The organism is Peribacillus loiseleuriae (assembly GCF_001183985.1).
In the GTDB taxonomy this organism is placed as follows: Bacteria; Bacillota; Bacilli; order Bacillales; family DSM-1321; genus Peribacillus; species Peribacillus loiseleuriae.
The window spans coordinates 1,658,199-1,715,869 of sequence record NZ_LFZW01000001.1 but is presented as its reverse complement, the minus strand read 5'-3'; the positions used below and the strand labels follow the sequence as shown (position 1 = coordinate 1,715,869).

57 protein-coding genes (1 of these 57 only partly in view) are annotated in these 57,671 nt (G+C 37.2%); all 57 read right to left on the bottom strand.

Annotated features, from left to right (window positions below; translation table 11 throughout):
* On the bottom strand, positions 1–12 hold the 5' end (the start) of the coding sequence (locus AC625_RS07920) for a proline--tRNA ligase (protein WP_049680812.1). 1,692 nt of this gene lie to the left of the window's left edge; only the first 12 of its 1,704 coding nucleotides appear in the window; it begins with the start codon at positions 10–12; its stop codon lies off the left edge, out of view.
* 256 nt (positions 13–268) lie between these two features.
* Positions 269–1,528 (bottom strand): RIP metalloprotease RseP, encoded by a 1,260-nt coding sequence (gene rseP / locus AC625_RS07915; protein ID WP_049683630.1) that lies wholly within the window; start codon positions 1,526–1,528, stop codon positions 269–271.
* 22 nt (positions 1,529–1,550) lie between these two features.
* Positions 1,551–2,702 carry a 1-deoxy-D-xylulose-5-phosphate reductoisomerase gene (locus AC625_RS07910; RefSeq protein ID WP_049680811.1) on the bottom strand — a complete coding sequence of 384 codons (1,152 nt, stop codon included), beginning with the start codon at positions 2,700–2,702 and terminating at the stop codon, positions 1,551–1,553.
* Between the two features lie 31 nt (positions 2,703–2,733).
* A complete protein-coding gene (locus AC625_RS07905; RefSeq protein WP_049680810.1) occupies positions 2,734–3,525 on the bottom strand; it encodes a phosphatidate cytidylyltransferase in 792 nt (263 codons plus the stop codon).
* Between the two features lie 25 nt (positions 3,526–3,550).
* A complete protein-coding gene (locus tag AC625_RS07900) occupies positions 3,551–4,324 on the bottom strand; it encodes an undecaprenyl pyrophosphate synthase (RefSeq protein WP_049680809.1) in 774 nt (257 codons plus the stop codon).
* 649 nt (positions 4,325–4,973) lie between these two features.
* Positions 4,974–5,531, bottom strand: a complete 558-nt coding sequence (gene frr, locus AC625_RS07895; protein WP_049680808.1) for a ribosome recycling factor — start codon at positions 5,529–5,531, stop codon at positions 4,974–4,976.
* Between the two features lies 1 nt (position 5,532).
* The gene (gene pyrH, locus AC625_RS07890; RefSeq protein WP_049680807.1) at positions 5,533–6,255 is read right to left on the bottom strand and encodes a UMP kinase; all 723 of its coding nucleotides are present in this window, start codon (positions 6,253–6,255) and stop codon (positions 5,533–5,535) included.
* Positions 6,256–6,424: 169 nt separating this feature from the next.
* The gene (tsf, locus tag AC625_RS07885) at positions 6,425–7,306 is read right to left on the bottom strand and encodes a translation elongation factor Ts (protein WP_049680806.1); all 882 of its coding nucleotides are present in this window, start codon (positions 7,304–7,306) and stop codon (positions 6,425–6,427) included.
* A 327-nt stretch (positions 7,307–7,633) separates the two neighbouring features.
* Positions 7,634–8,347, bottom strand: a complete 714-nt coding sequence (gene rpsB, locus AC625_RS07880) for a 30S ribosomal protein S2 (protein ID WP_049680805.1) — start codon at positions 8,345–8,347, stop codon at positions 7,634–7,636.
* A gap of 153 nt (positions 8,348–8,500) precedes the next feature.
* Positions 8,501–9,112 (bottom strand): hypothetical protein, encoded by a 612-nt coding sequence (locus AC625_RS07875; protein WP_049680804.1) that lies wholly within the window; start codon positions 9,110–9,112, stop codon positions 8,501–8,503.
* A 32-nt stretch (positions 9,113–9,144) separates the two neighbouring features.
* The gene (locus AC625_RS07870; protein ID WP_049680803.1) at positions 9,145–9,912 is read right to left on the bottom strand and encodes a FliA/WhiG family RNA polymerase sigma factor; all 768 of its coding nucleotides are present in this window, start codon (positions 9,910–9,912) and stop codon (positions 9,145–9,147) included.
* A gap of 432 nt (positions 9,913–10,344) precedes the next feature.
* Complete coding sequence (locus AC625_RS07865; protein ID WP_049680802.1) at positions 10,345–10,842, bottom strand: chemotaxis protein CheD; 498 nt, start codon at positions 10,840–10,842, stop codon at positions 10,345–10,347.
* Positions 10,835–11,473 carry a chemotaxis protein CheC gene (locus AC625_RS07860; RefSeq protein ID WP_049680801.1) on the bottom strand — a complete coding sequence of 213 codons (639 nt, stop codon included), beginning with the start codon at positions 11,471–11,473 and terminating at the stop codon, positions 10,835–10,837. Before AC625_RS07860 ends, AC625_RS07865 begins: the two co-directional genes overlap by 8 nt.
* Before the next feature lie 4 nt (positions 11,474–11,477).
* The gene (locus AC625_RS07855) at positions 11,478–11,951 is read right to left on the bottom strand and encodes a chemotaxis protein CheW (protein ID WP_049680800.1); all 474 of its coding nucleotides are present in this window, start codon (positions 11,949–11,951) and stop codon (positions 11,478–11,480) included.
* Between the two features lie 200 nt (positions 11,952–12,151).
* Positions 12,152–14,203: a chemotaxis protein CheA gene (locus AC625_RS07850; RefSeq protein WP_049680799.1), complete on the bottom strand. Its 2,052-nt coding sequence runs from the start codon at positions 14,201–14,203 to the stop codon at positions 12,152–12,154.
* 18 nt (positions 14,204–14,221) lie between these two features.
* The gene (locus AC625_RS07845) at positions 14,222–15,319 is read right to left on the bottom strand and encodes a protein-glutamate methylesterase/protein-glutamine glutaminase (protein WP_049680798.1); all 1,098 of its coding nucleotides are present in this window, start codon (positions 15,317–15,319) and stop codon (positions 14,222–14,224) included.
* A 9-nt stretch (positions 15,320–15,328) separates the two neighbouring features.
* Complete coding sequence (locus tag AC625_RS07840; protein ID WP_049680797.1) at positions 15,329–16,195, bottom strand: MinD/ParA family protein; 867 nt, start codon at positions 16,193–16,195, stop codon at positions 15,329–15,331.
* The gene (flhF, locus tag AC625_RS07835; protein ID WP_049680796.1) at positions 16,188–17,360 is read right to left on the bottom strand and encodes a flagellar biosynthesis GTPase FlhF; all 1,173 of its coding nucleotides are present in this window, start codon (positions 17,358–17,360) and stop codon (positions 16,188–16,190) included. The genes AC625_RS07840 and flhF overlap by 8 nt, the downstream gene beginning before the upstream one ends.
* Positions 17,357–19,393 carry a flagellar biosynthesis protein FlhA gene (flhA, locus tag AC625_RS07830; protein WP_049680795.1) on the bottom strand — a complete coding sequence of 679 codons (2,037 nt, stop codon included), beginning with the start codon at positions 19,391–19,393 and terminating at the stop codon, positions 17,357–17,359. The genes flhF and flhA overlap by 4 nt, the downstream gene beginning before the upstream one ends.
* A gap of 249 nt (positions 19,394–19,642) precedes the next feature.
* Positions 19,643–20,725, bottom strand: coding sequence for a flagellar biosynthesis protein FlhB (gene flhB, locus AC625_RS07825; protein ID WP_049680794.1), 1,083 nt, complete (start codon positions 20,723–20,725; stop codon positions 19,643–19,645).
* 1 nt (position 20,726) lies between these two features.
* A complete protein-coding gene (gene fliR, locus AC625_RS07820; RefSeq protein WP_049680793.1) occupies positions 20,727–21,503 on the bottom strand; it encodes a flagellar biosynthetic protein FliR in 777 nt (258 codons plus the stop codon).
* A 3-nt stretch (positions 21,504–21,506) separates the two neighbouring features.
* Complete coding sequence (gene fliQ / locus AC625_RS07815) at positions 21,507–21,776, bottom strand: flagellar biosynthesis protein FliQ (protein WP_049680792.1); 270 nt, start codon at positions 21,774–21,776, stop codon at positions 21,507–21,509.
* Between the two features lie 12 nt (positions 21,777–21,788).
* Positions 21,789–22,454 (bottom strand): flagellar type III secretion system pore protein FliP, encoded by a 666-nt coding sequence (gene fliP / locus AC625_RS07810; protein WP_049680791.1) that lies wholly within the window; start codon positions 22,452–22,454, stop codon positions 21,789–21,791.
* Positions 22,447–23,115, bottom strand: coding sequence for a flagellar biosynthetic protein FliO (locus AC625_RS07805; RefSeq protein WP_049680790.1), 669 nt, complete (start codon positions 23,113–23,115; stop codon positions 22,447–22,449). The genes fliP and AC625_RS07805 overlap by 8 nt, the downstream gene beginning before the upstream one ends.
* Positions 23,116–23,134: 19 nt before the next feature.
* Entirely contained in the window at positions 23,135–23,497 is a 363-nt protein-coding gene (gene cheY / locus AC625_RS07800; RefSeq protein WP_049680789.1) for a chemotaxis protein CheY, read from the bottom strand.
* Positions 23,498–23,515: 18 nt separating this feature from the next.
* Positions 23,516–24,715, bottom strand: coding sequence for a flagellar motor switch phosphatase FliY (gene fliY / locus AC625_RS07795; protein WP_049680788.1), 1,200 nt, complete (start codon positions 24,713–24,715; stop codon positions 23,516–23,518).
* Complete coding sequence (gene fliM, locus AC625_RS07790; protein WP_049680787.1) at positions 24,705–25,703, bottom strand: flagellar motor switch protein FliM; 999 nt, start codon at positions 25,701–25,703, stop codon at positions 24,705–24,707. Before fliM ends, fliY begins: the two co-directional genes overlap by 11 nt.
* Before the next feature lie 55 nt (positions 25,704–25,758).
* On the bottom strand, positions 25,759–26,190 hold the full coding sequence (gene fliL / locus AC625_RS07785) for a flagellar basal body-associated protein FliL (protein ID WP_049680786.1): 432 nt from the start codon (positions 26,188–26,190) through the stop codon (positions 25,759–25,761).
* Positions 26,180–26,404: a flagellar FlbD family protein gene (locus AC625_RS25540; RefSeq protein ID WP_082190983.1), complete on the bottom strand. Its 225-nt coding sequence runs from the start codon at positions 26,402–26,404 to the stop codon at positions 26,180–26,182. The genes fliL and AC625_RS25540 overlap by 11 nt, the downstream gene beginning before the upstream one ends.
* A gap of 140 nt (positions 26,405–26,544) precedes the next feature.
* Positions 26,545–27,759 (bottom strand): flagellar hook protein FlgE, encoded by a 1,215-nt coding sequence (locus AC625_RS07780; RefSeq protein WP_049680785.1) that lies wholly within the window; start codon positions 27,757–27,759, stop codon positions 26,545–26,547.
* 73 nt (positions 27,760–27,832) lie between these two features.
* Positions 27,833–28,219: a TIGR02530 family flagellar biosynthesis protein gene (locus AC625_RS07775; RefSeq protein WP_049680784.1), complete on the bottom strand. Its 387-nt coding sequence runs from the start codon at positions 28,217–28,219 to the stop codon at positions 27,833–27,835.
* Between the two features lie 11 nt (positions 28,220–28,230).
* Entirely contained in the window at positions 28,231–28,878 is a 648-nt protein-coding gene (gene flgD / locus AC625_RS07770; RefSeq protein WP_049680783.1) for a flagellar hook assembly protein FlgD, read from the bottom strand.
* A gap of 9 nt (positions 28,879–28,887) precedes the next feature.
* A complete protein-coding gene (locus AC625_RS07765) occupies positions 28,888–30,171 on the bottom strand; it encodes a flagellar hook-length control protein FliK (RefSeq protein ID WP_049680782.1) in 1,284 nt (427 codons plus the stop codon).
* A gap of 31 nt (positions 30,172–30,202) precedes the next feature.
* Positions 30,203–30,799 (bottom strand): MotE family protein, encoded by a 597-nt coding sequence (locus AC625_RS07760; RefSeq protein WP_082190982.1) that lies wholly within the window; start codon positions 30,797–30,799, stop codon positions 30,203–30,205.
* An 11-nt stretch (positions 30,800–30,810) separates the two neighbouring features.
* Complete coding sequence (fliJ, locus tag AC625_RS07755; protein WP_049680780.1) at positions 30,811–31,251, bottom strand: flagellar export protein FliJ; 441 nt, start codon at positions 31,249–31,251, stop codon at positions 30,811–30,813.
* A 3-nt stretch (positions 31,252–31,254) separates the two neighbouring features.
* Entirely contained in the window at positions 31,255–32,574 is a 1,320-nt protein-coding gene (gene fliI, locus AC625_RS07750; RefSeq protein ID WP_049680779.1) for a flagellar protein export ATPase FliI, read from the bottom strand.
* On the bottom strand, positions 32,574–33,335 hold the full coding sequence (gene fliH / locus AC625_RS07745) for a flagellar assembly protein FliH (protein WP_049680778.1): 762 nt from the start codon (positions 33,333–33,335) through the stop codon (positions 32,574–32,576). Before fliH ends, fliI begins: the two co-directional genes overlap by 1 nt.
* Positions 33,328–34,350, bottom strand: a complete 1,023-nt coding sequence (gene fliG, locus AC625_RS07740; protein ID WP_425415437.1) for a flagellar motor switch protein FliG — start codon at positions 34,348–34,350, stop codon at positions 33,328–33,330. The genes fliH and fliG overlap by 8 nt, the downstream gene beginning before the upstream one ends.
* A 5-nt stretch (positions 34,351–34,355) precedes the next feature.
* Positions 34,356–35,945, bottom strand: a complete 1,590-nt coding sequence (fliF, locus tag AC625_RS07735) for a flagellar basal-body MS-ring/collar protein FliF (protein WP_049680776.1) — start codon at positions 35,943–35,945, stop codon at positions 34,356–34,358.
* Positions 35,946–36,032: 87 nt separating this feature from the next.
* Positions 36,033–36,344 (bottom strand): flagellar hook-basal body complex protein FliE, encoded by a 312-nt coding sequence (gene fliE / locus AC625_RS07730; RefSeq protein ID WP_082190980.1) that lies wholly within the window; start codon positions 36,342–36,344, stop codon positions 36,033–36,035.
* Between the two features lie 17 nt (positions 36,345–36,361).
* A complete protein-coding gene (flgC, locus tag AC625_RS07725) occupies positions 36,362–36,814 on the bottom strand; it encodes a flagellar basal body rod protein FlgC (protein ID WP_049683628.1) in 453 nt (150 codons plus the stop codon).
* Positions 36,814–37,209, bottom strand: coding sequence for a flagellar basal body rod protein FlgB (gene flgB / locus AC625_RS07720; RefSeq protein ID WP_049680775.1), 396 nt, complete (start codon positions 37,207–37,209; stop codon positions 36,814–36,816). The genes flgC and flgB overlap by 1 nt, the downstream gene beginning before the upstream one ends.
* Before the next feature lie 1,651 nt (positions 37,210–38,860).
* Positions 38,861–39,640, bottom strand: coding sequence for a GTP-sensing pleiotropic transcriptional regulator CodY (codY, locus tag AC625_RS07715; RefSeq protein ID WP_049680774.1), 780 nt, complete (start codon positions 39,638–39,640; stop codon positions 38,861–38,863).
* 132 nt (positions 39,641–39,772) lie between these two features.
* Positions 39,773–41,185: an ATP-dependent protease ATPase subunit HslU gene (gene hslU / locus AC625_RS07710; protein WP_049680773.1), complete on the bottom strand. Its 1,413-nt coding sequence runs from the start codon at positions 41,183–41,185 to the stop codon at positions 39,773–39,775.
* Positions 41,186–41,204: 19 nt separating this feature from the next.
* The gene (gene hslV, locus AC625_RS07705) at positions 41,205–41,747 is read right to left on the bottom strand and encodes an ATP-dependent protease subunit HslV (RefSeq protein ID WP_049680772.1); all 543 of its coding nucleotides are present in this window, start codon (positions 41,745–41,747) and stop codon (positions 41,205–41,207) included.
* Between the two features lie 23 nt (positions 41,748–41,770).
* On the bottom strand, positions 41,771–42,673 hold the full coding sequence (gene xerC / locus AC625_RS07700) for a tyrosine recombinase XerC (RefSeq protein WP_049680771.1): 903 nt from the start codon (positions 42,671–42,673) through the stop codon (positions 41,771–41,773).
* A gap of 61 nt (positions 42,674–42,734) precedes the next feature.
* Entirely contained in the window at positions 42,735–44,042 is a 1,308-nt protein-coding gene (gene trmFO / locus AC625_RS07695) for an FADH(2)-oxidizing methylenetetrahydrofolate--tRNA-(uracil(54)-C(5))-methyltransferase TrmFO (RefSeq protein WP_049680770.1), read from the bottom strand.
* Between the two features lie 552 nt (positions 44,043–44,594).
* A complete protein-coding gene (gene topA, locus AC625_RS07690; RefSeq protein ID WP_049680769.1) occupies positions 44,595–46,670 on the bottom strand; it encodes a type I DNA topoisomerase in 2,076 nt (691 codons plus the stop codon).
* 458 nt (positions 46,671–47,128) lie between these two features.
* Complete coding sequence (gene dprA / locus AC625_RS07685) at positions 47,129–47,941, bottom strand: DNA-processing protein DprA (protein WP_049683627.1); 813 nt, start codon at positions 47,939–47,941, stop codon at positions 47,129–47,131.
* Positions 47,942–48,182: 241 nt separating this feature from the next.
* Positions 48,183–49,085 (bottom strand): succinate--CoA ligase subunit alpha, encoded by a 903-nt coding sequence (gene sucD / locus AC625_RS07680; RefSeq protein ID WP_049680768.1) that lies wholly within the window; start codon positions 49,083–49,085, stop codon positions 48,183–48,185.
* Between the two features lie 19 nt (positions 49,086–49,104).
* Complete coding sequence (gene sucC, locus AC625_RS07675) at positions 49,105–50,265, bottom strand: ADP-forming succinate--CoA ligase subunit beta (RefSeq protein ID WP_049680767.1); 1,161 nt, start codon at positions 50,263–50,265, stop codon at positions 49,105–49,107.
* Positions 50,266–50,578: 313 nt separating this feature from the next.
* On the bottom strand, positions 50,579–51,655 hold the full coding sequence (locus AC625_RS07670; protein WP_049680766.1) for a DUF871 domain-containing protein: 1,077 nt from the start codon (positions 51,653–51,655) through the stop codon (positions 50,579–50,581).
* Between the two features lie 166 nt (positions 51,656–51,821).
* The gene (locus AC625_RS07665) at positions 51,822–53,186 is read right to left on the bottom strand and encodes a PTS transporter subunit EIIC (RefSeq protein ID WP_049680765.1); all 1,365 of its coding nucleotides are present in this window, start codon (positions 53,184–53,186) and stop codon (positions 51,822–51,824) included.
* Positions 53,187–53,318: 132 nt separating this feature from the next.
* Positions 53,319–54,236: an N-acetylmuramic acid 6-phosphate etherase gene (murQ, locus tag AC625_RS07660; RefSeq protein WP_049680764.1), complete on the bottom strand. Its 918-nt coding sequence runs from the start codon at positions 54,234–54,236 to the stop codon at positions 53,319–53,321.
* Between the two features lie 178 nt (positions 54,237–54,414).
* Positions 54,415–54,714, bottom strand: a complete 300-nt coding sequence (locus AC625_RS07655) for an EscU/YscU/HrcU family type III secretion system export apparatus switch protein (protein WP_049680763.1) — start codon at positions 54,712–54,714, stop codon at positions 54,415–54,417.
* Positions 54,711–56,555 (bottom strand): hypothetical protein, encoded by a 1,845-nt coding sequence (locus AC625_RS07650; RefSeq protein ID WP_049680762.1) that lies wholly within the window; start codon positions 56,553–56,555, stop codon positions 54,711–54,713. Before AC625_RS07650 ends, AC625_RS07655 begins: the two co-directional genes overlap by 4 nt.
* A gap of 225 nt (positions 56,556–56,780) precedes the next feature.
* Complete coding sequence (locus AC625_RS07645; protein WP_049680761.1) at positions 56,781–57,551, bottom strand: ribonuclease HII; 771 nt, start codon at positions 57,549–57,551, stop codon at positions 56,781–56,783.
* Positions 57,552–57,671 lie beyond the last annotated feature (120 nt).

Sequence of the window (57,671 nt, the reverse complement as noted above, 5' to 3'; positions counted from 1 at the left end):
ACTTTGTTTCATCATTGCACCTCTTTTATAAATAGGAACCTTTATTTTTAATCACGGTTGTGCTTTTAATCCCTTCTATCAAATTATACAGGAGAAAATTCAGCAATTCTACGTATAAAGATATAGAAATGAATCCTTAGTTATAACAAATTATATAGTAGATAATTTGTTGGACGTGACAAAAAGACAACAGTACAGCTTCAAAATGCACTATTGTCTTTTGACTGTTTTGTATTTAATACGAGCAATTGATATATTTAGGTTTTAATCATAAGAAAAATCGTTGGATATCATTCCATGTAACCATAATCATCAATAACATCAAAAGTGCAAATCCTATAAAGTGGACAATGCCTTCTTTTTGCCGATCAATTGGCTTTCCTCTTAGAAATTCCACAAGGAAGAATAAGAGTCTGCCGCCATCAAGCGCTGGTAATGGTAGTAAGTTCATTATCCCAAGATTAATACTTAGTAACCCTGCCCATTTCATTAACATGAATATTCCTGACTTAGCAACTTCTTCAGTAGATTTATAAATCCCCACAGGACCAGATAAGCTATCCAATGTAAATCCACCTGTAATTAATTGTCCAAGAATGACAAAGATTTGTTTAGTCCAGTGATAGGTTTCAGTTAAACCGTATGAAAATGCCTTTAGCGGTGATTTTTCTACTGGGGCATAAACACCGATAACACCGATCTTCTTACCTTCCCGATCTACTTCTTTAGGTATGACTGGAATGGACAGTGTCTGACCATCGCGTTGGATTACAAATTCAATTTCTTTACCGGGATGTTTTTGAATATTTCCTTGAACATCTTCCCATGTAGTAACTTCATCTCCATTGATTGATTGAATTTCATCTCCAGCCTTTAATCCAGAAGCAATCGCCGAACCATCATCCGTTAACTCACCAAGTCTTGGCTCATTGACTGCAATCCCTTGAAATAACCCAATCATGACAAAGATAACAAATGCCAGCACAAAGTTCATCATCGGACCAGCAAAAATCGTCATCGTTCTATGTCCAAGTGATTTGGATACAAATTGTCGGTCATAAGGAGCAATTTGATTCTCCATGCCATCTTCTACAACAACTGCTTCTTCATGAATGCGGAAGGTCTTTAATTCTGTTTCATCGCCCTCTTCATACCCTTGAATAAGAAGCTTATGTTCAAAATCAGCTGATTCCACTTCAATGATACGGATATCAGGATATTTATCCTTATTATTTAAGACAATTTTCTTAACTAGGCTGTTTTCATCCGTAACTAACCCGATACGATATCCTGGTTTTATTTCTGGATTTTCGGCATCTTCGCCTGCCATACGAACATAACCGCCAAGCGGAAGCAGTCTAATTGTATAAACGGTTTCTTTCTTTTTATAGGTGAATACTTTCGGTCCGAAACCAATTGCAAATTCCCTACACAGTATCCCTGCACGTTTCGCGAATACTAAATGTCCCAGTTCATGAAAAAAAACAAGGGCTCCAAAAATAACGATAAAGGAAATCACAGTTTGCAATGTTTGCACGTGCATTTCACCTCTATTTCAGTAATGTTTGAATAAATTTTCGTGTACTTATATCCACTTCTTGAATCGTCGTAAGATCTGGATTATCAATTGGAGTATGACGATTTAATGCTTGTTCAATGTATGTTTCGATTTCTAAGAAAGTAATTTTCCCTTTTAAAAATTCCGCAACCGCAACCTCATTGGCTGCGTTTAGAACTGTTGGCATTGTTCCGCCTATTTTACCTGCTTCATATGCAAATTGCAAACACGGAAAACGTTTAAAATCCATCTCCGCAAAGTGCAGCTTCCCAATTTCAGCCAGATTTAATCGATGACTTGTTGATAGTGGGAGGCGATCGGGATACGTAAGAGCATACTGAATGGGTACTCTCATATCTGGTGTACCCAGTTGTGCGATTACACTAGAATCATGAAACTCCACCATTGAATGGATAATGCTTTCCTTATGAAGCAAAACATCAATCTTTTCATATGGGAGATTAAACAACCAATGTGCTTCGATTACTTCAAGACCTTTATTCATCATCGATGCAGAGTCAATCGTAATCTTCGCACCCATTGACCAATTTGGATGGTTAAGTGCCTGGTCTACGGTTACCCCAACCAATTCCGCGCGGGTGCGATCTCTGAAACTACCTCCTGAAGCAGTAATAATCAGGCGTTCCATATTTTTTTCTTTTTCACCTTGTAAAGCCTGAAAAATAGCTGAATGTTCACTATCAACAGGTAGTAGTTTAACGCTAGCTTTCCTTGCTTCTTCGATGACCAAATGTCCCGCTGTCACTAATGTTTCCTTATTCGCTAAAGCGATGTCCTTCTTTGCTTTGATTGCTTGAAGCGTTGGAAACAAACCAACGCTTCCTATTACGGCATTTACGAGAATATCTGCTTTGTCAAATACAGCCGTTTCAATTAATCCTTCATCACCATATGTAAAATAAATACCTGTTCCCACGAATTCCGATTGTAAAGTTTGAGAATCTTCCTTTGTTTGAACACAAACTAAACTTGGTCGAAACTCACTAATATATTTTCTAGCTAACTCCACATTTTTCCCAACTGAAAAAGCGACAATCTTAAATTGATCTGGATGTTGTCGAACAACGTCCGCTGTTTGTTGACCAATCGAACCAGAAGCACCCAAAAGACTAATATATTTCAATGTCATTCATCTCCTAAAACCACTTCACACATTATAGAATTTGTAAAAAGTGCAAAATCGGTAAAATGAAAATCAAGCTATCCAATCGATCTAATATCCCACCGTGTCCAGGTAAGAGCTTGCCTGAATCCTTGACACCATAATGGCGTTTATAGGCTGATTGCACAAGATCCCCTAGCTGACCAAAAATCGCTATAAGAATACTCATAAATAACAGCTCAATTAATGTTCTATCAATCGTAGAGAACATAAAAAACAGAAATGCGACAACCAATGCAGAAATAATTCCACCGATAAATCCACCAATTGTTTTATTCGGACTGATTTCAGGCCATAATTTCCGTCTCCCCATCGATTTCCCAATGAAATAGGCTCCTGAATCCGTTGCCCAAATCGTAAATAGGGCAAAAAATACATACGTTAAGCCATTTGTGTCTCTCGTTTCAAATAAGTAGTAAAAGCCCATTCCAATATAGATAACGGAGATTACTAAAAAACCCGCATCATCAAACATAAAACGATTTTTTGATAAAACTGTGGAAATGAGCAGGACTAATACTCCCCCGATAATAATTTGCGTTTTATCGTATCCAGCACTTGCCAAAACTCCGTTTGCTGATTCTGGGATAAGTATTAGCCAGAGCATCACAAACGAGATCACTGAAGCAAACGAATTCAGCGGCAGTTTTTTCATTCGAATCAATTCATATAAACCAATTGTACCGAGCAGATAAATCAGTACTAGAAATGGTAGCTTGCCTAAAATAACGATGGGTAAGAATACAGCAGCTGCAATAATACCCGTAATAATTCTTTGCTTCATGAATCACTTTTCCTCGCCTTCTTAACTAGACACCGCCGAATCTTCTTGTGCGCTTCTGATATTCTTCTACAGCCTCCAACAAATGCTCTTCCTTAAAATCAGGCCAAAGAACATCTGTAAACCATAGTTCTGAATATGCCGCCTGCCAAAGCATAAAATTACTTAAGCGAATTTCTCCGCTCGTCCTAATCAAGAGGTCAGGATCAGGCAGTGCACGGGTCATTAAATAGTTAGAAAATTGCTCTTCGTTTATAGTTTCATCTATTATACCATTTTTAACATCTTTTATTATTTTATTAACAGCCATGAGTATCTCAGCACGGCTGCCATAATTCAATGCGAAATTCAAGATAAGACCTGTATTATCCTTTGTTTCTTCTACAGCCTGCTTTACCGCGCGTTTTGTATGTTCTGGCAATAAATCGATTTCACCCATCATCTCGACCTTCACGTTCTCAGCGATAAGTTCGGGCAAAAACGTTCCCAAAAACTCTTCTGGCAGTTTCATAATATAATCCACTTCACTTTTCGGGCGCTTCCAGTTTTCTGTGGAAAATGCATACACCGTCAAAATACTCACATTTAACTGGCTTGTAAGTTTAGTGATCTTCCGTACAACCTTCATTCCCTCATGATGACCAGCTATTCTCGGTAAGGCACGTTTCTTAGCCCAACGACCATTCCCATCCATAATGATAGCGATATGCTTTGGAACTGAAGATTTTTTTACTTGTTGAATTTTCAGAGCTAAATCGGAAGAAGCATCTTTCTTTCCAAAACGCTTCCATATTGAATACATACTTTTGTCCCCCATCAGGTAGTGCTGTTCTCTACACATTCCTATATTCTATATCGAAAATGAAAATGACAGAATCTATATTATAATATCAAAAAAAGACCACTTCTCCTATTATTAATATGAAAAAGATTGTCTGGGTAGAAGAAAATGATCAAGTAAAACTACAATTCAGGATCAAAACCTTAAATTAACTATTATTTACCTAAAAAGCTCTCTCGTATTATACACAATATATAAGCACATTTTCATTCTTCTGTTTTCAATATGAACCGATTGTCCCTCGTTCAATCAAATTGTGTAGATTTTTTCAAAAAAAAAGCCGAAATCATTCTTGCAATCCATTCAGTATGCCTTAAGTAAAATGTTAAGGAAGACTCCGGTGAGCTTCATTACATTATCATTCAGGTTATATTGAATGGTACAGAATGTCCGGCGGTTGTTGATTGCTTTAATAAGAAGTAAATATATGGATTTTACATGCCATAATTTATTCGAAAAGATTCTTTGTAAAGATATAGCCAATTCCAATAAGGTAGCGTAAGCGGCACTATATTACATATTCCCATGTAAAAGCAGCTAATTATTCAAGTTTTATTTGATCAATTGTTTAAGTAGCATAGCCCGGTTAGGATTACCTCCACCAAACGGTTTACACCTCTAAAATTTCTTTTTCCTTGTCTTTCGTGATATCGTCAATTTTGTTAATATGATTATCTGTAAGCTTTTGTATATCATCTGAATAACCACGTAAGTCATCCTCAGTAATTTCACCGTTCTTCTCAAGCTTTTTCAAATCATCATTTCCATCACGACGAATGTTGCGTATTGCAATTTTTGCTTCTTCAGATTCCTTACGAACCATTTTAACAAGCTCTTTTCGACGCTCCTCTGTTAATGCAGGAATAGCAATACGAATGATTGAGCCATCGTTGGAAGGATTCAAACCAAGGTCAGACTTTAGAATTGCTTTTTCGATATCGCCTAGGATTGTTTTGTCATAAGGTTGGATTACCAAAAGCCTTGCTTCTGGAACAGAAATTCCTGCTACTTGATTAACCGGAGTCGGTGCTCCGTAATACTCAACAGATATTCTATCTAGCAATGAAGCGTTAGCACGACCAGCACGGATACTAGCCAATTCTCGCGTATAAGCTGAAATCGCCTTTTCCATTTTCATTCTTGAATTATCAATAACTTGTTTTGCCATTTTATTTCCCCCTAACAATTGTTCCGAGCGATTCGCCCATCACAACTCGTTTAATATTTCCTTTTTCCATAAGTGAAAAGACCATTAATGGAATATCGTTATCCATGCAAAGTGAAGAAGCTGTCGAATCCATGACTTCCAAGCCTTCATTCAACACATCTAAATAGGATAGCTCATCATATTTAACAGCATTTTTGTCTTTGGCAGGATCTGCATTGTAAACCCCGTCAACGTTGTTCTTCGCCATAAGAATGACTTCCGCTTCAATCTCCGCTGCACGAAGTGCTGCGGTCGTATCTGTAGAAAAGTAAGGATTTCCGGTTCCAGCCGCAAATATAACGACTCGTTTTTTCTCAAGATGTCTAATTGCACGGCGTCTAATATATGGTTCTGCAATTTGTCTCATTTCAATTGAAGATTGAACGCGCGTTTCAATCCCAAGCTGCTCTAAGCTGTCTTGAAGTGCTAATGAATTCATGACGGTTGCAAGCATGCCCATGTAATCGGCATTTGCACGGTCCATCCCCATTTCACTTCCGATTTTACCTCGCCAAATGTTTCCGCCCCCGACAACGACTGCCACTTCGACATCTAGTTCAGCTACTTCTTTTACTTGTTCAGCAATTGATTTAATGACGGCTGGATTGATTCCAAAACCTTCAGCACCGGCTAGTGCTTCACCGCTTAGCTTTAATACGACTCGTTTATATTTCGGGTTGCTCATTTAGAACCTCCAACTATGTAATCTAATTTCATATTATTTTTCAGGCTTCACAAAATTTTATAACGATAACTTATTGGTCAATACACATTCAAATCGCAGCTCTTTTGTTCCATTATGATTCAAAAATAGGGAACACATTTGTGTTCCCTATAACCTTTTCAAGTGTAAATTAGTCTTTTTTAACTTGGTTCATTACTTCTTCAGCAAAGTTTTCTTGACGTTTTTCGATTCCTTCGCCTACTTCAAAACGAACGAAAGATTTCACACTTCCACCTTTTGATTCAACAAATTGTCCAACTTTTTGGTCAGGATTTTTAACAAATGTTTGATCTACAACACAAATTTCTTCGTAGAATTTGTTAATACGTCCTTCTACCATTTTTGCAACAATTTTCTCTGGTTTCCCTTCATTTAGAGCTTGTTGAGTTAATACTTCTCTCTCACGATCAAGTTCACTAGCGTCCACTTGGTCACGTGATACGTATTTTGGTTTCAGAGCTGCGATGTGCATAGATACGTCTTTAGCTGCATCCGCATCAGTTGTTCCTTCAAGAACTGAAAGCACACTGATTCTACCGCCCATATGAAGGTATGCACCGAATGCATCGTTATCTGTTTTTGTAACTACTTCAAAACGGCGTAGTGTTAATTTTTCACCGATTTTAGCAACAACTGCATTGATGTGATCAGCAACTTTTACTCCGTTGATTGTTTGTTCAAGCGCTTCTTCTACAGTAGCTGGTTTGTTAGCAAGTAAGTGTTCTCCTAGTTCTTTTACTAGCACTTGGAATCCTTCATTTTTTGCTACGAAATCAGTTTCTGAATTTACTTCAAGAATTACTGCTTCATTTCCGTTTACAATAATTGAAGTTAGCCCTTCAGCAGCAATACGATCACCTTTGTTTGCTGCTTTTGCAATTCCTTTTTCACGAAGGAAATCAATTGCTTTTTCCATATCTCCATCGGTTTGAACAAGAGCTTTTTTACAGTCCATCATCCCTGCACCAGTTTTTTCACGCAATTCTTTTACTAATTGTGCACTAATTGCCATAATAAAATCCTCCTCTTATTGAATACAATATACAAATCTCAAAAAAATTTCGGGTTCAAATGCAAAGAGCAATATGTAATCCCAAAAAAGGTGATAAAAGGCATTATCCTCTTATCACCTTTTTGTATGAAGGACAAGGGGACGGAACTCCGTGAATTACATTTATGTCCAACCATTGTTAGTGTCATATTAGTTTAGGAGTAAAGCTTACGAAATCTGACTCCACTCCGCCACCTTTTTAATTAAGTGAGTTTAGCGAATCAAATAATTTGTCCTTCATACTAAGTTGGCGCGTTTTAGCGCCAGGCTTTGTATTATTAATACAAATTAAGCGTTAGCTGGCTCTGCAGCAGTTTCTTCGCCTTGTTTAGCTTCAAGAATTGCATCTGCCATTTTACCAGTTAATAATTTAACTGCACGGATTGCATCATCGTTAGCTGGGATAACAACATCGATCTCATCTGGATCACAGTTTGTATCAACAATACCAACTAGAGGGATGTTCAATTTATGAGCTTCCGCAACTGCGATACGCTCTTTGCGTGGATCAATAATGAAAATCGCATCCGGGATAGTTTTCATATCTTTAATACCGCCTAGGAATTTTTCTAAGCGATCCCATTCTTTTTTAAGTTGGATAACTTCTTTTTTAGGAAGTACTTCGAATGTCCCGTTTTCTTCCATCTTTTCGATTTCTTTAAGACGAGAAATACGTTTTTGAATTGTTCCAAAGTTAGTTAAAGTTCCACCCAACCAGCGTTGGTTAACATAGTACATACCAGAGCGGATTGCTTCTTCTTTAACAGACTCTTGAGCTTGTTTCTTTGTACCAACAAAAAGAATTGTTCCGCCATTAGCAGCTAATTCTTTAACAAAATTGTATGCTTCATCAACTTTTTTCACTGTTTTTTGAAGATCGATGATGTAGATACCGTTACGCTCAGTGAAGATATACTTCTTCATTTTCGGGTTCCAGCGACGTGTTTGGTGTCCAAAGTGTACACCAGCTTCAAGCAATTGTTTCATTGAAATTACTGACATTATTAGTTCCTCCTAAATGGTTTTGTTTGTCCTCCGCTTCGATCATTTCCAGGCAGAAACTGTCGAAACAGCACCATCTGACCAGATTACGAAACGTGTGTAATAACACCATTACATACTATAGCATAATCATAAAATACAAGCAAGTAGTTTTCACGATTGTCTATTAAATCTTAATAAAAGTTCGATTTCTGTTTTACCTTTGTTTAATTTTTTGGCAACTTCTTCAGTGGTCAAGCCCTTCTGAAGCAAATCATTCACTTGATCAGAGAGAGTTGACTTAAGCTGTTGTTCATGATTTTGAAGCTCTTGTTTTAATGTCTCTTGAAAAGATGTACGCTGATTTGACCCACCTTCATGTTCTACTAATCGATTGGTAGATATCTCAAGTTTATCGTCATTAGTGATTGGTAAGTCTGGTAATTTTAACGATGTTGCATCCTCTTCTTTGGCATGTACTGTTTGCCTTGATGGACCAACTGACTGCCTTAGAGAGCTGCTAGTGGTTTTTCGTGAAAGAAGCTTTTCACTAGAGTTTAGTTCATTTGAAGCAGCATCTTTCATAGCAAGCGCACGAATCAAACGGTCATTTTCTCCTTTTAATTCCAACACAAAGGCAGCCATTGATTCTTCCATTTCACGGGCTCTGCTTTCTTGGTTTTTCTCAAAATTCCCCAAGCGATTTTGCCTCGTATATAAAACAATGATTGCCAAAATCGTAAAGATGTTTAATACAAACATTATAAACATTATAAAACCTGACATAATACCCCTCTTTTGTTGGAAACAGGATATTATTACAGTATAGCACCCTGTAATAATATCCTAAGTTTGTAAATTGCCTTTGAGTGAATCTGCGAAATTCTTGATGTTGATAAACTCATTACTCTACCGATCTCTGTTAGTGTTAACTCTTCTTTATAAAAAAGCTGTAGTACAAGCTGTTCTTTTTCATTTAAAGTTTCTATTACTTTAGCTAGATCTTTGTATAATTCTTTTTTCATCAATTGCTCTTCTGGCATTAGCGTCCTATCATCTTTAATATGATGACTCGGACCTTCTTTCTCTTCCTGGTCTTGCGGGTTTTCATCCATTGATAGTACATTTGCAAAAAAATTCTCATTCATCACTGTATATACTTCTTCTTCAGAAGTATTTAACTCTTCAGAAATTTCTTTTGCGCCAATTTTTCTCATATGCTTCTGTTCTAATTTTTCAGCTGCTACTTCAATTTTTTTTGTCTTTTCTCTTACACTCCGAGGAAGCCAATCTTCTTTGCGTAAACCATCTAAGATAGCGCCACGAATTCGGAATGAAGCATAGGTGTCAAATTTTAAATCACGGTTAGGATCGAAGCGTTCTAGTGCATCAAACAACCCCATCATTCCAAGGCTTCTCACATCATCCCTGCTTACGCTCTTAGGCAAGTTAACTGAAATTCTTTGGACATGAAAGGATACAAGTGGTATGTATCTTTTCACTAGAATATCACCTGCTTTTGGATCTTTGTTGTCAATCCAATATTTCCAATATAACTGCTCTTCCTCGGTTGTCAGTTGAGACACGAGACCTCCTCCTAACGCTATAAAGTGAAACTTCCATCAGTGGGGCATCCCCACTGATGGTTAGTTGAACCAATCGGGAATTTACAGTCTATTTATCCCCACCTAAGTTCTCTTGATTCTCTTACAAAAATTGAGGTGGGGATATATAGCCTGTTAAACCGGGATAAAACATGTTCTTTAGAAAAACCTTCACCAATCCTTGGTTATAAAAATCTAGCTATGTTAATAGCCCCTTAATAGTCAAGGTGACACGTATGAGTCTAGACACATCTTGAAAAAAAACAATTTGCAAGAAGGAGTGACTTATGACCCAATCGTGGCAATTTGACATGCATATTTCTTGCTTAACATATAATTTCGAGGGGGTGGCTGCTTGTGCTGATCACTAAGACAGATTAAAAAACCTACTCTTAAAGAGGAAACCTATTGCTTCTATACCTCTTTAGTTCCCTTATTTACCGTTCTAATGTTGAGCAAACTTGTTTTTGGATTAAATTCTATTGTTCTGCCGCTATTTCCGCCCACATCTTCAGCCATGATTGGTATACGTAACGCCATTAATTCTTTTTTTACTGCTTCTACATTTCTTGGTCCTATCCTCATTAAATCTGTGCCTGAAGAAAACTGAAACATTTGCGATCCACCAGCAATTTTTGCCTTTAGTTTTCTTATTGATGCTCCATCTTGAACGATTCTCTCCACTAATTCTTTTATTGCTGTATCTGCATATTTTGCATGATTGATTTGACCCATTTTTGATAAAGAAGAGTCTGGAAGCATGACATGTGCCATTCCTGCGATTTCTTTAGATTGATCATATACAACCACACCGACACATGACCCAAGACCTGACGTGCGTATGAGAGCTGGAGAATGCACAATATTCATATCAGCAATTCCTACTTTGATAATATTGGATAATTCAACCATGTAAAGGTACTCCTAATGAATGAAAAACAATTTCATAGGATTCAGGATCTAATAGAAAAAAGAAGTGTCCGTTAATAAAAGTTGAACTTTCTACATCCTCTCCAATCGCAGTCTCAACTACAATAACAAAGTCGCTTACTTGAGATAATTCAATCAAACCAGCGCTGACTGTAGCACCGACCATGTCAATACATAAAGCAGGAACAGATGGATAAAGGCTTAATTTAGTAAAATCAGATAGTGAGGATAAATAAGAGCCTGAGAGAATGTTTCCTAACTCGGATAATGCAGAAAGTGCTAATTCAGGAATGGGAAGATGATCAAAGGAGAACGCTTCTGTTCCTGTCATTTGTTCAATGAAGCGAGCAGCCTGCTCTAAAGGTAATATAAAGAACATATTGCCCTGTGCATCTCCTTCAATTCTTAGAAAGACGCTCGCAACAACAGTTTCTGGTCCACCAGCCAGTTCAATCATTTCATTAAACGATAGAATTCTCACATGCGGAACATTCATATTCATTTTCCTACCAAGAATCGTGGATAGAGAGGTAGCAGCATGACCCGCTCCAATATTCCCAATTTCTTTTAATATATCCAAATGCACAGAGGTGATTTTATCAATATAGGACATCGCCTTATGCTTCTTTAACAGCTGAGTCATGTATTTCATTTTGATTAAGGATCTGATCAAGATTCAGCAAGGTTAATAATCTTTTTTCAACCTTGGCAACACCACTAATATATTCCATCGCTACATTTCCAATAACTTCTGGCTGAGGTTCTATGCTTGACTCAGGAATATCCAGCACATCATTTGCAGAATCTACGATCAAACCAGCTTCCATATTATCCAATGTCACAATAATGATTCTTGTTCGATCATCATACTCAGCTTTTTCTATTTCGAAACGAGCTCGTAAATCAATAATAGGTGTAATCACACCCCTAAGATTGATTACTCCTTTTACAAATGGTAATGATCTTGGAACACGGGTAATATGCATTATTTTTTCAATTCCACGAACTTTGGAGACAGGAATCACATATTCTTTATCTTTAATTTGAAAAACGATGACCTTCACCGTTTCTGAAGTTACAATTTCCTCCATATTTGAACCTCCTAAAATTATATGTATTCAAGTAAAAAAGACTAGTTAAGACCGCTCATTGTTTTTATTTAATTGAACTTGCTTGAATCTATCATTAAAATTCATGATCAAAACTTTAAGAAAATATGTATTATGAATCTGTACATACTCATACGAACAAATCATTTCTGGAAAAATCACATATTTACTTGAATTCCTTTTTACTTAATTAAGGCGTTACAATCGATAATTAAAGCGACTTGACCATCACCTAAAATAGTAGCTCCCGATATCGCAAAAGCAGAGGATAAATAATTACCAAGAGATTTTAGAACAATTTCTTGTTGTCCAATAAACGAATCTACAACTAATCCAGCCATTTTATCGCCTTTTCTAACAATGATGACTGAATAATATTCGTCTTCATCGATAGTTTCAGGAACTTCAAATATATCTTTTAGGAAGAGTAATGGTAATACCTTGCCTCTAAAATCAATTACTTGTTGATTATGACCATTCATGATATCCGTTTTATTGATAATTGCGGTTTCAATTATTGATGAAAGCGGAATTGCATATTTCTCCTGTTGAATTTCAACGAGCATAACAGAAATAATCGACAATGTAAGTGGTAATTGGATGAGAAAATCCGATCCTTTCCCTTCAACAGAATCAATGGAAACCACTCCACCAAGAGCTTCAATCTTACTTTTTACTACATCCAATCCTACTCCTCGTCCGGATACGTCAGATATTTGGTCTGCTGTCGAGAAGCCAGAAGCAAATATCAGTTCATTTACTTGTTTATCAGTAAGAGTTGCAGCAAGTTGTTCCGTAATTACTTGGTTTGCTATCGCCTTTTTCAATACCTTTTCCCGGTTAATCCCTGCACCATCATCCTTTAGTTCGATGAAAACATGATTTCCACTATGATAAGCTTTCAACATGACGGTACCTTCTTCAGGTTTACCATTCGCTTTTCGCACCTCAGGCATCTCGATTCCATGATCAAGTGCATTACGGAGTAAATGGACAATTGGGTCACCAATTTCATCAATGACGGTTCGATCTAATTCGGTTTCTGCACCATAGATTTCTAGAGCTACTTTTTTATGAAGATCTCGTGTTAATGTACGAACCATTTTCGGGAAGCGATTAAAGACGGTTTCAACTGGGACCATTCTCATATTTAAGATAATATTTTGAAGGTCTCCCGTTACCCTTGACATTCTCTCAACCGTTTCGTCTAATTCGGTATTTTCTAATTCCTTCGAGATTTGCTCTAATCTTCCCCGGTCAATTACCAGCTCTTCAAAAAGATTCATTAACACATCTAGACGATCAATATTAACCCTGATTGTTTTATTATGCTGCTTACTAGAAGGATGATTCATTTTTTCATCTTTGGAAGAAGCTGATGGTACAGTAGGTTCATTTTTGCTTTCTTGATCCTCTTTATTCGTTGTCAATTTATGTACTTCTTCGTTTATTGCTACTCTCAGTTCAGATAAATCTAGTTTACTTACAATGACTTCGTCGACCTCAGAAACTTTCATCACTTTCTTCTGAAGTGCTTCCACTGACACTTTCGTCACAACTGTCACACAAAAGGATTGATCAAATTGTTCCTCTTCAAGTTTATCAACAGATGGAGCTGATTTTATGACCTCACCGAGCTTTTCTAACACTTCGAAAACCATAAATACGCGAGCGCCTTTCAAAAGACAATCCTCTCGCAAACTCACTTTTATTTCATAACTTTCAAAACCTTGTTCCTTTGATTGCTGTAAAACCGTCAATTCAAATTCATCATAGACGCTTTTCGCAATAGACTCACTAATTGGCATCTCAACTGCGGCAGCTACTTCTGCTATACCGACGGAAAGTAGAGATTCCCCATTCTCAATCATCTCTAACTTTGCCACAACTTCACTTACGTCCCTTTTTCCATTTCCGCCTTCCGCAATGCTCATAACCATTGCTTCTAAATCGTCAACTGCTAAAAAAATCACATCAAATATTTCGGAAGATAGCTGGATTTTTTCATTACGAATTTCATCTAAGATATTTTCCATTTTGTGAGTTAAATTGGCTAAATCTTCATATCCCATTGTTGCTGACATCCCTTTTAACGTATGCGCCGATCGAAAAATCTCATTCACAATTCCTATATCTTGAGGATGTTTTTCAAGCTCCAATAACTGTTCACTACAAGTTTGAAGATGCTCCTTACTCTCTTCAATGAATACTTCTAAATATTGGTTAAGATCCATAGTAATCCGCCTTTCGTATTAGCAATATTTCACAATCGCTTTTGCAATGTCTTCCACATTAGCTACTTTATTAATTACATTAGTCGCAATAGCCGCTTTAGGCATCCCGAAAACAATGGATGTTTTCTCTGATTCAGCAATCGCGGATAGTCTACCTGATTTACTGAGAGCGATCAGACCGTTGGCACCATCCATGCCCATCCCTGTCATAACAACCGCTACCTTTTCAACATCATTGATCCGGCTCACTGATTCAAATAATACGTCAACCGAAGGGCGATGCCCATTTCTCATAGGAGATTGATCTGTATGGATTGCTAAACTCATTCCAACCTTTTTTATTTTTAAATGGTGGCCTCCTCGTGCAATATAAGCAGTTCCTTTTTTTAAAATCTCTCCATCCTCCGCCTCCTTGACGGTAATTTCCGATAAAGTGTTAAGGCGATTCGCAAGTGATTTCGTAAAGCCAGGAGGCATATGCTGAACTACTAAAATCGGCGCCTCAATATTTTTAGGGAGTTGAGTTAAAACGGTTTGCAATGCTCTAGGGCCGCCAGTAGAAGTCCCTATTACAATGATCTTTTTTGAAAATGGCGACTTTTCGCTTATCTGTGGACTCAAATTATAATCATGAACTAGTTCTATTTTACTATAATTATCGGAACTTCTTTGGATAATTTCAATATTCAAGGTGTTTTTTTGCAACTTTGATACATTGGTCTTACTTGCAGCGACAATTTTATTGATTAAATCGGTTTTAATTTTATATAAATCGAGTGAGATAGCACCTGATGGCTTTGCAATAAAATCAATAGCACCTATCTCCATTGCTTTTAACGTATTATCAGCACCTTCTTTTGTCGTACTAGAGAGCATAATCACAGCAGTTGGCGTTTGTTTCATGATAATCTGTAATGCCTCTAGACCATCCATAATAGGCATCTCAACATCTAATGTGATAACATCCGGTTTTTCTTTCTCGATTTTATTCACAGCATCCCGTCCATTTCTTGCTGTCCCGATTACTTCAATCCTACTATCTTCAGCTAAAAATTCACTAATTAGTTTTCTCATAAATGCAGAATCGTCGACGATTAATACTTTAATTTTGCTCATGTTAACAGCCTACCCTCCAAGAAAAAACTTTTTTAAATTTCCAAGAAAATTACTTTTCCTAAACATTATTTTTTCCGAGACAGAATGATTTAAATATCGAGAGGTAATATCTGACAACGCCTTAGAAACTTCGGCACTTGGATTGTATAAGCTAAAAGGGATTTGCTTAGATACAGCTTGCATAACCGTTCGATCATCTGGAAGATATCCAAGTGGGATGATTTCCTTTTGTAGAAATTTTCTCATGACATTTTGTAACCGATTCATTGTTTCTTTGCCTTGCTGTTCCTCTACTATCCGATTACATATTAAATGAAAGGGAATATCAGAGCTTACTGAATTAATGTATTTCATAACTGAATAAGCGTCTGTTATGGAAGTTGGTTCTGGAGTTGTTATCACGATTAACTCGTCAACACACAATAGCAATTTAGCCGTATCCTCATTAATCCCTGCACCCATATCAAACAGGATTAGGTCATATTCATGAAGTAACTCATTAAACTGTTCGATAAACCGGTTAAATAGCTCGTCATCTAAGGAAAATAAATTCGTTAATCCAGTACCACCAGCAATAATTGAAATATTTTCTGGTCCTGATGAAATCGTCTCTCTAATTGTTAGATTTCCATAAAAAAAATCCATAATACTATTCGGTGAGTGATAGCCAAATAATATATCAATATTTCCCATTCCTATATCCATATCGAACAATAGCACTCGTTTGCCACGTTTCGCTAAATTTATGGCGAAATTTAATGAAACGTTCGACTTCCCCACACCGCCCTTTCCGCTTATCACAGCAATCGTTTTGGAGGATGGAGAATATTCATGTTCTTCAATAAAATTCCGTAAGTTTTCAGCTTGATCACTCATAGTTTTTTTCTCCAAAAATCATTTCCACCAATAATTGAGGAGTAGCCATTTCAATATCATCTGGGACATTCTGACCATTTGTTACATAGGCTACACCCATTTCATTTCTTATAGTGAAATTCACCATCGCACCATAAGTGGACGTTTCATCTGCCTTTGTAAAAATAACTTGTTTAATGGGTATCATTGAAAACTGTCGATATATATCGTCCATATCCTTTTGTTTTGATGTTAAAGATAGGACAAGATACGTTTCCATATCAACCGAGAAGTCAATAATATTCTGAAGGTCACGAACATAATCTGCATTACGAAAATTTCGTCCTGCCGTATCAATGAAGACAACATCATAATGGGAAAAACGTTCGATTGCTTTTTGAAAATCTTCCAGATTGTATGCCACTTCAATTGGGACATTTAGAATCTTAGCATAGGTTTTCAATTGATCGATTGCTGCAATTCTATACGTATCTGTTGTAATAAAAGCAACTCTTTTATTTTGCTTTAACATACACAGTGCGGCAGCTTTCGCAAGGGTCGTCGTCTTTCCTACTCCTGTTGGACCGACAATATTCATATATTTTTTTCCTGCATGAAATCCCCAATCTTCAATATTTGAAAACTGACTTAATAGCTCTACTTTTACTAGATTTGAGAATTCTTCTTCAGCCAAACCACCATGACTCTGGGACCACTTTTTTAGTAGTTGATCCATAACATCTCTTTGAATCGTTTGATCGACTCCCTGTTCAACAAGTAACTGGTAAACAGGAAGTAAAGGTTCCGGATATGTCATGTCCGGGCGCCGTTCCAATTCTTTAATCATGGTTTTTAAATCTTCCAATTCTTTCATTACTTCAATAGATGTATGCGTGGGTTCTGACTTTTGCATCGCTAATGCCTCAACTTGACGATTGTCTTCAGATACTGCTTCCGTAGCTTTTAAAGGAACCTTCTTAATCTTTTGCTTTGTGACTGCTGGTGCAGGTTTAATTTGTGGATCCACTGCAGCAAAAACTTCGATGCTCCTCTTCCTAAACATCCCTAAAAAGCCACCGGTGAAAATGGGCTTGGAACTCAAAATAACAGCATCATTTCCTAATTCATCGCGAACCATCTTGATAGCCTTTGTCATAGACTCAGCGTGATATCTTTTTACATTCAATCCACATTCACCACCCCTACGCTTTGTACCTCTACATTAGACTCTAGCTCATTATAAGAAAGGATTGGCACTTGTGGGAAATACCTTTCCATTAATTGTCTTACATACATTCGAACTGCAGGTGAACAAAGAACAATTGGCGTTTGTTCCATTAATGTCAATTCTTCTAATTTAGATGCAGTTGATTCTAAAATGGCTTGGGAATCATTTGGGTCAAGCGATAAGAAGTTTCCATGTTCTGTTTGCTGAACACCATCTGCAATAAGCTTTTCAATTCTTCCCGATAGCGTGATAACTTTTAGGCTCTCTCCTGGAATCGTAAACGTACTCGTTATTTGCCTTGCAAGATTTTGCCTGACATACTCAGTCAGCAAATCAGTATCAGAAGAAATCCTACCATAATCAGCCAATGTTTCGAAAATAATCGGCAAATTGCGAATCGACACCTTTTCACGAAGCAACTTTGCTAGTACTTTTTGTACATCACCTATGGTTAATGGGCTTGGTGTCACTTCATCCACCAGGATAGGAGCAGAATCATGCAAATGATCAATCAATTGTTTTGTTTCCTGTCTGCCAAGAAGTTCATGAGCATTCGTTTTAATCACTTCAGTAATATGAGTTGAAACAACACTTGGAGGGTCAACGACTGTATAACCCATCATCTCCGCATGTTCCTTCATATCCTCTGAAATCCATTTAGCAGGCAGTCCGAATGACGGCTCTACTGTGTCAATGCCTTCAATCGAATCATCTTCAATTCCAGGGCTCATAGCTAAATAATGATCCAGTAAAAGTTCTCCCCTAGCCATTTCATTGCCTTTTATCTTTAATCGGTATTCATTAGGATTCAGCTGAATATTATCACGAATTCGAACGACCGGGATAACTAACCCCATTTCAATCGCCAGCTGCCTTCTAATCATGACCACACGATCAAGAAGATCACCGCCTTGATTCGTATCTGCAAGCGGAATTAAGCCATATCCAAATTCAAATTCAATCGGATCGACACTTAGTAAACTTACAACACTCTCAGGACTCTTCATTTCATCTGCTTGCAACTCTTCTTCTGATTCTTGGAACTCCACTTCATCTTTTTTAGGAGTTTTCGATATTTTATACCCTCCAAATGCGAATAATGCAGCTAATGGAATCGTTAATATATCAGGAATCGGCGTAAACAAACCGAGTAAAAACATCGTACCTGCTGTCACATATAACAGACTAGGATAGGCAAAAAGTTGTGACATGATGTCCGAACTTAAATTCCCAGTAGATGCTGCTCTTGTCACCACTATACCAGTAGCTGTTGATATCATAAGCGCTGGAATTTGACTGACCAATCCGTCACCAACTGTAAGCATGGAAAAGTGAGTGGCTGCTTCTCCAAATGCTAGACCTAGTTGTACGACACCAATCAATATTCCAAAAACAAGGTTGATAATTACCATAATGATTCCAGCAATCGCATCACCTTTTACAAATTTACTCGCACCGTCCATCGATCCGTAAAAGTCAGCTTCTCTACTTACCTTTTCACGTCTCTCTCTTGCTTCTATTTCAGAGATCATGCCAGCATTCAAGTCTGCATCAATACTCATTTGTTTACCTGGCATCGCATCTAATGTAAATCTAGCTGCCACCTCAGATACACGCTCTGAACCTTTCGTAATAACAAGAAAATTAATAATAACTAAAATCATGAAGACAACAAGACCTACAAGGACATTGCCTCCGACGACAAACGTTCCAAATGTTTCAACGACTCCGCCTGCTTCCCCATGTGACAAAATAGCCCTTGTTGTTGATACATTCAACCCTAATCTAAACAGTGTCAAAATCAATAATAGTGACGGAAATATTGAAAATTCCAATGCTTCCTTCATGTTCATTGACATAAGCAAAACCATCAAAGCAAGTGCTATATTCACTAATATTAAGACACTTAATAACCAGGTTGGCAACGGTATAATCAGCATGGCCACGATCATTATGACTCCTACTAATACCGGTAAATCTCTTGCAGACATATTCTTCTCTCCTATCAGAAAAGCGTAAGCGCCCTTTAAGAGGTTGTTCAAAAAGTCCGGTAAAAAAAGCTTGCGAATTATATCAAAGCTCTGTCTCTACGGACCTCACGTATTACTGTATACGCACAGATCTAGAGGCAATCGCTCCTCGAACTTCTCGGCTCTTTTTATCCTCCTTTTTGAACACACACTTTAAGATAAACTCTGCCAGATGGCAGACTCACTTGACACCAAAATCCATTACATGACTTAAATTTTCCCCTTTGTTTTATAAACAAAAGCAAGTATTTCCGCGACCGCTTTAAAGAACTCTTCAGGAATCGCCTGTCCAATCTCCGTTTGATCATAAAGAGATCTTGCCAAAGGGCGATTTTCAACCATTACTACATCATTTTCTTTTGCAACATATTTAATCTTCTGTGCGACAAAATCTACTCCCATCGCAATCACATAAGGTGCAGCGGATTTTTGATCATCATATTTTAAGGCAATTGCATAATGTGTCGGATTTGTAATCACGACATCTGCCTTAGGTACTTCTTGCATCATACGCTGCATCGCCATTTCACGCTGTTTTTGTTTAATCTTAGATTTAATAAGCGGGTCGCCTTCTATATTTTTATATTCATCCTTAATATCTTGTTTAGACATCCGGATATTTTTTTCATAGTCATATTTCTGATAAAGATAGTCTAATAGTGATAAAATCAATAAGGCAATACTCGCATAAATTCCAACCTTCACCGTAATATCGGCTAAAGTTGTCATGGCATTCCCTATTGACTTTTTTGACAAAATCATAATTTCATCTATTCTCTGCCAAATAACAAAAAAGGTAACTAAGCCTACTACTGATATTTTTAAAATTGATTTTAGTAATTCGACAATGGCCCGAATTGAAAATATACGTTTAAATCCTTTAATTGGATCTAATTTTTCAAGTTTTAGCTGTATCGTTTCTGTAGAAAACATAAATCCTATTTGCATATAATTTGCTGCTATACCTGCGATTAAAGCGGCTGCCAGTATAGGAGCTAAGATAAGACCCATTTCTTTTAACACTTCTACCAATAATAATGGGGCACTGTCTTCAGTAACTTGAACAAGCATCGAATTTTGCAAAAATTCACTAAGTAAGCTAGATATTTTCCCCAACATATAAGGACCGATGAAAAGCAAAAGAAGAAATACAGCAAGCAAATTTATCGCCGTATTAACATCCTGACTCTTCGCAACTTGTCCTTTTTTCCGTGAATCCTGCTTTTTTTTAGGAGTGGCCTTTTCTGTTTTCTCTCCGGCAAAAAACTGTAAGTTCAGACGGAGTCCATTCATACTATGCTCCTCCTATCAACTGCATCAAACCTCTCATAATGACAAGTAAATATTCAAACAAATGTTGAACGACTATCATCATCATGCCCATGACAATCATTAGCACAAGAAAACTAACAAGCATTTTCACAGGAACTCCAACAACGAATATATTTAACTGCGGCACTGTTCTTGCAACTATACCAAGGCCTATATCGACCAAAAACAAACTTCCGACAACAGGAATCGACATTTGCAAAGCAATAAGAAACACCTGGCTAAATGCCTTTATAATAAATTCTATCAAGTTTTCATCACCAAATGGAATGAGTACTTGATCAATTGGGATAAATTGATAGCTATAATAAATTCCATCCAAAAGAAGATGGTGTCCATTCGTTGCTAATAAAAATAATAACGATATCGTGTATAAATATTGCCCAGTTAGAGGACTTTGTGCCCCAGTTTGAGGATCGATTACATTCGCAATAGCAAAACCCATCTGAAAATCGATAAACCCTCCAGCAATTTGAATCGCTGCCATAATCATATTAGCGACAAGCCCAATCACTAATCCAATGATTGCTTCTTTCAGAATGAGAAGCATGTATGCACCATCAATCACTAGAATGGATGGATCGACGGTATAGTACATAATCCAAGCTAGGAAAAAACTGATTCCTATTCGAAATGTGGTCGGCAATGTACGATGTGAAAAAATAGGCATGGTTACAAAAAAAACTGTAACGCGTACTAAAACTAATAAAAAAGCTGGAAAGTGCGGCAATAATTCTTGCATCGTTTAACCTACAAATCTATTTAAATTATTAAATATTTCACTTGTATAAGATAGTAAATGACTTAACATCCATGGTGCTAAAAACACCAGTCCTAGCAATACAGCAACAATTTTTGGTACAAAAGCTAGTGTTTGTTCTTGAATTTGCGTTGTTGCTTGAAAAATACTAACTGCCAGACCAATTCCAAGCGCAATCAAAAGTAAAGGTCCACAAACAATTAATACCGTATAAATCCCTTGTTCAGCCACTTTTACAACAAAATCTTCGTTCATTACTTCACCTACTTAAAAACTTTGTAATAGTGATTTCACGACTAAATACCAGCCATCTACCAATATAAATAGAAGAATCTTGAAGGGTAGTGAAATCATGACTGGAGGCAGCATCATCATTCCCATAGACATAAGAATACTCGCTACAATCATATCAATAACTAAAAAAGGAATAAAAATCATGAAACCAATTTGAAAGGCTGTCTTCATTTCACTAATTGCATAGGCTGGAACAAGCGCGGTTAGTGGAATATCTTGTATCGTTTCAGGTTTTTCTATCCCTGCATAATCTAAGAATAATGCGAGATCCTTTTGTCGTGTATGTTCACTCATAAACTCTTTAAACGGGCTAGCTGCAAGGTCATACGCTTCCTCTAAATTAATTTCTTCTGCAAATAAAGGGGTTAATGCAACCTCATTCACTTCCTGGAATGTGGGAGCCATAATGAAAAATGTCATGAATAAAGCAAGTCCAATAAGTACTTGGTTCGGAGGCATTTGTTGAGTAGCTAGTGCTGTTCGGACGAAGCTTAAGACGATCACAATTCTTGCAAAACAAGTCATTAGGATTAGGATACTCGGAGCAAGAGATAATACAGTGAGCAAAAGAATGAGTCTTATTGAAGTCGAGACATTTGCTGGATCACCGCTATTGAATAGCTGCATAAATTCATTCATTCAGGTCTCTCTCCTTTTTATCAAGCTCACCTAATGCTTCTTTTCTTGTTTTCTCCAGTTCTTTAAGCTGCTTGTTTAATTGAGATGAAAAATCATGGGATTTATTTTCTTTTCCCCCCCATTTTTCTTTCATTTTGGTTATGATATCTCTCGGAACCATCATATTATCCATTTTCTCATTATGATTTTTGATTACTTCTTCATATTCCTCTTGATTTTCAATCTCTTTTAACAGAGAAATATTTTCACCAACACCTACAACAAGGATTCGCCTGCCCACTTTTACAATCTGCACAGAGCGATTAGAACCTAGACTAGTACCGCCAAGATTTTCAACAAAATTAGCTTTTTGAAAGGCTTTATTTCTTTTATTCATAAACCAAAGTAATCCGTAGAGTAAAATTACAACAAAAATAATAGCAACAACTACTCGAACTAAGTCTAAAATTGAAAGCTCCTTACTTGGGGAGCTTTCAATTTTTGCATCGTCCTTTTGTTTTATATCTTGTTCTGTTTCTTTTATATCATTTGGTTTCTCAGGCTTACTATAAGCATCTTTTACGGTTTGATTAGTAAGATCTTCCGCAGAAATTTGCCCCTGGAAACTTATCATCCCGAAAATTATTATTAGGATAGCAATCCACTTTTTAACAGAAAACAAAATGACACCCTCTTATTTGTTAGCTTAATGTTTTATTAATTGCTTCAAGTACACGATCTGCTTGGAATGGCTTTACAATGAAATCCCGTGCACCTGCTTGAATGGCATCAATGACCATTGCCTGCTGCCCCATGGCAGAACACATAATTACTTTTGCTGCAGGGTTGATCGCTTTAATTTCTTTTAAGGCCGTAATTCCATCCATTTCAGGCATTGTAATATCCATTGTGACAAGATCAGGCTGTAGCTCGCGGTATTTCTCAACTGCCTGTGCACCATCTGCTGCTTCTCCAACAATCTCAAAACCATTTTTCGACAATATGTCTTTAATCATCATTCTCATAAATGCCGCATCATCAACAATCAAAATTCTATGAGCCATAATTCAATTTCCTCCAATTTATCTGAGTTTTTTTAGTCGGTCCGTTTGACTGACAATATCAGTCACTCTAACTCCAAAGTTTTCATCAATGACTACTACTTCACCTTGTGCTATTAATCGGTTATTTACCAAAATATCCACTGGTTCTCCAGCTAGTTTATCAAGTTCGACAATCGACCCTGATGATAGTTCCAAAATTTCTTTGATTGAACGTTTTGTCCTTCCAAGCTCAACTGTTACCTGTAGCGGAATATCCAATAGCATATCTAAATTTTTAGCTTCTGATTCTTGCATTTGATAGTTTTGAAAGCTAGTAAAGCTAGCAGGTTGTACATTTACTGGCTGTGCATGAGATCCTGATCCTAAATGCTGTGGACCGGATTGTTGTGGAACATGATAACTTGGCGTCGGTACACTTCCTGGTTGCTGAGTTTGAGAATTTGTATGTTCAGAATAATACCCCTGTTCAACTGGTTCTTGTGTATGATTCGTTTGCGTAGCTTCCTCCTGATAAGCATATGAATCAGGAACTGGCTGTGCTGGATTTAATAATTCTGCAACTAATTCTTTCGCAAATTTCAATGGTAATAACTGCATAATATTAGAATCTATTAAATTACCAACTAAAAGTCGAAAAGAAATTCTCACGATGAGATCATCGTCAGGAATTGCGTCTCCGCCTTGCCCTTCTATAAAATTAATCAATTCTAGACTTGGCGGTGAAATGTCTACTCTTTTACTAAACACAGTAGACATTGAAGTTGCCGCAGAGCCCATCATCTGGTTCATTGCTTCTTGAACTGCACTTAACTGAATTTCATCCAACATGTCAGGTATATTAACTCCTGTTCCACCGAGCATGAGATCCGCAATGATCGCAGCATCACTTTGTTGAATAACAAGAAGATTGCCTCCAGAAAAACCTTCTGTATAATTGACTTGAATGGCTACATATGGATGAGGAAATTCCTCTGCAAGTTTACTTTTTTCTATCATAGTTACCGTCGGCGTCGTAATATCGACTTTTTGATTTAATAAAGTAGACAATGCAGTTGCTGAACTACCAAATGAGATATTTCCAATCTCCCCTAAAGCATCTTGCTCCATGAAAGATAGGTATTCATCAATTTGGGGTTCGCTTTTCTTACTTAATTGATCATCTGTTCCTTTTAATAGAGCATCGATTTCGTCTTGTGAAAGCATTCCATCACCTACCATCTTCGTCTCCCCCCTTTATGTAATCAAGAATTTGAATGGCTAATTTCTTACCTACTTTTCCTGGCTGAGCTACATATTTGGGAACTTCATCAATCTTGATGCTCAACGGTTCTTCAATCGGCTTATTCAATTGAATAACATCTCCAATATCAAGATGTAGAAAATCTTGAATCGAAATGTCTGTCCCACCTAATTCAGCTATAATCGGTAGCTCGCTATTTTTTATTCTTTCCTCAAGTACTTCAACTTCTCCAGATAAACGTTCTTTCTTCGTATTCTGCATCCAATAATGAACGGAAAGCTTCGGAATAATTGGTTCTAGTGTAACATGAGGAATACAAATATTAATCATCCCTGAAGTTTCTCCGATTTGGGTATTAAGGGATATTACGACAACAGTCTCATTTGGAGAAACCATTTGCAAGAACTGCGGATTCACTTCGAAATCTGTTAACACAGGTTCAATCTCTGATATACCTGCCCATGCCTCTTGAAAATTCTCAAAGCCATTTTCAAATAGATTCGACATAATTCTCGTTTCAATTTCAGTAAGATTTTCTACTTTATTAACACTTACGCCTTTACCGCCCAGTACCCGATCCATCATAGCATAAGCAATATGAGAATTGACTTCCATAATTATTCTTCCATCTAATGGGGGAACCTCAAAAACGTTTAAAATGGTCATCTTCGAAATCGAGCGAATAAATTCTTCATAAGGAATTTGATCTGCAGAAGCAACAGTTATTTGCACATACGTTCTTAGCTGAGCCGAGAAATATGTCGTTAATAGGCGAGCAAAGTTTTCATGAACTCTAGTTAAACTCCTTATTTGATCCTTTGAAAATCGTAAAGCACGTTTGAAGTCATATACTTTTACTTTTTTCTCAGATTCTTCTTTTTTTAATTCATCCGCATCCTTCTCACCTGTTGAAAGTGCCGAGAGAAGGGCATCAATTTCATTTTGTGACAGTATTTCACCTGACAATTATTTCACCTCCCAAATTCCTCCTTCAAATTCGTTCAATTTCTAGGAAGTTTTCTTATTGAAGGATAGAGGAGGTTATATAAACCTGTTCAACCTTACCTTCTTTCATAATTTCATTCAGTTTCGTCTTCATCCTTTCTTGAAACTGCTCTTTGCCAACTTTACTTCGCAACATGTCTGATTTTAATTCAGATAGTTCGGTAATTAAAAGGTTTTTGACTTGAAAATCCCTTTTTCCAAGCTCTATTTTTGCTTTTTTACTATCGGTTTGAATGGTCAGCGTCATCCTGATAAAATCTCCATTTGCAAGATTCGTAGTGATCTCAGGAACATTAACTGATGTTTTAATAATCTCATCAATACTAGGCTCTTTATCTACTTTCGCATGATCATTTTTGAAATACGCAATGGCAGCTACTGAGGCAACTCCTACCAACGTAACCGCAACAAGAATAATTAATAGAATTGTCAAAAGCTTATTTTTCATATTCAGAACTATCCTCCTCTCTGCTGATTCCGATGACATTGGCCAAACGGTAAAACTGAATAACAGAATGAATAATATCTTCTTCTTTTTCCTTCACAACAAGTTTCTTCCCATTCGTAAGAGTAATCGTAGTATCTGGATGTGATTCTACAGTTTCTATGAATAAAGCATTGATTGTGTAGCTAGTACCATTTAACCTTGTCACTTTAATAATAATTTATAGAGGATGATTCAAAAGCGTCTGATGTCGCATTCCACATACATTACTTCATGTTAATTAACTGTATTTATACAGTTAATCGTAGATACGAAATCTGCCCCTTACCAATGAATCATCCTCTTCCCTCCCTTAACTTATCGTTTTAAATTAACTAGTTCTTGAAGGATTTCATCCGATGTTGTAATAATTCTAGTATTTGCTTGAAGACCACGCTGTGCAACAATCATGTCGGTGAATTCTTCTGAAAGATCGACGTTTGACATTTCAAGTGATCCAGCAGCAAGCGTTCCTCGGCCATCTCCAGCTACCCCGATATTCGCTGTTCCAGAGCTGATCGATTCTTGGAATAGGTTTCCACCAGTTTTTGTAAGACCGGATGTGTTGCTGAATTTGGCGATTGCTACCGTACCTAGTGTTGTAACTTTACCATTAGAATATACGCCACTGATTTCACCTGTTTGGCCGATTGTAAAACTCTCAAGTGAGCCTTCTGTGCTGCCGTTTGGTTTACCTTGAGCAGTGTTAGCTTCTGCTGTCTGTGTTAACTTAGAAAAATCTAAAGATATCTCTGAAACAATATCTGTACCATCTTTATCTTTAATTGTTATTGGTCCAGTTGGGGGATTATTTATAGTCCCATCTGAATTAAAAGTAATAGAACCAGCCGGTGTAACTGAACTGTTCAATGAACCATCAGGATCAAATGGACTCTCCCCACCAATATAAACATCCCATTCATTATCTGCAGTTTTAATATAATGAACATCTATTGTATGTGATTCGCCAACAGCATCAATTACCTTCATTTGTTGTGAAAAAGATTTCTTATCAATTGTGTCACTTGATAAATTCCCTAAAAATTCAACTTTATCTGTTTTAGTTGCAGGCATTACAGCATTTACGTTAACCGTAACATCCCCAAGAACTCCATTCGTATCAAACGCCTGTACCTTATACCCATCACCATTTACCAACGTACCATTATTATCTAAATAAAAATTCCCAGCACGTGTATATGACAAGGCATTCCCATTAGCAACAACGAAATAACCATCGCCTGAAATCCCAAGATCAAGGGAACGGCCTGTGTTTTGCAGACTTGACTGGGTATGGATCGTATCTATGGTTGATACCGCTGAACCTAATCCAACTTGCATCGAGTTTTTTCCTCCGCGGTTGGCAGTTGACGCACTTGCACCAGATATTGTTTGGTTCATAGTGTCTGCAAACGTAACTCTACTTTTCTTAAAACCATATGTATTCACGTTAGCAATATTGTTACCTATTACATCTAATTTTGTTTGGAAGTTTTTTAACCCGCTAATTCCTGAGTACATTGAACGAAGCATCTTTTCGCTCTCCTTTCATAATCGACTGTTTCTGTCATTCCACAGCCAAGGCTTCCTTTGCAGGTCCAGCCCTTTAATCTACAAGAATCGTTCCATTGATATTTGTGAAAATGTGGGAAGCTGATTCAGCCCGATCCATGGCAGTTATGACAATGTTGTTTTTCGTATTTACTACAAGTGCAGCATTTTCGAGAACAACTAATGAATCGGTAATTCCTATTTTTTTTGCTTCTTGAATTTTTTCTTCAATCTTGGTCCAAGTCGTTTCATTGATTTGAATACTTCTTTGGTCTAGTCTCATTTGAGCGTGCTTACTAATTGACAGCTTACTTGAGTTAGTTTGAATAGCTGTGTGAAAATGAGCGGCAAAACTTGATTTCTCATTCTTATTTTGCGATTGTTTTGATGAAACGAGTTGAGTGGGCAGATTGGATATCGGTCTGAATCCATTCATTTTCATAAATCCTCTCCTTAAGGTGAAGAAATTTTTATCAGCTGATCTGCAGTCAGTTTAGTAGATTTATCATCTGCTAACTCATATACTGTTTTTCCGTCTTTCAGTAGTACCGACTTAACAATAGCTGAAACCTCTTCATTCTCGGAACTTAAATAAGTAACTAGCTTGCCGATTAATTCACTAGCAGATAATAAACTATTAGAAGAGGTCGTTGCATTCAATTTAGAAATATTTCCTGGCTCCAGTTTTGTTCCATCTTCGAGAATAAAAGTCACTCCATTATTTTTATATTCTAATGAGGAAACAACACCCGTTCCTTCTTCAACCTTTATTTCTCCGAACTCGCCCGAATCGTCCGTATTGATTTTATGCCATGTCACTTCTTTGCCAACAAAATTGTTGTAAGCTAAAAGGCTATTTTGGTTTTCGATATCAATTAAGCTATTAATTCCTGTAGCAATGTTTGTCATTTGTTCTAAAGAAGTAAAAGTAGCCATTTGTGATACAAATGCTGTGTTGTCCATTGGACTAGTTGGATCTTGGTTTTGGATCTGAGCCATCAACAGCTTCAAAAAATCATCTTTGCCAAGTGTATCGCCTTTAGTGGTTACTTTATTTTTTGGATTGTTTGACAGTAATAAAGAGGTATCGATTGTCGTCACTTTTCTCACCTACACTTCAACATTTAATAAGGCTTCTTCAAATTGATTGGTAAACTCCATTGTTGCGTCATCTTCAGCTTTCTGATTCTGCTGTTGGTTTTGCTGCTCAGAAGCGTCCGAATCTCTTTGATAGAATCGTTCTTGAGAGAATGTGCTAAGTTGTTGTGATATTTCTATTTTTTCTACTTGAATACCTTGACCTACCAATGAATGCTTCAATCCTGATAATTGGCTTTCAAGCATTTCTTTAGCCTGTGCTGTTGTCGCCATAATTTTAGCAACCATTACATCATTCTTTTGGATAAGTTCAATTCGCAGGGCCCCAAGATGTTCAGGGTTTAACTGGATAAATAATTTTTGAGTACCATTTGCATTTGTAAAGCTTGATTTATTCAAAATCGTTTCAAATGCTTTAACAAATTGTTCTTGAGTAACTGGTTGTCCGCTTTTTTCTACAGTTAGTACAAATTGTTCTAGCTTAGACATTTGTGGAATAAAGGATTGACCAGTTTGTGCATTGTCAAATCCTTGTACAGAAGGCGTATAATCCATTTTTTTTTCATTATCTCTATTTACATTCTCAAAGTTTCGGAAATATGTATTTTGGATCAAATCAAGAGATGCTCCACCAGTTAACATTTTATTTAACGTAAATGATTCGGATGGCTTTTGTTGGTTACTTTCTGCCATCGATTTTAGTTTTGGCAAAATCGTATCTAACAACTGTTTCAAAGTGTCGCTACTTGTTGCTTGATTATCAGGTATCTGGTTGGCAGATATCACCCTTTCTTGTAATTTTGTAAACTTAAGGATGTTTCCAATCTTATTTAAGTCCAACTCGCTCCATTGAATTTCATTCAAACTTGCTAAAGTAGTTAAAATTGGCAATACTTCTGTTAAATCAATTTCTTGATTCTCTGAAATTTTTTCATTAAGCATGTCCAGCATCTTTCCTAGATTACTCTCATCTAGTAACACAGAATTCACAGGTTCTTCAACGATAAAGGTCTCTTCGTTCCCTAGTTCTGTACCTACTAATTGTGGAGTTTCTGCAACAAGAAGATCATCGGGATTGCTTATTGCATTCAATTCCTCGATGAGCTCATTTAATAAGGAGCGTTGCTCTTTAGAAAGTCTTCCAGCATCATCTGGTTTAGAAGACTCTGCTTCAATTGATAAAATGGCTTTCCCTAACACACTGCCAAATGAATTTTCGATATCAGGCGTTTTTAAAGCAGGTTGATTTTTACTTGCCGAAGCTGACACTGAAGCCATTATCATTCCTGCGTTCATTTATTTCACCTCCCTTCATATATTTATTCATTCAGTTTGTACTGCTTTTAGAAGCTAATAGCTTTGTAAATCTTGCCGCATCATCTGGAGTCATTTGCTCTAATATTGCTGCAAGCTTGTCCGTTTTAATACTGCTAAGAATCTTTAAGGCCTCTTCATCGCCCATTTTCGAAAAGATAGGGGCTGCCTTTTTGGGAGATATCGTTTCGTACGTTTTAATAATATCTTGAAATGCACGCTTAGTTATTTCTTGTTCAGCTCGTAATTCCTCGATCTCCATTTCTAATTGCTGCTTTTTAAGCTCTGTTCTCTCAATCGTTTTATCCCTAGAATCAATTAAACTTTCTAACTTTTTTATCTTCTCTTGCCGATCGCTCATCTCAGCTTCTAAATTATTAATTTTTTCTTGGAATTTCACAGTGGAATGCTCTTGTTTATTTTCATCGCCCCTGTCAAAGAGTTGAGAAACAAATGGAACCTTTTCACTAATTGCTTTGATGTTCGTTCCAGTAAAGCTTAAATATATGACTAGGACTAATAACGTTAACAAAAGAAAAATGAGGACAGTAAATAAGATGACTTGAAATTTATTCGACTCTACATGCTTCGTTTCGTCTATTTTCTTCACGATATCACCTGCTAACCTTTACTAAGAAACTGACGAATAGAAATCTCATCCATATCTTTGTTTTCTACCTCTTTTATTTCTTCAAGAAATTTTTGAAAATCTTTTTCTTTGATTTTTTCATATTTCTTCACTTCTATATTTTTTTCCATCAGCTTACTTTGCTGCGTATTCATTGCTTGTCTGGCTTTAATCACTTCTTTTTGATTATGCATAATGATGTTTTCGAGATTATCCATGAATTGTTGATTATGACGAATCTCTTGAACTGTGAGACCTTGTGTAAGCTTTTCTTGCTGAAATTGCAGTAAATCTTCTTTTTTCTTTAGCAACTTATAGAGCTTTTCAGCAACTTCTTCAAATTTTTTTATCGTTTCATTATATTTTACTAAGACATCATTTTTCTCATTTTCTTTAATGGTTAGGATTTTGTCGAATTTATATTGATAGATCATCTTTTATTCACCTATTCCCATCAGCTGCTTCAAATTAAAGACACTTTCTTCTCTCGTCATTTTTTCGTGGGTACCTTGCTTCATATACGAAATGATTTGAGGCTGCATTTTGATTGCATCATCAATATCCTTCGATGATCCTCTTTTATATGCACCAATATTAATTAAATCCTCAGACTCTATGAAAGTAGCCAAAGCGGTTCGTAATCTTTCAGCGGCAAGTTTTTGATTAGTTTCAACGATATTATTCATCACCCTGCTGATGCTTTTTAACACATTAATCGCCGGGTATTGTCCTTTATTGGCCAGCTTGCGGTCAAGAATAAAATGGCCATCCAATATCCCACGAACTGTATCAGCTATCGGTTCATTCATATCGTCTCCGTCTACAAGCACGGTATAGAAAGCAGTAATCGTACCTAGTTGATTGGTTCCTGTTCGTTCTAGTAGGCGAGGTAGTATTGAAAAAACAGAAGGCGTATATCCTTTTGTAGTTGGCGGCTCCCCAACAGCTAAACCGATTTCTCGTTGCGCCATCGCAACCCTAGTTACTGAATCCATCATGAGCATAACGTTAAGACCTTTGTTTCGAAAATATTCCGCAATCGCTGTCGCTGTTAACGCTCCTTTAATCCTCATTAAAGCAGGTTGGTCAGAGGTTGCTACAACAACAATTGATCGTGCCAAGCCTTCAGAACCAAGATCTTTCTCAATAAACTCCCGCACCTCCCGACCACGTTCGCCGATTAGTCCGATAACATTTAAATCTGCTGTTGTATTTCTGGCTACCATTCCGAGCAAAGTACTTTTACCAACGCCACTCCCTGCAAAAATACCAACCCTTTGCCCTTTGCCAACTGTTAGCAAACTATCAATCATTCTGACCCCGACATCAATCGGCTCGTCAATAGGAGGTCTTTCCATAGGATTAGGCGGATCTTGGTCAACCGGTACAGATGAAAGTCCTTTAGGGAGCGGTGTACCATCCAAAGGAAATCCAAGGGGATCAATGACTTTGCCTAATAGACCAGCCCCCACTTTTATTTCAAGAGAGTTAGAAGTGCCTTCCACTATACTTCCAGGAGAGATGTCAGTCACTGCTGTGTATGGCATTAGAATGACAATCTCATCACGAAAACCGACAACTTCAGCACGAATCTTTTTTTTTCTGTTTTTTGTTCCCGTGTAGATATAGCAAACGTCTCCTATAGAGCTTTCCGGTCCTTGCGACTCTATCATTAAGCCAACTACACGTTTTACCCTGCCATAGTGCTTAAACGTATTCAATTCTGGAATATGGGCTAATAGATCACTTGCCTTCATTATTGACCCCCTTCTAACAGATCGACTAGTTTATCCTTAATTTCTCTAAGCTGGCTATCGATACTAGCATCAATTCTTCCATTAGCAGACTCAATCAGACAACTGTCTTCTGATAGTTCAGGATCAGGATAAATAATTAGGGCGGTTTCTTTTGTAAACATGGCTTCTAGCTCTTCTTTTTGTTCTATTATTTCCTCGTAATGTACAGGATGAATATGAAGTTGGATTTCTCGATAGTTTCTCGCTTCTTTAATTGTCCTTTTTACTATAGATAAAAAGGCTTCGCTCGATTCTTCCAGCTTCTGATCAATAATTTTTTCAGCAACAGCAATAGCCAATTCTAAAATCATCGCTTCTGAAGATTCAATATGTTTGACATATTCTTGCCTTGCAGATTCAACAATCTCGCTTGCCTGATTAATCTTGTCCATCCACTCATCATACCCATTACTTCTACCAGTATGTACGCCTTCTGCAAAGCCAGAATCATAGGCTTGCTTCATATGCTCTGTTTTTTCATGATTTTCCCAATACTTCTTTGCTTGTTCAATTTCTAGCAAAATTTGATTAGATTTATTCTCAGCCTCTTTGAGAAGCGCTTCCGCTTCTCGTTTTGCCGCCTCTATTTGCTCTGTAATTATATGTTCTTGCGCATGTAGCGGTTCGCCTTGCGGATCAGACAAATCAAAATTACGAATTTTGATTTGTTTATTTTCAACTTTAACTGTCTTGGCAAACTGGGATTTAATAATTCTAGACAATAATATCATCTCCTCCGCCGCGAGCGATGATAATTTCACCAGACTCCTCTAGACGGCGGATGACACCAACAATTCTTGATTGTGCTTCTTCTACATCACGCAGCCGAACGGGTCCCATGTATTCCATTTCTTCTTGGAATGTTTCAACCATTCGTTTCGACATATTTCGGAAGACGATTTCCTTCACTTCATCACTTGCAACTTTAAGTGATAATTTAAGATCTTCATTATCAGATTCACGAATAACACGTTGAATCGCAAGTCCATCAAGTGTAACGATATCCTCGAAGACGAACATCCGCTTCTTAATTTCTTCAGCAAGCTCAGGGTCTTGAATTTCAAGCGCATCCAATATCGTTCTTTCCGTTTGTCGGTCTACACCATTAAGCACGTCAACAACTGCCTCAATTCCACCTGTTAATGAATAATCCTGTGTAACGGTTGCTGATAGTTTTCTTTCAAGAATCTGTTCAACTTCATTGATGATTTCAGGCGAAGTGCTATCCATAATCGCAATTCTTCTCGCTATATCTGCCTGTACTTCCTGTGGCAGCTCTGAAAGGATTTGTCCGGCTTGAGCAGGGTCCAGATATGAAAGAATTAAAGCAATAGTTTGCGGATGTTCATTTTGGATGAAATTTAGAATTTGTGCTGGATCTGCTTTTCTTGCAAAATCGAATGGTCGAACTTGCAATGAAGAAGTCAGTCTATTAATAATAGTAGCTGCCTGATCAGAACCTAGTGCTTTTTCCAGTACCTGTTTGGCATATCCAATGCCACCCTGAGTAATATAGTCTTGTGCAAGAGCAATATTATGAAACTCTTCTAATATATTTTCTTTTTCCTGAGAATCTACTCTTCTAACACTCGAAATTTCAAGTGTAAGTCTCTCTATCTCTTCCTCGGATAAGTGCTTGTAAACAGAAGCAGACACATCTGGTCCAAGAGAAATCAGAAGGATGGCTGCTTTTTGCTTCCCAGTAAGTCCTTTTTTCTTTCGTTCTGACACCTTCATTCCTCCTAGTCTTCCGCAACCCAGCTTCGTAATAGTTTGGCAAATTCGTCCGGACGCTCTTTAGCCAATTTCTCAAGCTGTTTTCTTTTTAATGAAGATTCTGTTTCCTGTTCTTCAGATATATCAGCAACTTCAAGCATCTCACTTTCTTGTAACTCTTCAAATTCCTCTTCTACATAATCATCACGTTTTCTTGAACGGAGATATAAAATTAATAAAATAATGATAGCTACTAGTAATGCGCCACCCACAATATACACCCAAAATGGGAGTTCGGCTTGTACTGGACTGTCAAAAGTAACTTTCCCGTTAAATGGTTGTACAGAAACAGCTATTTTGTTATTGAGATCTGCATCGGTAAGTGCAGTCCCCGCATTGTTTTTATCAATAGTCGTTCTAATAACCGTACTCAATATTTTCGTGATGTCATCCTGACTTTGCTGTGAAAGAGAGTTTACATCTTTAGGATTTGGTGGTTCAACCATCACTTGAATACCCAGATCCCTTACCTTATATGGACTTTCCACAATTTGTTTCTTAATTCTATTAACTTCATAATTAATCGTTTCATCCAGTTTCTCATAATCGCCGTTTCCATTCGCACCAGCTTGATAACTCAATGAATCAGAAGAGTCCTCTGCTTGAGGAATGCCTCCTGCTACCGTATTATCACCTGTATACGTTTCATTTACCCGTTGTGCAGAGATTGCAATCCCTGCCATATTTTCTTCATCAACAGGAGTTACAATGTTTTCTTCTCGGTTTTCTTGGGTAAAATCGATATCAGCGGTTACTGAAACCATTACTTTATCATGTCCCATAATGGTCCCTAGCATATTTTGTACTTGCCTTTGAATATCACGTTCAATTTCCTTCTTAATTTCATTTTGAGCAACAAAGGTGTTTCCTGAGTTATTTTCATTTTTTAAATCAAAGTACTCAAAATTCTGGTTCATAATGACGATATTTTCAGTAGGTAGATTGGGTATACTTTTACTCACTAAATGGTATAGTGATTTAATTTGCCCTTCATCAAATTTATAACCAGGTTTTGTATTAAGTACGATCGACGCAGACGCTTCCTCTGATGTATCACTTACGAATATCCCCTTTTCAGGAAGGTTGATCATTACGTTTGCATTATTTATTCCATCGATGTTCTTCATCAAATTTGCCAATTCAGTTTGCATCGAATCCAGTTTTAGCACATTAAATTCATTGTCGGTCATACCAAGACCCGCATTTTGTGCAAAAAACGAATAATCAATGCTCCCAGAATTCGGAATTCCATCTGCTGCCAATTCAACCTTTAAAGTATCAACATTTTGCTCTGGGACCATAATCGTCGTCCCATTATCCTTAATCTCATTCGCGACTCCTCTGCTATCTAAGTTTTCTTTAATGCTTCCAGTCTCAGAGGGTGACAAATTACTATATAGTGGAACCATAGTGGTTCGTGTAAGAAAGATGGAGGATACTATGGCAATTAAGATTAATGCAGTGGTCATGCTTATTATCATATTTTTTTGCTTTTTACTTTTACTTCCCCAAAATGCCGTTATTTTGTTTTTAATATTGGTTATCACTTCATTCATCTTAACCCTCCGGTTACTCTTATTAATTTAAGCTAGGTCTCCTTTCGTCAACCGCTCTATGAATTATTGTGGAGTTAAAGATACTTGTCAGATATTCATTCTCATCATTTCTTGATAAGCCTCAACTGCTTTATTTCGCATTTCTAAAGTTAATTGAAGAGTTACACTTGCCTTTTGTGATGCAATCATTACTTCATGAAGGTCAACATTTTCCCCTTTTGCCATTTTGACTGTTAACTCATCAGAGACAGTTTGTGCTTCATTTACTTTATTCAAAGACTCCTTTAATGCAGTTGCAAAGCTTTGTTGGGCTTTAAATGGTGTAGAGAGTGGTGTTGGTTTTTGCGGGGTGATTGCCGGCAAAGATCCTTGTTTAAAAGATATATTCATTTCATTCATAACTTACTATCTCCAATCTATTTTCCAATTTCCAAAGCTTTCATTAACATTCCTTTTGATGCATTAAATACTGTTACATTTGCTTCATATGAACGCGTCGCACTCATTAGGTCAACCATTTCTCTTAACGGATCGACATTCGGCATTTCCACATATCCATCTACATTCGCATCTGGATGATTGGGGTTATAGACTAGTTTGAAAGGTGTCTCGTCTTCAATAATTTTCGAAACATGTACTCCATTACCGGAGCTTGTATTTTTACCCATTTCATTATGTAAATAATTTGAAAATCGATTTCCATTCTCCTGTAACACAACTGATTTTCTTTTGTATGTTTGCCATTCACCATTTACATACTCTGCTCGGGTTGTTTCAGCGTTTGCCATATTAGAAGAGATGACATCCATTCTTAATCTTTGACTTGTTAGAGCTGATGCAGTCGTATTTAAACTTTGAAACATTCGAATCATCTTCCTCCTTTAATGACATTCAACAGCGAAGAAAATTTTCCGCTCGTTCTTTCAATTAAAGCATTGTAATAGATTTGATTGGATGCTAGATTACTCATTTCTTTGTCAACGTCCACACTATTACCATTATTATTGTATTGCACATTGTTTTGAACAAACACTTTAGTTAGTTCGGAAGAAAGAGGTTTATAAGTAAAATGTCGTTGATCTGTTCGGTATGCTTGAATAGAAGATTCTAAATCCGAACCGAAGGATTTAGATAGATTTACATCTTTCGCTTTATAATTCGGTGTATCTGCATTCGCAATATTTTCAGAAATAATTTTCTGTTTTGTACTCGAATAATTCAATGCTTGTTCAAGTGTAGTAAAAGTAGAAGAAAAAATGTTCATCATAATCCCCTCCTTTGTATCAGTAATGTAATAAAATTATAATATCTGCAATAAAAAAGTAATTGTATAATAACTATTTTAAAGAAGTAAATGAATGCTGTCTATCAAGATTCGTCATTATTCGATGTGCCAAAAGAACTATTTTAGTCGTTTTTTGTCTAATTTTGTATTTAAAAATCTATATAGTGGTAATTTTATTACAAGTTTCTCCTTCTTTTTCACTAATTAGCAACAATTCGACATAAATAATTCCACATTTGTTAATTGCCTTATTAACTATAAATAAAATCTTAAATAATTAACCGGTACTTTAGAACTGTTTTTTGTGAAATATATTTGAATTGTGGCTATAAAATATTTCCGTTGACAGGAAATCCGGTCATATATTAGATTTAATATCCTTTTTTATGAAATAATCCGTTACGCTAATCCCACTTTATATATTATTTTTATAAAGTGAAACTTCAATCAGTGGGGATTTTCTTCATCGCCCACTGATTGTTAGTCCCATTCTAGAGTCGCTAATATCTCCGCCCAGCGTAGGTAAAGCGACTCTACAAATAAGATAGTGAATCAAATCACAGACTAAGATGCCGCCTCCTCATGTCTTCGTCTGTATGACCCACCCTGTGGGAGCAAACTTTACCTCACCAATCGGGCTTTTACGAGCTTTTATCCCCCTCCTACGCATCCTCAATTTCTCTAAGTCATGAGGTGGGGGGATGACTGCCGGTCAATGCGGGATAAAATTCTATCTTAAAATTTATTATCGAACTCAAAGGAATCAAGGTGAGATTACTTATATTACAGTTTACTTTTTTCTAATAATAAATTATCCATTCTCGATTTCACAAAAAAGTTAAAGTGGATATCTCAAAAGTGATATTGTACCTATCAAGTAGACGAAAAATGAAAGAGGCTTTACCTGTTACGGTAAAATCAATCTTTAGTCCGCTTTAAAAATCCCTTTTTGTGGAATTTAAAGAGATTGTAGTAAATGAACTCATATAAAGTAAAATTAAAAGCAATTGAGCTATATTTTAATCGATTTATTCATACAGAAATAGGGGTGAAATGTAATATAACCAATAAGAGTTTGTAAATCATTGAGTGAATAAGTATAAAGTGAAACTTCCATTAGCAGAAGATTTACTTAAAAAAGCGAAGCGACTGGTGTAGTTCGTTTTCTGATATCGCTTTCACATCCTGAAAACGTATGCTGTAATACGGCTTGGCCCAATTTGCCATAGAGTGTTACAGCTTATGACCTCAGAAATGACAAGAGCCACATTGTTATCCTGGATATGTAATGAGAGGCTGGCGCTTAAAAAGGCAAGCGTAGTTTGATTCATAGAAATGACAAGGGTAGATAAAGAAAATGGCTTAATACAATCCACGTCCTATAGAGGCTACTGCTGGGACAATGCCTACTAGAAAACTTCTACAGATATCCTCATGCCTATTTTAGTTCACACAAACCTATGGGGAATTCAAAACTCCATTTCTAAATACCTGATTGATAATAAAAAAGAATGCTAAACAAATACGGCATGAGTCAGGTACAATACCTAGCTCATGCCGTATTATGGAACTCTTTTTAGGAGTCTACTCGACAGGTCCTATTTCAACCCTCGAGACATCCACTAATCAATTAATTATTTTTTAATTTTTCAAGTTCCAATAAAAATTTATCGTTCAAGACTTTAATATACGTACCTTTCATTCCCAATGATCGTGATTCAATGACTCCAGCACTTTCTAATTTTCTTAATGCGTTAACAATAACTGATCTTGTGATACCTACACGGTCTGCAATCTTAGATGCAACTAGAAGACCTTCACTGCCTTTTAGTTCCTCGAAAATATGTTCAATTGCTTCCAACTCGCTATAAGATAATGAGCTAATCGCCATTTGTACGATCGCTTTACTACGAGCTTCTTCTTCAATTTCTTCTGCTTTCTCACGTAGAATTTCCATACCAATTACAGTAGCTCCATATTCAGCTAAAATTAGATCATCATCATGGAATTGATCTTGAAGACGTGCAAGAATCAAGGTTCCTAGACGGTCTCCTCCACCAATAATAGGTACAATTGTTGTCAAACCGCTCACAAACAGCTCTTTATTCTCGATCGGAAATGCTGTATATTCGCTTTCTACATCTAAATTAGACGATGTTCCTTGTACATTGAATAAACTCTTTGTGTATTCCTCAGGGAATTGTCTGTCTTTTAGCATTTGATTTATTCGCTCATTTTCAATTTGCTGGTTAATAGCAAATCCTAAAAGCTTACCTCTTCTGCTTACAACGTATACGTTCGATTCAATAACTTCACTTAAGCTTTCAGCCATTTCTTTAAAATTCACAGGTTGACCAGCCGCATTTTGCAGCATAGAGTTAATTTTTCTTGTTTTTTCTAATAAATTCATTACAGTTTTCCTCCTAAATTACCTTGCTTCATTAATTAGATAGTTGTTCTGTCCAAATATAGTTTAATCTAGGAGAACTAACGAGCGCACACTCTTATTTGGTGATTCTTCTTTCGTTTATACTTTCCTAGACTAAAGAATAAATTGGCTTAAATCTTTGTTTTTCACGATTGATCCTAGCTTCTCTTCCACATATTGCGGAGTAATCGTTATTTTTTCTAATGTAATTTCCGGAGCCTCGAATGAAAGATCCTCAAGAAGTCTTTCCATGATTGTATGCAGGCGACGAGCCCCTATATTGTCTGTATTTTGGTTTACTTCAAAGGCAACTTCCGCAATCCTACGAATAGCTTCGTCAGAAAATTCAATTTCTATACCTTCCGTCGCTAATAATGCCATATATTGTTTAATAAGTGCGTTATCTGGCTCATGAAGGATTCGCACAAAATCATCAACGGACAACTTGGTCAATTCTACACGAATTGGAAAGCGTCCTTGAAGCTCGGGTATTAAATCTGACGGTTTTGCAATATGAAAAGCTCCAGCAGAGATAAATAGTACATGATCAGTTTTTACAGAACCATATTTCGTTACAACAGTTGATCCTTCTACAATTGGCAGAATATCACGCTGGACACCTTCTCTGGAAACATCCGCAGAAGAGCTTCCAGATTTCTTACTGGCAATTTTATCGATTTCATCAATGAAAATAATTCCCGTTTGTTCTGCTCTGTATACCGCTTCTTGGGTTACTTCATCCATATCTATCAATTTACCAGCTTCTTCATTCGCTAATACAATTCTCGCTTCACTTACCTTTAATTTTCTCTTCTTTTGCTTTTTAGGCATTAAACTACCAAGTACATCTTGCATATTCATACCCATCTGTTCCATTCCCGAACCTTGGAGCATATCAAACATCGATGCTTGCTGTTCTTCCACTTCAACAGTGATGAGCTCATTTTCTAGTTCACCAAGTGCAAGTTTTTCTTTCACAATTTTCCGCTTTTCCTGCTGGCTTAAGTCTTCGGCAGTTTTTGTGGATTCTTCTTCAAAAGAATCATTTGTTCCACCACCAAAAAATACCTCTAGCGGATTTTTAAAATTGGATTGTTTTTTACTTGAAGGAACAAGTAACTCAATCAGGCGGTTATTTGCATTTTCTTCCGCTCGTTCCTTTACGCTTTCTTTCTTTTCTTCCTTAACAAGCCGTACAGATGTTTCAACCAAATCACGAACCATAGACTCAACATCTCTACCGACATACCCAACCTCAGTAAATTTAGTTGCCTCTATTTTTATAAAAGGAGCACCTACTAGCTTAGCCATTCTTCGAGCAATTTCAGTTTTCCCTACTCCAGTAGGACCAATCATTAGAATGTTTTTAGGCACTACTTCATCACGTAATTGATCGTTAAGTAAACTGCGGCGATAACGATTACGAAGAGCAACAGCTACAGCACGTTTCGCATCACGCTGTCCGACAATGTATTGATCAAGCTTTTCAACGATTTGCCTCGGTGTTAAATTCGATTTGTTTGTCATATCACACAGCTCCTCTCGCTTACAATTCTTCTACAATAATATTTGTATTAGTAAACACACAGATTTCTGCAGCTATTTTTAAAGATGATTGAGCGATTTCCTTAGCGGTTAAGTTTTCACCCGAGAATTGCTTTAACGCACGACCAGCAGCTAAAGCATAGTTACCACCAGATCCAATAGCAAGAATTCCGTCATCAGGTTCAATTACTTCGCCAGTTCCCGAAACAAGTAGCAAGTCATTTTGATCCATAACAATTAGCATCGCTTCTAATTTGCGCAAAATATTGTCACTCCGCCATTGCTTCGCCAACTCTACAGATGCTCTTTGTAAATTCCCATTATATTCTTCGAGTTTTGCTTCAAACATTTCAAATAATGTAAAAGCATCCGCAACAGAGCCAGCAAATCCAGCTAATACTTTTCCGTTAAAAAGCCGACGTACCTTTCTCGCCGTATGCTTCATCACTACTGAATTTCCTAGCGTAACCTGACCATCGCCGGACATGGCACATTCACCTTTATGCACAATAGCAAAAATTGTAGTTGCATGAAATTCTCCCATAACGATTCTCCTTTTAAAAGCGGTTAAGCTCTCGGATGTGATGCATTGTAAACTTTTCTTAATTGTTCTTTTGTTACATGTGTATAAATTTGTGTTGACGAAATTTTAGAATGACCCAATAATTCTTGGACTGTTCTTAAATCCGCACCATTATTCAAAAGATGTGTGGCAAATGAATGCCTCAGCATATGAGGATGCAATTCTATATTATTCGCAGCTTTTTTTATAATTGCTGTAAGTATATAACGCACCCCTCTTGGTGTTAGTGGATCTCCACGAAAATTTATTAACAAAAAGGGATGGGACTTTGCCTGTGAAGTCATCACAGTTGCTCTTCCATCTTGTATATAAGACGCTAAAGCATCTTTGGCATATTGGCCCAATGGCATATAGCGGTCTTTTTTTCCTTTACCATGTACTAAAACGGTTCCTAGAGAAAAATCAAGATCTTGAAGCTTAATATCACAGCCTTCACTGACACGTATCCCAGTTGCATATAACAATTCCAATAAAGCTGCATCTCTCAATCCCATTGGTGATTCAAGTTCAAGTGATGAAAATAATTGATTCAACTCTTCTTCATATAAAAAGCGCGGCAGCTTCTGATCTTTTTTAGGAAGCGATACAAGAGAAAACGGGTTCTCTTTCACAAGGCCCTCACGCATTAAAAATTTATAAAAACTCCGCAAGCAGGATGTTTTCCTTGCAACTGTTCGTTTAGAAAGATTTCTTTCGTATAACTTCGTCAAAAATAAGCGCGCATCAAAATATTCAACAGAATCAATCGACTTCATACCTTGTTCAGTCATGAACAAAACAAATTCTTCGATATCCCGTTGATAACTTTCAATGGTATAGTGTGAACAATTTTTTTCGATTTGCAAATATTCTATAAAAGAAGGTAAAGCTTGATTTGCATGTAACATTCAGTACACCTCGCAAAGGCTATTAAATAGTATCACATTTTAATATTGGAGGCAAACAAATTTACAAATTCTTCACAAATTTCTGAATTGTTTCTAATGCTCTAGATGCATGCTTCTCATTTCGTTCTTTTTTCCCTCTGATTTTCTCGTCAAGCTCTGGAAAAATCCCAAAGTTTGCATTCATTGGCTGGAATGTTTTTGCGTTGGTGGCAGTTATATATCGCGCCATGCTACCAATTGCCGTTTCAGCTGGGAATGTAGCTGGTTCCTGACCTAATGCAATTTTCGCGGCATTAATACCTGCAACTAGTCCTGAGGCTGCTGACTCTACATAGCCTTCAACACCTGTCATTTGACCAGCAAAAAATAAATCTTCACGATTCTTAAATTGATAGGTCGGTTTTAATACTTTAGGTGAATTAATGAACGTATTTCGATGCATAACACCGTAACGTACAATTTCCACATTTTCAAGACCCGGAATTAATTGAAGTACTTCCTTTTGAGGTCCCCATTTTAAATGTGTCTGAAAACCAACAAGATTGTAAAGAGTTCCGGCTGCGTCATCTTGACGTAATTGGATAACGGCATATGGCCTTTTTCCTGTTTTCGGGTCTTCAAGACCAACAGGCTTAAGCGGTCCAAATAACATCGTTTTTTTCCCTCTAGACGCCATAACTTCAATCGGCATACAACCTTCGAAGAATATTTCCTTCTCAAATTCCTTAAGTGGAACGGTCTCTGCAGCAATAAGCGCATCATAAAAACGGTTGAATTCTTCTTCAGTCATTGGACAATTCAGGTATGCTGCTTCTCCCTTATCATATCGAGATTTCAGATATACCTTATCCATATTAATGCTGTCTCTTTCAATGATCGGCGCAGCTGCATCGTAAAAGTACAAATATTCTTCATCCATAATTTCCTGCAGCTTTGCTGAAAGTGCTTGGCTTGTTAAGGGCCCTGTTGCAATGATGGTCGGACCTTCAGGTATTTCTGTCATTTCTTCATTCAGTACCGTGACATTGGGATGATTTCTCACCATCTCTGTCACTTTGTCAGCAAATTCATGTCGGTCAACCGCCAAAGCTCCTCCTGCCGGTACCGCACATGCATCTGCAGCTAGCATGATGACGGAATTCAGCTGCCGCATTTCTTCTTTCAAAACTCCAACTGCATTTGTCAAACCATTTGCACGCAAAGAGTTGCTACAAACAAGTTCGGCAAATTTATCTGTATGGTGGGCAGGTGTTTGCTTAACAGGCCGCATTTCGTATAGATTCACTTTAACTCCACGATTGGCAAGTTGCCAGACCGCTTCACTGCCAGCTAGTCCAGCCCCGATTACATTAACAACTGTCTCTTTCATTTTACGTACCTCCGCATATAAATATGAATATTAAGTATATGTAAATCATGCTTAACTTTCCTACACACTCACGATGTGAAAATGATTCTGTTAATATCAGCAATAGTAAATTATATAACCTACAGAAACTCCTTGTCCACTGCATTTTACCTTACATACAAGAAAGATGAAAGTTTCAAGCATTATCACCAACTATTCACTTAAAAATACCTCATTCGCTTACTTTTTTGTCAATAAAAGGAGACATAACTTCGTTAACCGAAACCAATTATTTTTAAAAAATGGGTAATTATACAAGATAGTCACTCTATGCCAATATAAAGTGAAACTTCAATCCGTATTTTTTTCATTCCCCACTGATTGTTAGTCCCATTCTAGCGTCACTAATACCTAGGTTTCTTCAATTCCTCTTAGCCTTGAGCTGGGCGTCTTACTCCCATGAAAATAGCCATTTTGGATGAAGCCTCCTTCATGTTTGGCTGCCCGTTAACACGGAATAAAACTTTCTTTTGAAGAAAATTAAAAAGGTGAGCTGTACACTCACCTTTAGAACTAATTCTGTGGTGTTTCTTTATAGTCACAGTTTACACACTGTACTTGTACACCTTTTTTCAACTTTTTCTCTACTAAAGTTCCTTCACATTTCGGACATGGTCTTGGCAGTGGTTTGTCCCAAGAGATAAAGTCACACTCTGGATAGCGATCACACCCATAGAATAGGCGACGTTTTTTACTTTTTCTTTCAATAATATTCCCTTCATGACACTTCGGACATTTAACACCAATTTCTTTCACAATCGGTTTTGTATTGCGGCAATCCGGAAAATTACTACAAGCCATAAATTTCCCATAGCGGCCCATTTTGAATACCATTGGATTTCCGCATTCTTCACAGTCTTCTCCTGCGGGTTCATCCTTGATTTCTACTTTTTCCATCTCTGCTTCCGCTTTTATTAGATGGACTTCGAATTCCTTATAAAATTCGTCAATTACTTGGACCCATTCCATATTTCCTGCCTCAACATTATCGAATTCACGTTCCATTTTAGCGGTGAACGCCAAGTCAAGCACATCCGGGAAGAATTCCATAATTAATTCTAGAACTATTTCCCCTAGCTCTGTCGGTATAAAACGTTTATTATCGAGCGTTACATACCCTCTTTTTTGAATGGTATCAAGAGTTGGTGCATATGTGGAAGGTCGGCCTATTCCTAATTCTTCAAGCGTTTTTACAAGTCTTGCCTCCGTATATCTTGGCGGTGGCTGAGTGAAATGCTGCTTTGGTTCGATATCTTTTGAAAAAAACGTATCGCCTTCCTCCACTTCAGGAAGCATATTTTCTTTTTCTTCCACTGAATCATCAGTACCTTCTACATACACTTTCATGAATCCAGGAAACTTTATTTTGGAGCCATTTGCCCTAAAAATAATATCAGCATTGATTAAATCAATTGTCATCGTATCCATAACCGCAGATGCCATCTGACTAGAGACTAAGCGCTCCCAAATTAATTTATATAAGCGAAACTGGTCTCTCGATAAATATTCTTTAACGGAACTAGGATCTCTAAGCGAACTAGTTGGCCTGATGGCTTCATGAGCATCTTGGGAATTCGTTTGCTTTTTATCCTTACGTTCTTCCTTTAGAATATATTCCTGACCATATGCATTTCCGATAAAACTACGAACTTCTTCTTTAGCACTGTCTGAAATACGAGTGGAATCTGTTCTCATATAAGTGATTAATCCAATCGTTCCTTCTTTTCCTAGTTCGATCCCTTCATACAGCTGCTGAGCTAGCATCATTGTTTTTCTTGCACGGAAATTCAGCTTTCTTGCAGCTTCTTGTTGTAAGGAAGATGTTGTAAATGGGGCTGCAGGATTACGTTTTCTTTCCTTTTTTGTCACCTTATTGATTTTGAATTCACTTCCGGTGATGGCACCCAATATTTGTTTAACATCATTTTCTGACTTAAGTTCAACACGTTTTCCTGCTTTACTGAAAAACGATCCTTCAAATTGGTCATTCCCTTTAAGAAAATCGGATTTAATGGTCCAATATTCTTCTGGCTCAAAGCGCTTGATTTCTTTTTCCCGGTCAATAATCATTCGAACCGCAACGGACTGAACACGTCCAGCGCTTAGACCTTTTTTGACTTTCTTCCATAATAAAGGACTAATGTTATATCCAACCAATCGATCAAGTATTCTTCGTGCTTGCTGAGCATCCACTAAATCCATATTGATTGGACGTGGTGTTTTAAACGATTCTTTAATTGCTTCTTTTGTAATTTCATTAAACACTACTCGACAATCTGATGCAATATCTACACCAAGACTGTGAGCTAAGTGCCATGCAATCGCTTCCCCTTCTCTGTCGGGGTCAGCTGCGAGATAGATTTTCTTCGCTTTTTTTGCAGCTGTTTTCAGTTCCTTTAGTACAGGACCTTTTCCACGGATTGTGATATATTTCGGGTTATACTCATGTTCAACATCTACGCCCATTTGACTCTTCGGCAAATCACGAACATGTCCCATAGAAGCTCTTACTTTATATTTCTTTCCTAAATAACGTTCTATTGTTTTCGCTTTTGCTGGTGATTCCACTATTACCAAGTATTCTGACATTCAATAAATCCTCCTCAAGAGGTAATATAAATCTTCACTATTATTAATCATAAAAAAATCATTTGTCAATCTTCTTTCATTTTTTATTTCATCTCACGCATTAGAAATCGGTTTCAAAAAAAGATACTGAATATAGGAGCCTGTTGCAAAATTTATACTAGTATTACTAAATTATCAACCTTTTTCTATAAATTTTTTTTTTCAAAAAGGGAAAAAATTTACTTAATTCACAAATATTCTCGGTAAATATTACACTATTTGTATATTCATCATAATAATATGATTATGCATGTTTTTTTATTATAATCAGATATCTATTTATAAGAAATAGGTTTTATAAAATAAACAAGAGGACACCTCGAAAGGATTGCCCTCCTCCATTCAAATCATTCATTTTCACGCTAAGATTGAGCACCTAGAAAACGTATATTCAATAGAAGAAAATAGGTGTAAATAACTTAATATACGATCTCTACGTCAATGTCTGCTGCGGAAAGTACCATCTTAGCTCCTTCTTGAATCAAGAAATTCGACCCGGCTGATAATTCGCTCGTAATGTTTCCTGGTATCGCAAAAACCTCACGCCCTTGCTCCAATGCAAGCTTCGCTGTTATCAAAGAACCACTTCTTGCCCTTGCTTCAACAACAAAAACCCCTTTGGATAATCCACTAATAATCCGGTTTCTTACTGGAAACATCCATGGTTCGGGGCGTCTTGATGGCGGAGTTTCTGAAATGAGCAATCCGTATTTGATTATATTTGTGGCCAAGGGAATATTACTAACAGGATACATATGATAGTGGCCACCTCCGAGAATACCTATTGTCTTCCCTTGGCAATCGATTGCTATACGATGTGCAGCAGCATCGATTCCTGTCGCTACGCCACTGATAATGACATAATTCTTCTTAACAAGGGGTGGTAATACCCTTCTTAGGGCTGTTACACCGTACTCAGACGGTTTCCTCGCCCCTACTACCCCTAAACTATACTCAAAGGTTAACAACCTTCTATCACCTCTTAAATAAAGAACCCAAGGCGGATCATGGATTTGTTTTAAGAGATTTGGATAGTCATCATCCACTATCGTTACAATTTCAATATCATTATTTTTATATTGGTGAATGAGTTCTTGAATATTTAAATGATGAAGGTCATAATAAAAGGTTTGTAGTTTAGTAGCTGAGATTGGAAGGATATTTTTCCAGTGGGTATAAGATTGTGTATACAGTGTCGTTAGAGAAGGGTCTGCTAATAGAATCTTCTTCATGGTCTGCCATCCCACACCACGACAATGATGTAAATGAATGATTTTATCGGTAAAATTCAATGTAGATCACTCCTATAGCGGTTTTTAACGAGGGGGAACAATGGTGGTTGACGAAATAAGCAGCTGTCTCAAAAGAGGAAGGCCTCAGAGCAACACACAGTATTACAAGTTACATACGCACTGTATTTTTCGTAGTTGCGAGTTCTGAACCGTTTTTTGAGACAGCCTCATTTATGATAATTTATTTTGTCTTACATTGTTCGTAGATGCCTTTTTCTTTCAGAACTGTAATTAGTGTTTCACCCATTACAGATGGAGTTTCCGCGACTTTAATTCCACATTCATTCATAACGCGGATTTTTTCATCTGCTGTTCCTTTTCCGCCAGAGATGATTGCACCAGCATGTCCCATTCTTTTTCCTGGAGGAGCTGTGCGTCCACCGATGAAGCCAACAACCGGTTTCGTCATATTAGCGGCTACCCATTTCGCAGCTTCTTCTTCAGCGGTTCCACCAATTTCACCAATCATGATGACTGCGTATGTTTCAGGATCTTCATTGAATTCTTTAAGTACATCGATGAAGTTTGTTCCGTTTACTGGATCTCCGCCAATTCCTACCGCTGAAGTTTGTCCAATTCCAGCTTGTGTCAATTGATGAACGGCTTCATATGTTAACGTTCCTGAACGAGAAACGACACCAACATGACCTTTTGTATGGATGTATCCAGGCATAATACCTATTTTACATTCATCAGCCGTAATAACACCAGGACAGTTTGGTCCGATTAAGCGAGTTTTCTTGCCCTCCATATAACGCTTCACTTTCACCATATCCATAACTGGGATATGTTCTGTGATACAGATTGCAAGATCTAATTCTGCATCTGTTGCTTCAAGAATCGCATCTGCTGCAAATGGAGCTGGTACATAAATCACTGATGCAGTGGCGCCAGTTGCGTTAACAGCTTCAAGTACTGTGTTAAAAACTGGTACTCCTTCAACTTCGGTTCCACCTTTTCCTGGAGTCACTCCACCGACAATCTTCGTTCCATATTCTAACATTTGTTTTGTGTGAAATAAAGCCGTTGAACCAGTGATACCTTGAACAATGACTTTAGTATCTTTATTAATAAATACGCCCATTTTTTGTCCCCCCTGCCTATTATCCTACAAGTGATACGATTTTTTGTGCACCGTCTGCCATCGATTCAGCAGGTGTTAAATTCAAACCGGAATCTTTCAAAATCTGTTTACCTAATTCAACGTTTGTCCCTTCAAGACGAACAACAACTGGAACATCAAGTCCTAATTGTTTAGCTGCTTCAACCACACCTTCAGCAATTACATCACACTTCATAATTCCCCCAAAAATGTTTACAAAAATACCTTTTACATTTTTGTCAGATAAAATAATTTTGAATGCTTCTGTAACTTTTTCTGCAGTCGCACCGCCGCCAACATCAAGGAAGTTTGCCGGGTCTCCACTGTAATGTTTGATGATATCCATCGTGGACATCGCAAGGCCAGCACCGTTAACCATGCAACCGATATTTCCAGTTAAAGAAATGTAGCTTAAGTCATATTTCGATGCTTCAATTTCTTTTGGATCTTCTTCGTCAAGATCACGGTATTCTAAAATATCTTTGTGACGGAATAAAGCGTTATCATCAAAGTTTAATTTAGCGTCCAATGCCATTACATTTCCGTCACCTGTTATAACAAGTGGATTAATTTCTGCAATTGAACAGTCTTTTTCTACAAATGCAGTATAAAGACCTAACATGAACTTTACAGATTTGTTGATTAATTCCTTAGGGATATTAATGTTAAAAGCAATTCTTCTAGCTTGGAAAGCGGATAAACCAACAACTGGATCAATTACTTCCTTGAAGATTTTTTCAGGTGTTTTTTCTGCCACTTCTTCGATTTCCGTTCCGCCCTCTTCTGAAGCCATTAGAACGACACGCGATGTATCACGGTCCAAAACAAGACCCACATAGTATTCTTTCTTAATGTCGCAGCCTTCTTCAATTAACAGCCGCTTCACTTCTTTCCCTTCAGGACCAGTTTGGTGAGTGATAAGTGTTTTCCCAAGAATTTCTTCTGCATATGTACGCGCTTCATCAAGATTTTTTGCAACTTTAACACCGCCCGCTTTACCGCGGCCGCCTGCATGAATTTGAGCTTTTACAACAACAACATCTGTTCCTAGTTCTTTTGCAGCCTCAACTGCTTCCTCAACTGTGTATGCTACACGGCCATTCGGAACAGATACCCCGTATTGTTTGAGGACCTCTTTACCTTGATACTCATGGATATTCATTTCCCATCCTCCTTGTCAACTATAAAACTATTCAAATGATAAAACGCAAAATACATATCCCATTTTACACCCAAATCGAATTATGTACATGTTAAACATGTTAAAAAGCCGGAATTAAACAAACAATCATTTTAATCCGTCTTATCGAAATGGTCCTAACATCTCTTCTATTTACAGAGAAGCTAACAATATTAAATATAGCGTTTTCAAACGGGATGAAATAGCCTGCGTTTTCATTGTATATAATGTAAATTTACTTGTCTACTTAAACCTACTAAAACTTTTCTACAATTCTTTTTATTCCGATAAGTAGCTAGTCCAATAAATGATCTATAATTGTGAAACTTTGACCTGATTTTATATACTTCAATAGACTTATGTCTCCATCAATAACTCTTCCTACTACATTTACTTTTCCATCAATCGGCAAATCCCTTTTCACAATCTGCAGTTCCCCTTGATAACGACCATATCGTTCATTATCGATCGTTATGCTACCCACTACTCTTTCAGTCGTATTCTCAGGGTGGATAATATAATTCTGGTTCGCAGTATAGATTCTTGATGTTTCTGATCGGATGACATCCCGCGCAGCATCCATTCGATTACGATGGTCTAGGGCGATGATGGATTGTGTTGGTGGATGCTGTGAATAAAGGATACTTCTTAGCGGAATTGAACCGTTTATTACTTTTTTAAATTGAAAAATGGTATCTTTTTTTAGCGAAATATCCCCGATTGCCACTTTATCAACACCGCATGTATGAATTAACTCAAGATAAGATTGAAAGGGAGATGCATTACGGTGTTTTTCGAGTGTAGGCAATCTATCGTTAAGTGGCCCTCTGAGCAACTCATCTCCTGGAGCAAATGCCATTACCTTAAATCCTAATTTCTTAAGTATCGTGTTTTGTTTAATGAAGTCTTCCTTATCAAGGCCTGTTTCTATTCGAGGATAATAATTATGCCAAGCCTCTGTTTGATTCAGATTGATATTTTCTTTTAAAAGAGCTTGAAAAAAATTAAGATTAATTGTACTCGCATTCAAAGCAATCTTCATTGTATGTGAAAGCTTAGCAATGGTTTTCGGCTCCATTCCATAATCAATCCTTAACCCATTTACTCCCCACCCCTTTATTTCTCCGATGGTTTCCGATGTGAATCCTAAAAGCTGAAAGGTAATAGGTGAAATGTCGGCCATCAAGTCCATATTGTATGATAGCGCCTGTCTACCTAAAGTTTTTAGCAATTCCTTAAAGTGAGTCGAATCGTCTTCAGGTATATGGAGTGAAGTGAAAATGAACTGACATCCAGCCTGTGACATTTCTTTTAGATACGCTTCCTGTTCTTCATCATTAATGTGTCCAAGATAAACCGAACATCCTAACATCATCATTCCTCCAACACAAGTCATTTAAATTCAAACTTAAAAGAGGGTACCCCATAAAGAAAAGATCAACCCGCAACCACAATATGCAGTTCAAATTAATCGTAAGTACCGCTATGAACTGTGTATAGATTGCTTGGTCAGACCCTTTCGGAACGCCCTCTTTCCATCACTTAATATTATCAGCCATTTCTTCTTTAAAACCGAAGAGGTAGGTGAAAATAAAACCAAAAGCATACGCAATCAAAAGCCCGAGAAAATACATCACATATTTTCCATCGATTAGTGGAATAAGGGATAAACCTGATACTCCAATCCCAGTCGAAGCCGTTTTTGCAAATGCCTGGAAAGCACCGCCCATTGCACCGCCAAGACAAGCAGTTAAAAATGGCCGCCCAAGTGGTAATGTAACCCCGTAAAGTAGGGGTTCGCCAATTCCTAAGAATCCAACAGGCAAACCACCTTTGATAACATTTTTCAATTTCTTATTTTTCGTTTTGACAAAAATAGCAATAGCAGCACCAACTTGACCAGCTCCAGCCATCGCTAAAATTGGAAGCAGAATTGTGACACCAGTACTCGAGATTAATTCCATATGGATCGGGGTTAAGCCGTGGTGTAGACCGACCATTACAAGCGGTAAAAATGTACCTGCTAGTATAAAACCTGCAAATACTCCACCATACTCAATAATCGCATTAATTCCATTTGTGATTCCTGCTGTAAAATAGCCGCCAATTGGCTGAATTAGCAATAACGTTAAAAAACCAACAAATAAGACCGTAATTAAAGGGGTAAAAATAATATCAACGGCATTTGGAATGAATTTTCGAACACGTTTTTCAGTAATGGCCATCAGCCAAGCTGCAAAGATGACAGCAAATAATCCTCCACGCCCTGGTTGAAGCGCTTCTCCAAACAATTCTACAGTAGCAAGAGCAGGGTTAAAAACGAAGATTCCAGCCACGGCTCCAAGTGCTGGTGTTCCACCGAATTCTTTTGCCGTATTCCAACCGACAAGTACTCCTAAGTAGGCAAAAATACCTCCACCCATAAATAATAATAGCTGCATCCAAGTTGCTGTAGGATCAACACCTGCGTTCTTGGCAAAGTTGGCTGCTCCATTTATAATACCTGAAGCAACTAAAGCAGGGATTAGTGGGATAAAAATATTACCGATTTTTCTTAGCAAATTTTTAAAAGCTGTATTGTTTTTCGAGCGGATTTCATTGTGCTTTATCGTTGCTAAATCATCAAATTTTTCTTCATCCACTTCACCTACAGCAAGATCTGTAAGCGCGCTTATTTCTAAAGCCACTTTATTTACCAACCCTGGTCCGATGACAATCTGTAAGGTTTCATCCTCAATAACTCCCATTACCCCTTCTACCGCTTTAATTTCGACAATGTTTGCTTTGCCAGCATCTTTCAACTGCAAACGTAGTCTAGTCATACAATGAGCAACTTGACTAATATTCGAAGCTCCTCCGACTTTTTCACTTATCTCTTTTGCTAAGCGTTCTTCCTTTCTCATTTCTTTCCCCCACCCTCTTTATTAGATGACTAATTTCCATGAAATAATTTTAATCGAACCAACTCCATTTCCAGATTTTCAGGAGTTGGTTCATTCTATGATGCTGATACGAAAAACATGTTCTAGCCGATTTTAATTTCCGTTAGTATTTTCTTTCATTAATTCCTCGATTGCTGCTTTTAGTTTCCCATGATGTTTATTCAATGTTTCTTGTACGTTGTTTCCCTCTACCCCTGTTACAATTGATAGAATAGCAGTTTTAACAGAACCATATTTCTGTAAAGCATCCTCTGCATCTGTTATAGTTGCACCTGTTGCTTCTACGACAATAGCCTTTGCCCGTACATAAAGTTTTTCATTGGTTGGTTGCACATCAACCATTAAATTGCTATACACTTTACCTATTTTAATCATGCTGGCTGTTGTAAGCATATTTAACACTAGCTTCTGAGCTGTCCCTGCCTTCATTCGGGTCGAACCAGTAATTACCTCAGGTCCTGCTTCTACAAACATTGATATGTCAGCTGCACTTTCCATTTCTGAGTGGGGACTGCAAATAACAGCACCTACAGTTGCCCCTAGTTCTCTCGCTTGTTTCATCGCTGAAATTGTGTAAGGTGTTCGACCGCTGGCAGCAATTCCAATCACACAATCCTTCTCTGAAACATGTAAGTTTTTAATATCTTCTATAGCTTGTTCTTGGTCATCTTCAGCTCCCTCTACCGCCAATTGAAGCGCCTTCAAACCACCGGCAATAAGGCCAACTACAAGACTTGGATCGGTTCCATACGTTGGGGGACATTCTGAAGCATCAAGAACACCCAATCTTCCACTCGTTCCTGCTCCAACATAAATTAGCCTTCCACCATTTTGAAAAGAATTCACAATTTTATCAACCATATCGGCGATTTCAGGAAGAATAGACTCAACTGCTGCAGGAACTTTTTTATCTTCCTGATTAATCATTTTTATGACATCAATACTGGAAAGTTCATCGATATTCATCGTATTAGGGTTTCTTTTTTCAGTTAAAATATTGTTTAAATTCATCCAATTTCTCCTCCTCTATATTCGTGTAATAAGCAGGTACTTTTAAAAAAATTGATTGGAATATAGTTTTATATGAAAATTTATTCCAATCATTTTTTACATATTCACCAAAATAAAAGAGTCAGACTCCACAACTACAATACACAGCTTATTGTGTATGAAGTGTGAAGTCCGACCCTTACTTTTTATATCCTAAATTATCATTTTTGTGTTTATTCGCTTCTTTATCCGCTTTATATACAAAAGCAAATACTTCTGCAACCGCTTTGTATAACTCTTCTGGTATTTTTTTATTTATGTCCAGTTTACCAAGTAGCTCTGCTAATGATGGATCTTCCTGAATCGGGATATTATGTTCTTTGGCCGCTTCAAGAATGTTTTCTGCAACTTTTCCTTTGCCTTTTGCAAGTACTTTCGGGACTGATTCTTTTTTTGCATCGTATCGCAGAGCAATCGCTGCTTTTCGTTTATCACTCATATTCGTAAATCCAATCCACTATAAGTATCGTTCATATTAATGGCAACTTGTGACTTTTTCTTTAGCTGTGTCTTTTCAGTCTCATTTTCAAAAACAATACTCGATAACTTATAGTCCATTGCCTCTAAATTTTTCTTTAGCACTTCAATAAATGGCGTCACAAGCATTTCAAGCCGATCAGGATGTTCATGGATAATCGACACGTTCACAACACGATTTTGAACGCCCATATCAATGATTGTTTCTTTAAGAGATTCAAGTTCTAAATAAAAGAGAATTCGGCAATATGCCGGGTCTATCGTACCATCTTTTTTTCTTCTTCCCGTCCACTGCATCGTTAAATCAGTTTGATGTGTCCCCATTGTTAATGGAATTTGCATGAACAGCTGTTGAAGCGGACCATTTTCCTGAGCCAGAATTTGCTGGGCTGTAATTCGTTGAATAGCCTGCTCCGCCGAATTTTTAACGGTCATTGACAGATCCTCCTGCATCAATTTCATTAATAATGGTTTTAGCGTTTCCAATTGATTATCGGATACTTGCTTTTCTGTAGCTAAGACGGATTCAAATCCAAATCCCATTTGAGATATGATCTTTTTGAATGAAGAAGATAATGATCCAGCATTCGAAAAATCGACTACTTTAAAATCGTTTTGTAAAACAGATTTTAATGCAACAGCTTGGGGTTCCATTGTATCAGTTACAATTTGGTCAGATGTAGCAACTTTTAGTAAAAGTTCACCGATCTTACTGCTTGCCACTTGAACTGTATCTGGATTATTGTTTAATAGCTTTATCACTGGATTTTGTCCTTGGTCAGCACTGATAAAAGCCTTCGCTTCAAAATTTGCATGAACAGCCGACAAGAGCGTTTTTGCAAGTGACGTGATATGTAGGTTTTGTCTTTCTCCAGCATTACGTAATAAACGATTTAATTCACCTAATATATCGTTTGTTTCAGTAGGCTGAATGAGTCCTTGACTGGAAAGATACGATAAACCCTCCCTTACGACAGCTGTTGCATTGCTTCTTCCCGAAGGCATGATTTTGTCTAGAAAAGCAGACAGTAACTCTGATTCAGATACATGATGAGGAATTAACCCGGCACTTTGCAGGAGTGTATAGGCTCCCTCACGGACATGAACAGGAGTTTCAGCTTTTAACCATAGCGAAAGGACTTTTTGCATACCTATTTTTTCCATCAACTCTTGTTTCGGAAGTACAAGAGTTTCTAGTAGTGCTTTTGTTTGCGCCGAAGTAGGCGTGTGTTTTTCACTTTTTAATAGATTCTGAAGAAGAGTTGACAGAATGATATGAAATGGTTTTCCGTTTTCCACAGATTGTAGGGCCATAAATACATCTTTTACAAACGGAAGCTCTTGAACCAGCATCGTTTTAATGATGGTAAGTCCTTGACCTGTTATACTAGAATCCTTAAAAAAACGAAGTGACTCCTCCATAATCTCTTTTGTAATCGGCAATTCATTTTTCAAAAAATAGTCTGCAATGAAGGTTGCTTCTTTGCTCTTGCCAAGAGATAGATGTGTTAGTACTTGTTCTGCAGCCTTACTACTTCCCATCTCACTTGAAGCAATAGCTTCAAGAAGCTTTAAACGGACTTGTCCGTCATCTGGTTGCACTTGAAGCCAATATCTTTCTCCAGCCTTCAAAGGTACATCCAAAGCCGCCATAACCATTTGTGAACCGATTTGTACCGATGCCATATTATTCGGAAACAGCTTTGTCATTTTCCCAAGCAAAATTTGGCCACTGTGGAATTTCATTTTCCCTTGAAGCCCATCCACCGGCCTTGTGTGCGTTAGTAATTGAGTCGGTTGCATTATGCCACATCCTAAAACCATTCGTTTTATTTCTCTAAGTACGTGTTCAAAAAGGAGGATAAAGAAGAGCCGAGAAGTTCAAGTAACGCATCTCCGGAACCTTACGCGTATGCAGTAACATTTGTGACTGGACTTGCACAGGTTGTGCTGGCTTCTACGTTGCGCACAGGACATGCGCGATGACATAATTCTCAAGCTATTTTACCGAACTCTTTAAAATCCTCTCTAAGACATTTCTTTTACAGGTGAAAAACTCCTCCTATGCCATGGAGTGATCCCAAATTGTTCTAATCCTTCTAAATGCGCTTTCGTTCCATATCCCATATTCTTCTCAAATGCATAGTGTGGGTACTGAACTGCATACTCTTTCATCATTTGATCTCGCGTCACTTTTGCTATGATTGATGCTGCCGCAATTGAGATACTTTTACTATCGCCTTTTATTATCGACAGCTGTGGAACAGGAGTTTCAAGTTTCATTGCATCAATTAGTAAATAGTCTGGCAATATACTTAGATTCCTTACCGCCATTAGCATCGCTTTCTTTGTTGCTTCATAAATATTTATTTTATCAATTTCTTCGTTATCTATAATACCTGTACCAATTGCCATCGCTTGATCGCGGATGATATCAAAAAAATGATTTCGCTTTGTTTCGGATAACTGCTTTGAATCAGTAAGACCTAGACAGTAAAAGTCCTCCGGTAGGATCACAGCACAAGCGACAACAGGTCCTGCGAGCGGCCCTCTACCTACTTCATCAATCCCAGCAACAATTGAGAAACCTTGTTTTCTAAGTTCAGTTTCATTTGTACACATTTGTTTAAATGCCTTTTGTAAATGGAGCTCTTTTTGATAATGATTGTTCCATTTTAGTAAAAGATCACTCACACCTTTTCGATCATCCATTTTACATTGATCAAGAAAAGGATCACTAGGTTCTTTAATTGTAGATAGTCTTTCGGCAATGTCCTTGATTTTCATATTCTTCGTCATTTTTATCACCTTTGTATTATTTATCGGCATCTTCATACTTTTCATAATCTGTAATACAAAACTTGTATGGCGTTAAAACACCACCATTTACCACATATAAGCACGCTACACCACCTAATC

What these genes read in the sequence shown, in the direction of transcription:
- AC625_RS07905 (WP_049680810.1), bottom strand. Translation starts at nt 3,525, where the DNA reads ATGAAGCAAAGAATTATTACGGGTATTATTGCAGCTGCTGTATTCTTA.
- AC625_RS07900 (WP_049680809.1), bottom strand. Translation starts at nt 4,324, where the DNA reads ATGTATTCAATATGGAAGCGTTTTGGAAAGAAAGATGCTTCTTCCGAT.
- frr (WP_049680808.1), bottom strand. Translation starts at nt 5,531, where the DNA reads ATGGCAAAACAAGTTATTGATAATTCAAGAATGAAAATGGAAAAGGCG.
- pyrH (WP_049680807.1), bottom strand. Translation starts at nt 6,255, where the DNA reads ATGAGCAACCCGAAATATAAACGAGTCGTATTAAAGCTAAGCGGTGAA.
- tsf (WP_049680806.1), bottom strand. Translation starts at nt 7,306, where the DNA reads ATGGCAATTAGTGCACAATTAGTAAAAGAATTGCGTGAAAAAACTGGT.
- rpsB (WP_049680805.1), bottom strand. Translation starts at nt 8,347, where the DNA reads ATGTCAGTAATTTCAATGAAACAATTGCTTGAAGCTGGTGTACACTTT.
- AC625_RS07875 (WP_049680804.1), bottom strand. Translation starts at nt 9,112, where the DNA reads ATGTCAGGTTTTATAATGTTTATAATGTTTGTATTAAACATCTTTACG.
- AC625_RS07865 (WP_049680802.1), bottom strand. Translation starts at nt 10,842, where the DNA reads ATGGTTGAATTATCCAATATTATCAAAGTAGGAATTGCTGATATGAAT.
- AC625_RS07860 (WP_049680801.1), bottom strand. Translation starts at nt 11,473, where the DNA reads ATGTCCTATATTGATAAAATCACCTCTGTGCATTTGGATATATTAAAA.
- AC625_RS07855 (WP_049680800.1), bottom strand. Translation starts at nt 11,951, where the DNA reads ATGGAGGAAATTGTAACTTCAGAAACGGTGAAGGTCATCGTTTTTCAA.
- AC625_RS07850 (WP_049680799.1), bottom strand. Translation starts at nt 14,203, where the DNA reads ATGGATCTTAACCAATATTTAGAAGTATTCATTGAAGAGAGTAAGGAG.
- AC625_RS07845 (WP_049680798.1), bottom strand. Translation starts at nt 15,319, where the DNA reads ATGAGCAAAATTAAAGTATTAATCGTCGACGATTCTGCATTTATGAGA.
- AC625_RS07840 (WP_049680797.1), bottom strand. Translation starts at nt 16,195, where the DNA reads ATGAGTGATCAAGCTGAAAACTTACGGAATTTTATTGAAGAACATGAA.
- flhA (WP_049680795.1), bottom strand. Translation starts at nt 19,393, where the DNA reads ATGTCTGCAAGAGATTTACCGGTATTAGTAGGAGTCATAATGATCGTG.
- flhB (WP_049680794.1), bottom strand. Translation starts at nt 20,725, where the DNA reads ATGAATGGACTCCGTCTGAACTTACAGTTTTTTGCCGGAGAGAAAACA.
- fliR (WP_049680793.1), bottom strand. Translation starts at nt 21,503, where the DNA reads ATGCAAGAATTATTGCCGCACTTTCCAGCTTTTTTATTAGTTTTAGTA.
- fliQ (WP_049680792.1), bottom strand. Translation starts at nt 21,776, where the DNA reads ATGAACGAAGATTTTGTTGTAAAAGTGGCTGAACAAGGGATTTATACG.
- fliP (WP_049680791.1), bottom strand. Translation starts at nt 22,454, where the DNA reads ATGAATGAATTTATGCAGCTATTCAATAGCGGTGATCCAGCAAATGTC.
- cheY (WP_049680789.1), bottom strand. Translation starts at nt 23,497, where the DNA reads ATGGCTCATAGAATTTTGATTGTTGATGATGCGGCATTTATGAGAATG.
- fliY (WP_049680788.1), bottom strand. Translation starts at nt 24,715, where the DNA reads ATGGTAGGTGATGGAATGCTTTCACAAGACGAAATCGATGCTCTATTA.
- fliL (WP_049680786.1), bottom strand. Translation starts at nt 26,190, where the DNA reads ATGAAAAATAAGCTTTTGACAATTCTATTAATTATTCTTGTTGCGGTT.
- AC625_RS07780 (WP_049680785.1), bottom strand. Translation starts at nt 27,759, where the DNA reads ATGCTTCGTTCAATGTACTCAGGAATTAGCGGGTTAAAAAACTTCCAA.
- AC625_RS07775 (WP_049680784.1), bottom strand. Translation starts at nt 28,219, where the DNA reads ATGAAAATGAATGGATTCAGACCGATATCCAATCTGCCCACTCAACTC.
- AC625_RS07765 (WP_049680782.1), bottom strand. Translation starts at nt 30,171, where the DNA reads ATGAACGCAGGAATGATAATGGCTTCAGTGTCAGCTTCGGCAAGTAAA.
- fliJ (WP_049680780.1), bottom strand. Translation starts at nt 31,251, where the DNA reads ATGATCTATCAATATAAATTCGACAAAATCCTAACCATTAAAGAAAAT.
- fliI (WP_049680779.1), bottom strand. Translation starts at nt 32,574, where the DNA reads ATGAAGGCAAGTGATCTATTAGCCCATATTCCAGAATTGAATACGTTT.
- fliG (WP_425415437.1), bottom strand. Translation starts at nt 34,350, where the DNA reads ATGAAGGTGTCAGAACGAAAGAAAAAAGGACTTACTGGGAAGCAAAAA.
- fliF (WP_049680776.1), bottom strand. Translation starts at nt 35,945, where the DNA reads ATGAATGAAGTGATAACCAATATTAAAAACAAAATAACGGCATTTTGG.
- fliE (WP_082190980.1), bottom strand. Translation starts at nt 36,344, where the DNA reads ATGAATGAAATGAATATATCTTTTAAACAAGGATCTTTGCCGGCAATC.
- flgB (WP_049680775.1), bottom strand. Translation starts at nt 37,209, where the DNA reads ATGAACATTTTTTCTTCTACTTTTACTACACTTGAACAAGCATTGAAT.
- codY (WP_049680774.1), bottom strand. Translation starts at nt 39,640, where the DNA reads ATGAATTTATTAGAAAAAACAAGAAAAATTAACTCTATGCTGCAAAAT.
- hslU (WP_049680773.1), bottom strand. Translation starts at nt 41,185, where the DNA reads ATGACAAACAAATCGAATTTAACACCGAGGCAAATCGTTGAAAAGCTT.
- hslV (WP_049680772.1), bottom strand. Translation starts at nt 41,747, where the DNA reads ATGGGAGAATTTCATGCAACTACAATTTTTGCTATTGTGCATAAAGGT.
- xerC (WP_049680771.1), bottom strand. Translation starts at nt 42,673, where the DNA reads ATGTTACATGCAAATCAAGCTTTACCTTCTTTTATAGAATATTTGCAA.
- trmFO (WP_049680770.1), bottom strand. Translation starts at nt 44,042, where the DNA reads ATGAAAGAGACAGTTGTTAATGTAATCGGGGCTGGACTAGCTGGCAGT.
- topA (WP_049680769.1), bottom strand. Translation starts at nt 46,670, where the DNA reads ATGTCAGAATACTTGGTAATAGTGGAATCACCAGCAAAAGCGAAAACA.
- dprA (WP_049683627.1), bottom strand. Translation starts at nt 47,941, where the DNA reads ATGAAGAAGATTCTATTAGCAGACCCTTCTCTAACGACACTGTATACA.
- sucD (WP_049680768.1), bottom strand. Translation starts at nt 49,085, where the DNA reads ATGGGCGTATTTATTAATAAAGATACTAAAGTCATTGTTCAAGGTATC.
- sucC (WP_049680767.1), bottom strand. Translation starts at nt 50,265, where the DNA reads ATGAATATCCATGAGTATCAAGGTAAAGAGGTCCTCAAACAATACGGG.
- AC625_RS07670 (WP_049680766.1), bottom strand. Translation starts at nt 51,655, where the DNA reads ATGTTAGGATGTTCGGTTTATCTTGGACACATTAATGATGAAGAACAG.
- AC625_RS07665 (WP_049680765.1), bottom strand. Translation starts at nt 53,186, where the DNA reads ATGAGAAAGGAAGAACGCTTAGCAAAAGAGATAAGTGAAAAAGTCGGA.
- murQ (WP_049680764.1), bottom strand. Translation starts at nt 54,236, where the DNA reads ATGAATTTAAACAATATTTTAACTGAAAAAAGAAACCCTAATACGATG.
- AC625_RS07655 (WP_049680763.1), bottom strand. Translation starts at nt 54,714, where the DNA reads ATGAGTGATAAACGAAAAGCAGCGATTGCTCTGCGATACGATGCAAAA.
- AC625_RS07650 (WP_049680762.1), bottom strand. Translation starts at nt 56,555, where the DNA reads ATGCAACCGACTCAATTACTAACGCACACAAGGCCGGTGGATGGGCTT.
- AC625_RS07645 (WP_049680761.1), bottom strand. Translation starts at nt 57,551, where the DNA reads ATGACGAAGAATATGAAAATCAAGGACATTGCCGAAAGACTATCTACA.